The sequence below is a fragment of the Veillonella parvula genome (assembly GCF_042850485.1).
Taxonomy (GTDB): Bacteria; Bacillota; Negativicutes; order Veillonellales; family Veillonellaceae; genus Veillonella; species Veillonella parvula_Q.
Genome location: NZ_AP031417.1, coordinates 137,672 through 195,342, shown reverse-complemented (window position 1 = coordinate 195,342; position 57,671 = coordinate 137,672). Strand labels below are relative to the sequence as shown.

Here is a 57,671-nt window from a genome sequence, read left to right as displayed (position 1 = left end):
TTAGGATCCATCAACTTCACAAGATCTTTCATGATAATGTTGATGCAGTCCTCGTGAAAGTCCCCATGATTGCGGAAACTAAACAGATACAACTTCAAAGACTTGGACTCTACCATTTTCTTATCTGGAACATAAGAAATATAGATTGTCGCAAAGTCTGGTTGACCTGTCATAGGACACAAGCTAGTAAACTCAGGGCAATTAAACTTAACGAAATAGTCATTATCAGGGTGTTTATTATCAAACGCCTCTAACACCTGTGGCGCATAATCAGTAGGATAATCGGTCTTGTGACCTAACATCGTTACCCCTTGTAACTCTTTTTCAGATCTGCCGGATGCCATAAGGAACCTCTTTCTATAATACGATATAAGAAATAATTCATGTGATACTTAATTATACCATAAGAAATTCTAGTTCTTATTTTCTAAAATGTATTCTATAAGAGGTTCCGCCTCATTATAATTACGCTTCTATATATGTAATTAATTGATAGAACAAAAAACATATATACAGCTTTAAAAATTTTTATTGTTAGCAGACATTCTTACTTTTCCCTTGATTCTCAATAACGGGAATATACTTTTTCTTTACAACTTAAACACTACAAAAAATCATAGAATTTCAATATACCTAGCGCCGCTAAGAAATAAAAAAATACAATCCACACTACATACATCTGTTTCTTTCTAGCCCAATCTTAATAACGACTGTGTGATGGCTGCCTGAATAGGGTAGCTGCAACTAAAACAGATTGTAAAAACCAAGCCATAACAATTGGCACAGCTATGTAATCTAAGAAATAAAACATGCTAAATAGCATGAAGGGGTATGTAATAATTATCGCCCAAGAGATGACTTTAATAAAACCATAATTAGAATTAGCAATTAAAGATACTAGTAATGGTGAAAGTTTTTTTTCTTAAGAGTATTTTATATATGATCCAATAGAGAACAATTGCCGAATAAAAGATGACTACGAAAACTAAGGGTAAATGAATATGCACAAACACTAACTCCTTTTACGACTTAAATAGTTATAAATATAAGTCCATACTACATAGATCAAAAGGATTACAATATATACAGTAAATCGACTTCATCCTCGATCATTTCAGGATTTGTAACAATAGTAAAAGGAATAATTATAAGAAAGAAAAGTACAACGCCCCTGACAAAATAATTATAAATTTTTAAAAATAACATATGAGTATTCCTATCATTAAAACCACTCGTTTACAACACAACTAAAATTTTAACTCTAATATATCACAAATTTTATATAAATTTATATAATAAAAATTAGAATAATCCATCATGATTGCCACATCCTTAACACCATATATCGGCTATGATAAGAGTGCCAAGATAGTAAAAGGACGCTATAGTTCTAAATCATTCAGTAATACTTATCACTGAAGTTTAGACTATAACGTCCTATCGGGTTTAAATGATCATGACCTTAAGATTAATTCAAATATAATCATTTTTTTAAGAGCTTATATATAAAGTACCATCCCAACATAAATATTCCACTAATAATATAAGCACTACCATAGAAATATATCCAAAACTCGTCACTAGTAACCTCAGGATCCATAACAAGCATTAATGTAATGCCTCCTAGGAAAAAAATCATTCCAACCCAAAAGATTAAATTAAATATTTTAAAAATATTTTCACCTCAATAATTTGCTAACACTTATATTAAAATTATATGATTAGGCATCTTATCAAACGGAATTAAATACTCTGAAAGACTTGTTAATTCGTCCAAATCATTACGAGTTATAACATATAAATGGAGTCCATCATCTTTTCCAACTATATCAGCCCGCTCACCATACCACGGTCTTTTATATGATAATATCCAACTTTTTATATCTCCATATAGGTTAAAAATCTGTAATTGTTCCTCTCCAATAGCTAAACCATATCTATCCGTCACAGATACATCAAAATACGGGACAGAAATAGGGTTTTTAATCTGAACCTTTTTAAAATAATCTAATATAGTTATATTATCTGTATCCAAACAAACTAATTTTCCATTATGAGAATAGGACTCTTTTGTTTCACTTTCATAAATAACGTATGCAAATTTTTCATCATATTCTGCTACTTCATTTATAATATGAACAGAATAATCAACCAATGACAAAGATACTACCCCTTTATTGGTATGCATTAAAATTATGTCATCATTAAATTTGTATAATTGATAAAAATAGAATTCCTTAATATTATTAGGAATAGGTATTAACTTAACAAAATGTGTATCAATATCTACAAAGCATAAAGACGACTCTAATTTAAATACAATTCTGTTTTTCAGCATATCTGTATATATAGCTTCAATAAGTAATAATTGTTCGCCTATATAAATTCTATTAACTTCGCTCCAATCCATGTCCAAAATAATTAGACCATTAAGTTTATCATTTATAATTATATAATTTGCACATCGCAAAGCAAAAATTATAACATTTTCTGAACTTGGACTTTTTATCTGTTTAATAGGTTCTAATTCTATCATCTATATTCCTTACTAAGTTTCTTTTTAGAATCAGCAGAATGTGGCTTTATTTCCCCCGTCAAAGGATCTGCTTCTCCTAAATGATTACCTTTTCTATCAAATACTTCTAAATGTGCTTTCTTTCCAAAGTGAAGTGTATCTCTATAATAATATTTTTTATCTTTTTTATAAACCTGAGCACCATGAGGTTCGACTTTACCTATTTTATCAAATGTACCATCTGATAAAATAGTTTCAGAATCTTTAGGCAGACGATTTTCCCTAATATAAGGGGCTTCTTCATCAAAGTTAAATTTGGTGGATATTTCTGGCTTCTCTCTATTATGCTTTGCAAACAGCGTAAGATTCTTTTCAAAATTATTAGCTGAATGAACTGCTAGTGTACTACCTGCCATTATTTGTGTCACAGATACCGGCGTAGCAACAGCTGTTACTCCGCCAGCTGTAAATATCCCCGTCTCTATAACACCTGTGCCAGCAGTAATACCACCACCAACAACACCTATCCCATCTCCTAATAATTTACCACCGTAATAATATTGGTTGTAACTAGGAGTGATTCCTAAAGAACGTTCAAATGCTGAAAAACCATCTTCAGTAAAGCTATCCAAAACACCTCTTGTAACATCAGTACTTTTTAAAATATGTGATAAGAGTTTATCTTCTCCTACTCGTATCCGATTATAATGATATAAAGTATTTTCATCAAATTCATCAGATCCAGCTTTAAAGCCCTCTATTTTACTTATTATTTCAGCCCGATTTAAAGCGAATATATTTTTCTCATTTTGTATTCGCTCAGCAAAAGAACTTTCCTCTTTCAAAGGTAATGATATTACTTTTACCATCGCCTTCTTAAGCTTACCAGTATTAGAATCTAAAGAGAATGCACGATCAAGACTAATATTATATCTGTTACGCTCTCGTTTATACGGAAGATAGATATTAAAATCAATTAAGTCCGATATTGTATTAAAATATTTTTTAAATATACTTTTCTCTTGACTAATATAATCAGCTTCTTGTTTTTCATCAATAGCTTTCCATTTTTGAATTACTAGTTTACGTTCCTTTTCACTCTTAGCCAAAGAAAGCTCATACTCATACTGTTTTCCTTGCTCATGAGTTAAATAATTACTTGTTGTAGCAGATAGTGAAATACCAGTTCCTAACGAAGAGTGTGAAACTGTTTTACCTAAAACCGCACTAGCAATTTTATATACATCAGAGTTATCAACATATTTACCATCAGCATTTATTGTACTATTAGGATGTTTAGCTACTTCCTTAGCAATAGCCCCCACCATTATCTCATTAGCACTAGCAGTTGCAAAACCGTCTAAACTGGAGCCTCCAGCCATATTAGAGACTACTGCACCAAAACCACCATGTAAGGCAACTTTATAAATGCCACCATCTTTCCATTTATCAGCTTCTTTTTGATATCGTTTTTTTAGAGCTTCATCAGAAGTATTAGCGACTTTTTCCTCATACTTCTGAACTTGCTTCATTGCAATATCCCCAATTAACTTGAAGCCCTCATCAGATACAGCATTAACGTATTCCATACGTTCTTTTACATCAGCCTTATCAAATATTGGTTTAATACTATTGAGTGCATGTTCAGTATCTCTGTTAATAGCAGTAAGTGGTTTACCCTCTACTTCTACCAATATAGCATCACTAATAGCAGATTTTGTAGTAGATTGGGCCTCATCTGATACTGGAATAGAAACTACTGGAGATAGTCCCAATGGGTTGATTTTACCGAGAATACCTTTTGCTGTCAATCCAGATGTATTCATTGCTATACCAGATTTCTTAGCCTTATAAGACGCTTCATTATGAATGTCTTCCATAACTAGAGATTTGGTAGACATCTTATTTTTTTCAGGTGTAGCTTTACTAGTTATAATAGCACCTTTTAATGTTGTCGTATTGCCAACAGTAATATTCACACCATCATTACCTGCATGTATACCCGATTGATCTGTAACACTTTTATAAGTACTATCAATATTGCCTTTTACATTAACACCATTAATCGTAGGTTGAGATATAAAGTTTGCACCAGATATAGATATCCCCTTATTCTTGGATGTTTCATGATAAATCTGACTGTCTTGTAAGCTTTCTACAGTGAGATTATTACCTACTTTCGCCGTTACACCTCGCCCAGAAACAGTAGACCCAATAAGGTTCGTATTACTGCCACTTTCAATAGATACGTTATTAGTACCTACAACATGTGTCCCTGTATGAGTAGTAGTATCTTCTATGCCATTTTCTGTCCCTTTATAAGCGGATGCCGACCAACCTACGAGCCCTCCAGTTCTCATACCAATATTAGCAGAAACATTCCAGCCACTAGACTTACTATTTGTTTCAACACGTTGCGTATTTGAACCGGCCTCTAGATTGATAGTATTGGAAGCAGCTAATTGTACATTCTTCCCTTTGATTTGCTCGCCAATTGCAGTAATATTACCTTTAATTGAATCTGCACTATTAGCATGAATCAAAACAGTTCCATCAGAGTCAATAGTCCCACTAGAATACGTATGACGTTCTAACTTCGATTCAGCTACACTTTTACTAGATCCAATACCTATTTGTACATTAATAGCTCTATCAATGGCTTTATCAGTAGCTTTATCAACAACACTTTTATTTTCTTCTAAAGTACTTCGTCTTTTCAGTAAAAACTCTTGTTTAGCTTTAAGCTCTGCTAACTTAGTTGCGTCAGTTTCTGGTGTATTGACTATATCAGCATTGACACGTTCCAATTGTGAATTAATAGCTCTCATTTGGCCATTATAACTTCTATCAACAATTTGCTTTGCTTCGCCAATAGCAGAGAGCAATCGATCCATAGACTGTTTGCCTTCTAATGATTTAAAGCGACTGTTTCTTCTATCAGATGCACTGTGTTGTTTTTTTACAGCACTATCTATTTTTTCAACAACACTGCCACCTAAACTTACAGTTAACCCTGAAGACTTACGTTCATGACGCTCCTCTTGTTTATACAAGTCATCTTTACCATCTAATATAATATCTTGCCCTAAAATGACAACGCCATTTTTCCCTACTGCATTCGTCGTGGTCAAATGAACTGTGCCACCCGCTTGTACAGTAACTTCTCCATTTGTGGATCCTAAAGTTGTGGCTTTATGAGTAGTTTCATCGATATAATAGTTATCTTTCGATTGTTTTTTACCAATCATGATACCCATACCAGCACCCATAATACCAGATTTTTTTACATCTTTAGATGCGGTACTTAGAGTATGCTTTGCCGCTGCATCCGTTATTACATCATGACCTGCTAATACAGATGTTCCTGCGGTACTCACGATATTAGAAGATGTAAGTGTCACATCGTTATTAGCACCTACCACTACAGTATGACCACTGACTGTACTCATTAATGCATTTGTAGATTCATCATTTGTTTTGATTTTAGTCTCCTTTTTATTAAGGAGGCCTTTTTCTTTGTATTTTAACGCAAATGCATCTTTAGACTCGCTATAGCCATTTTCAATGGATACATCATTTTCACCAATTACTTTTACCGCCCCAGAATCACTGCTAACAGTCAAATTACGAGCCTTAATATCATTTTTGGCGCCAATAGATACATTTCCACCAGCCTCTATTGTCGTTCCTAGTTCAGTTTGACGATAGGTTCGTAAATAATTATCCCCATCTTGAGTCATATCTTTTTTAGCAGTAAGAATATCTGTAGTACTATTAATATCATGTCCAGCGGTAATAGTGATAGCCCCTTCTTTACCTAATGCTTCAATAGTTGCACCACCTAGGTTTACGTCATTGCCAGCAGATACGATCATAACGCCTGTATCACCGCTTATAGCAATACCCGCCGTTTTATGTAAAACATCTTGGTTTGTTAAATGCTCAATAGAATTGTTAAAAGTGATATTCTCTTTTGCTTGTAATCCTACAGCATCACGACCAACAATTTGACCTTGTTGGTAAATAGTTGTATCCGATTGCAAACCAACTTTGTCTGCATTAATATGACCGTTATTAATAATATCTTGATTAGATGCGAGAACTACTGTTTTACCCTGAATAACACCTTCATTATGAATACGTTTCTTTGCATTCATAACCAATGTATTAGCACTTATTAGTGTTCCATCAGTATGTAACTGTAAACCATTGCTTTGTTTAAGGTATACCTTAGGATAGATCACCTCAACAGGTTTTCCCTCTACCATAACAATATCTTTTACAAGCCAGACCATATCACTAGTTAAACTAGCTGCTTGTTCTGCTGTCAGTGCTACACCTGGAGCAATACCGTGTTGTTTAGCATAGACAATACCGGCATCCATGAGCGCTTTAAATTGACTTTCGTCATCTGTATACCCATCAAGGAATCTATACCCTGTTCCAAATACAATCTGCTGTCTAACCAAGGTCTGCTCATACAAACCATCACCTAGTCGTTTTTCGATATTTTCAGGCTTTGTTTTCATCTCTCGATACATATAATCGGAAGATAAAAAGGCTTTTTTATTCGTAAATTGCGGATCTGTTTCAACTACATAGTTAGCAGTGCTTTCAGGATGTATTCTATACAAAGATTCTGTAGGCAATGCCAAAATATTAGTTCCTGCAGTTGGTTTAGATGCATCATTGCTGCTATCTTGTGCAAATGGATTTAAGAAGTCTTGTACCTCTTTACGGTGATTATCCCCTACCTCACCTTTTGCCTTACCATTTTTGTCTTCTTTCTTAGCCACCCCAAGTGATATTGGATTTTCTTTATTTACTTGTGGAGTCATAAATACTTGACCCTTATAACCTCTTCGTCTAGATTTATGTGGCCATCTTCTTTTATAGGTATATGAAGCTTCTGTAGTACCAAATGTATTAGTCACTTCTTGATTTTCTTTTGCTACTTGATCAATAGCACCCGTAGTAGTTAATGTACCACCTACAACCATTTGACTATTTTCATTAGTACCATTTCCCGTGAATGACAGATCCCCACCAAAGCGCACAACACCTGGCGTACTATTTTTCACCTCTTCTTTAGAGGTCATTGTTTTATTTCGAATAATAGTATAATTGTCTATTTTTTCATTAGCTACTCCGGAAATTTTTTGGTTATGTAATTCAGCCTTTGCATTATGAGCTTTAATTTTTTCATTTAATGAAGCTAAAATTGGCTTATATTGTGCATCCCACGCTTCTTGTTCAGGACCTGACGTTAGTGGGCGCTCTGTTGTCATAGATGTAATGCCAAACTCTTTAAAAATAGGATCATCATAAGCGTACGAAGGTACTTGTGTACCAATATATTCTGCTGGAATTAACTCTTCACCTGCCGCTTGCTCTTCTGGCGTAATTTGTTCTACCGTAACATATTCTGCAGCCTCATATATTGGCATTGGGGATTTTCCGTAACTATGGAGTGCGCCATAGCCACTATTTAAAGAAGTAAATTCAGACTTTTTAAAAACTTGACCATGCTCACTATGATTTTTATCTGTAATCAGGATTTGATCTTCTTGCTCTGTCAGCATAGCGTCATTACTTGCACCAGAAAGACCTTTTTCAATTTCAGGGCTAACACGTTTTGCTGTAAAGGAAGAGTTCTTATTTTGGTAGTCTTTACTTCGGATGACACCTTTTCCAATTCCCTCAATAGTACCACCGATATTGTGCAAAGTGTCTCGACCATCCAATGTCATAGTGCCACCACTATACACAAGAGACTTCTCTCTATTCAAGATAGAATCCGCCTCAATAGTTACATCATCTCGACCTGCAACAGTACTCCCTTTATGAGCAGATAATTCCTCTTGTACTAACTTAACAATCTTAAGCTTTTCATCATATACTTGGGATAGTTCTTTGATTCGGTTCAAATATTCATCTTGTTCAGTTTTTGATGTAAAAGCTGTAGTATCTATAGCATAAGCTGCTTCAAGCTTATCCTCTGCTGCTTTCATATCTGCCATAGCAGCATCTAATTTAGATTCTAACGCCACATTCTTACGATTTTCCAGTACCTCAGTTTGTATCGCTACTTTTCCACCATAAATGCGACCATTCTCTATATTATGTACTTCTTTACTATTAATTCTAGTAGTACCACCAGATACAATCACTGCGTCAGTATTACGAATAGTACCTGCCTCAACAGACAAGGAGCCATTACCTGTCACAGCGCCTTGAGTATTGGCACCAGCTGCCATTGTATTTTTGTTAGTTAAAGTTTCTTCTACCTTAATATGTCCATTTTTAACGGATGTAATATTCCCTGCATTAATTAACTCTTTTGTTTCTAAATCCAAGTTTCCACCTGAAGCAATTGTCTTTATATTCTGTATAGAATTTGCTTTAGCCACGAGACTTGTATCGGATTGAAGCGTACCATTAACAGATAGATGACCATTAGCATCTACTGAAACAGACTGAGACCCTGCAACTACACCATTAAGATTAACACCTACACCAGCTTCAGTGCCAACCATAGTAATATGATTAGCATACATCCCACCTACTGCAGCCACATCTAATCCAATCATTGGTTTTGTTTCAACAGTTGAAGACTCTAAAGCTGTAGCCTTTAAGTTGTTAGCATCAATGTGATTTTGTCCGGTACGAGTATTAAGTTTGTTTGCCCAAACCCCTGCATTTACATTAATAGTTCTTGCCAAGATAGATACAGAATCTGCACCTTTTCCATCAAGACCTTTGCCTTCAATAGCAACTTTCCCTTGTTCTACGCGGTAATTTTGTAAATTTCCAGCACCATTTAATTCTGCTCTACCTGTAGTTAACACAGCATGATCTGCATTAAGGAACCCACCACCATTAACTGTAATGCCGTTAGGATTTGCGACCACAACTGAAGCTCTTTGCCCCGCCACTTCTAAATAACCATTCATAGATGTCGGTGTACCTGATGTAACTTGGTTTACGATAACCTTTGCAGTACCATTCACCATGTTACTATTACCTTGTACATAACCAGCAAGTTCTGTTTTACTCGTTACATATGAGTTATTTAAAATAGCCCCTTGTTTCTCTACATTAAATTGCTCATATTTATTCATAGAGACGCCCTTATTAGTGGGTGCCGTAATATTAATTAAAGGTATCTGATTAGCAGTTTCCTGAACTAATGGTCGTTCAGTAATAACAGCATTATTATCTGGCATAATTGGCGAAGCCAGTACCATCGATTGAGATGCTACAAACACCCCAAAACTTAGCCAGGATACAATCTTACGCCCTAGTGTACGTCGTTCTTGATTCGTTTTACACATATAACTCTCCAATTATATAAATAATAGTTCAACACTTATTAAGTCTTAATTATATTTAGATTAGAATCTATATCCTACGGTAAAACCGCTATAAAACTTCTTCGTATGATATCCTTGTGGCTTATATAAAGGTGTGCTGATAAATGCATCAAATAATAAACCTGATGCATAATTACCTCTTATACCGATTGCAGTACCTGCAATGGCTTTACCTACCAATTTTTCTGCACTTTTACCATATACCGCGCCTACATCTAAACCAAGATATACTTCTGTATTAAGATGAGGAATAACAGAGACTACCTCATTACGTAAATACCACCCACTATCACCCATAAGTGTATATTCACCATCAAAACCATAGACACTATACCGATTACCAATATTTATAGTGTCTACACTATATACCCTTTTACCGCCTTGTACCCATTGTCCATGAAATGAAGATGTAAAGGATGCAGGACGATGGCCCATAACAAATGGCTTACGATAATCGACATCAGCAAGCCACATATGATATCTAGATGTAGGCCCCCCCATTGCAACAGATGCTGTATGTTCGGGCTGTGCACCAAATGCACCAATGCCCCATTGAAATCCTAAACGAGAATACAAGGTAGCATTACCAATATATTTACGATTAGAAACACCAAACTCCATTGAGGTAGTACGTAATGCTTGCACCGGAATTTCCGTATCATTAACAAAGCGATGATTATGACGTGTACTGATAGAAATATCAAATGCACGTTTCTCACGCTGTGTACGAGACCAAACATGATTCCATTTTGCCTTTATAGTAGTTGACTTACCACTATATGTGAAGTCATATGGATTGGACTGTATCATTTGATGATATCGTGATTTAGAAAAACTAAAACTAAAGGTATCCTTTCCATGAGGTATAATATAATTAAGACTGGCTGCACGAGTTCCTTTTATACTACCTGATCCACTAAGATCACCTGATAATGACATAGTAAATGTATCATTAGCTCTAAAAACTTGATCAAAAGAGGTAGTAAAGCTACCTTGATATATCCCGGTTGATTCCAGACCACTATTATCAATACTAATCGATCCATATACTGGCTTTTCTTGTTTGATTGATAGCTCAATAACAGATGTACCTATAGCTTTACCTGGGAGTAACTTCATTGTCACGGATTGAGATGATACACGTTTCATCTGCTCAAGACCTTGTTCAATATCACGGATATTAAGTATATCTCCAGGTCGTACAACTAAGGCAGTTCGCCAAGGTCCATGAGCCGAAGACTCACTATAACGGATATCTTCCACTCGACCAGGTATAACCATCAATTGTAATATTCCATCATTTAAATTTTGTTCTGGAATATAGACTTGAGATGTTACAAACCCCTTATCCAACAATTTACGTTGAAAGGCATTACGAATATTAGTAATATCTGATACAGTTACATTTTTTGCTCATACTTGTGGGTAAGCTTATTTAGAAAAGATAATTCTTTAGGCATACCATCTAACTGTATTTGTTTAATATAAAAAGACGCACCATTCTGATCAGAAGGTACGTCTATAAGTGCCGGCTCACTAGCAACAGTCTCTACACGCTCTTCATCTAAGCGTAAGCTACGTTCTCGTTGAGTATCCCGGTCTTGTTGTAATTGCTCTTGTTGAGCTATAGGTATAATTGGATCAGTAGCCTGAACCATTAAAGGCATAGATAGACTATATATACCTAAACTCAGAAGAACTAAGTGTTTTTTATTCACGAAACTCTCCTATAAACATACTCAAATAGCACCAATCATGATAAGTTCATGAAATACGTATCATCAGAATAGCATAATTAAAGTTTTGTTGTAAAGTATAAATATATTTCTTCTTTTTAGTTTTATAAAATTAAAATTCATAATATAATATTCATATATCCATGTTATATTACCAATTATGATTTATCGTGACGTTTTATACACAATGGAGGTTACCATGAAATTAAAACAACTGATTTTGTCCGGTATAGCCGTTGGAGCGCTAGCTTTCACAAGCGGAATGGTGCAACCTGCCCAGGCAGCAATCGGAACGGAGACAGCTACAACGACACAGAGTTTAAAAAGACCTACATCAGTAACGACACAGCATTATATCAATGTAGATGGCATATTATTAGAGCCCATAGAAAATAAACCAAATGTTATCTATGTTGACGGACAACCACTCGTAGCGTTACGTCAAGTATCAGAAGCATTAGGTTATAAAGTATCTTGGGATGCCCCTACAAAAACCGCATTAATCGATATGAATATTGCTACCTTAGCGGTACAACCAGACTCTAAACAAGTCGTGCGCAAGGGTAAATTGCAAATCATCAACCTTGATACATCCGAATCTTTACTGCCTGCAGCACGTATGGTAGACGGAATTCTATATGTAAGTCCAAATGCATTCAAACTCTTGCTAAATGATGTAACCATCAATAAAGACGAAATCTATATCGTTCCACAACAAAGTCAATTGTCCACTGATTCAAACACGCAAAAAGGCAAACGAAACGGTATCGAAACATTTTTACCGGATCAAGGAGATAAAGTAATTCCATACGAAGAAAAGGAAACCAAAGAAAAGAAACCTCTTATTACGGTAAAACGAACTAACACCAAAACAGATACCAAAGACACAGAAAATACCGAATATGTACGCTCTAACGGATTAAACAGATAATAAAATCTTTCGTATAGCTATATATAATTTAGCACCTTATAACTTAAAGAAGGCAACTCATCACCATGATAGATTGCCTTCTTTTTTGATTTTTGTTAGTTTATTATTTTTGTTACTTTATATTGTTACTTTATTATTACTTCTTACCCTTTACAGCTCAATACAGTTTATTGCTTACTGTTTTTTGACAGATTATCTATACTATCTTTTGCCGTATCCATACTCCGCTTCAGATCCTTCATGGATTCTTTTATGTCCGGCGCTGTAAGGCCAGATTTGTCGATGTCTTTTGCAGAGTCAGAAGCACGTCTACTATTTTCCCTAGCTTGTTTCATATCATCTTTAATGCGAGTCATATTTTCATCAATTTCATCAAATGACTCATCATACAGAATGAAATTACTGCCTCCGTGAGAAGTAATATTAAGCGGCCCCATCGTGAGCTGTCCATCATCGATACGCAGAGCATCCGTAGTGATAGTGGTGATTTTCGTATGTACGTTCACATCGCTAAAGGATAAATGCCGCCCTTTATTGTGAAAGTTTCCCGTAATGCTTTGAATCGGAATTAGCATATAGTGCCCTTCACCAGACCAGAAGTTACCCCATACCTCCATATCTCGAGGTTGGCCTTCACTTTTAAAGTTCAAATTTGCCGATACGGGCACGAGAAACTCAGGAGCCTTGAGGGCTACACTACTATCTAAATCCTTTGCTACGCCTGTAATCGTATAGGCTCGAGTGTCCAAATTATATACACCCTTAGCCTCCAATTTACCGCTGTATACATTGGCACTAACGTTTTCAAAATTCAAAATACCATCTTGGTACGTCACATCTCCTACTACATTCTCAAAAGTAAGTGCAGGAATCCGTAAAATAGGCATCGTCACACGACCTTTAGCAAAAGGACGGTTAAAATCGCCTGTTACCTTTGTAAGCAAGGTCATGGCATCATGAATATTCTCACCAAAGCCTAGTGATGATGGATCCACCCCTTTCACATCAAATTGTAGATCCAGTTGAGGCATGCGATGCTTTAAAACATCCTTTAAATCTACACGACCTTTTAATACAAGACCATCCCCTATGGCGGTACCACCAAATTTGCCCGTCTCCATATCGATACGAATGGCCCTCTTACTATCAAGATCAATTTTTGAGTTTACATTCTTTATCACATAATGGCGATTTCTATTAAAGACCTCTAACTGACTATTTCTAAGTGTAATCTTAAGATCTAAATGTTGACCTTGCCAATTAAAGTTACGTACTTTCTTACCTAGTTCCTCTTGCCGTTCTTGTGTGGTCTTTTTAGGTGCTTTCGGACGAGGCTCTACCTCATTAATTGGTTTATTTACATCTGGAGATATGGGCGCGAAATCCAACCGATTATTATCGTCTAAATCAATAACTATAACCGCATCATCTAATTCAATGCCCTTGATAGCGGAGGACTTAAAATTACGTGTCACCACATCCCACATATTGACGCGGACTTTCCCACTTGGTGCATTGAGCAACTCATGCCCTTCTGGGTCCTTCCAAACAAGGCCTGTAAAAGTCAAAGTTCCCCACGGTGTAGCAGATAAACTTTCAACAGTAACCGTACCGCGCATCATAGTTTGTCGAGCCATAACCTCATTAAAAATAACGCCCATTCCACGACTAGCAATGGTTGCTAGTACAAAGACTATAATCGCTCCAATGGCAAGAAAGGCAGCAATGCCTTTTAGGCCTTTCTTATACAATTGTTTATATTTTGTCCAATAAGAACGTATATAATGTTTCATAGCCCTATTATAACATGTTCAAATCACAATATCCATGTGGTGTTGCCTGTATCAATCATATTGACCATAAGAAACTCTTTTCCATACAAAAAGCGCCTTGCTCACAGAAAACTCTGCATGCAAGGCGCCATTACCTAACTATTTTATAAAAAAGACAGCAAATTTATAGATTAAAAGTGCACCCACAAATGTGAGTGCACTTTATATATTGCAATAATCAATCTTATGCTTTTACTTCTTTACCGTATTTTACAAGGCTTTCAGCTTCAATTTCAGCTTGTGTACGATAGTCTTGAGGAATGCTAGACAAGCGAATCCAACTACGTACAGCTTCAATTAATACGATAAGGATCATGAGGAACATAGCAGCACTAAATGCTACTAAAATCCATTTACCAGCAGGAATATAGCTGTAGAATACATTTTCATAGTCTGCAGCGATAGCAACGATAGCCATTAAGATACAAGGGATACCTGTTACCCATGCATAGCGTTTGCGTCCAAGTCTCATGATAACTGTAGTACCTACGGCCAATGTCATGGTACCTAATAATTGGTTCGATACACCAAATAAAGGCCAGATAATACCAATGTTACCTTGTAGAACTAGGTAGCCCCACAAGATACAAATTAAAGCGGCACAACCATAAACCCCGGGAGCCCAATGTTGGTCGTTGAATTTAGGGTGGAAATGACCTAATAATTCTTGAAGTAAGTAACGACCTACACGAGTACCAGCATCGATCAAGGTCATGATGAACAATGCTTCGAACATGATACAGAAGTGATACCAGTAACCCATCAAGTGATCCATATTAGGCAATCTGGAGAAGATATGAGCCATACCTACTGCAAGGGATACGGCGCCACCAGGACGGTGCATCAAGTCTTCACCAACCATTGCAGACAATGCTGGCAATTCATGGACTTGAAGGCCTAAAGCTTTGAAAGACTCAACTGTGGAGTTAATCGCAAAGTAATCATCTGGATGCAATGCAGTGGCAGCAATCAACGCCATCATAGCGATGAAGCCTTCTGTTAACATCGCACCATAACCGATAGGTAAAATTTCTTTTTCATTAGTAAGCATTTTAGGTGTTGTACCTGTAGCAATAACAGTATGGAAGCCAGATAACGCACCACATGCGATAGTAATGAAGATGTAAGGGAATACGGAACCTTTCAATACAGGACCGCCGCCCCAGATGTAAGGAGTTACAGCTGGCATTTGAATTTCAGGCATTACGATGATAATACCAAGAGCCAATGCACCGATTGTACCGATTTTAAGGTATGTGGACAAATAGTCACGAGGAGCAAGTAACAACCATACTGGCAATGCAGCTGCAAAGAAACCATACACAGCAAGCATAATTTCAATGGTTTGCAAGTCGTATGTGAACCAAGATGCATATTCGCTAGCCGCTACATTTGGACCGTAGATGATAGCTGCGAAGATTAAGGCTACCCCAATAATAGTCGCCTCTTGGATTTTACCAGGACGCAACCATTTCAAATAAATACCAATAAAAATAGCGATTGGAATGGTAGCAAATACGGAGAAGAATCCCCAAGGAGAGTTATGCAATGCGTTAGCTACTACTACAGCCATACCAGCAAGGGTAATAATCAATAGGAATAAGGTAGCGAGCATAGCACCAAAACCAGCAAGTTTACTGATTTCTTCGCGAGCAATATCCGCAATCGATTTACCATCGTAACGAACGGAAGCAAACAAGATAACCATATCATGTACAGCACCGGCTAATACGGAACCAATTAGGATCCATAATGCCCCAGGCAAATACCCAAACTGTGCTGCGATAACAGGACCTACAAGTGGACCTGCACCAGCAATTGCTGCAAAGTGATGACCAAAGGTTACCCATTTGTTGGTTGGCACGTAATCGTGACCATCATTGTGAACCATGGCTGGCGTTGGACGATATTGATCCAATGTCAGTACCTTAGCCGCTATAAAAGCCCCATAAAAGCGGTACGCTAAAATTAGAATACACGCGGAGGCAATAACTAAGTAAATACCATTCATAACCATATAAACACCTCCAATAATCACGTGACATGGAGTATATGAATATTACTGATAAAACTTATGTATCGTATCCATGCCACAATGGCTTCCTAAAATGTTAGTACTTACAACATTATTGTATAACTAATCAACAAGGTGTCAATTATTAATTTCTCATTTTGAAAGTTAAGTATAACTATAAAGCATAATAACGGCATTCTCTACCTATGAGATGCCGTTATTATCCTAGATATATTGGTTACTGAATGACTCATTCTTATCTGTAATAAAAGATAGCTATATCCCTATTCTCCTGCTTTCCTATAAGTTTTTGTAATAGTCCCAAATGTACGCAACAAATTTAGACCTACGACACCGCTTTTTTCAGGGTGGAATTGCATTCCATATACTCTACCTCGTTCTACAATGCCAGGTACATCGATACCATAATTTGCAGTAGATATGATATATTCAGGATCTGTATCCACATAATAGGAATGAACGAAATATGTATATTGATCATCTACATTGCTAAAAGCACTATGAGGCTGGTGTACTACATTTTTATTCCAACCCATATGAGGCACGCTAAGGCCAAGGTTGCGAGGAATTTCTTTTACCTTACCGGGAATAAGGCCTAAACCGGGCGTTGGGCCGTATTCTTCAGATTCTTCAAATAAAAGTTGCATGCCTAAACAAATACCTAATAAAGGTATTTCACGTTTTACTACTTCATAGATGACATCGACTAAACCACGTTCTTTTAGAACTGCCATCGCCGGTGCATATGCGCCTACACCTGGCAAGAGAACACCATCAGCATTTAGTATGGTCTCAGGATCTGCCGTTAGCACTGCATCAAGACCGATATAAGCTAATGCTTTCTGAACATTGAAGGTATTCCCTGCATCATAATCTATAATGGCAATCATAATAAACTCCATTCTATAAAATGAAATCCGATATCATAAAACAAATCTTAATACTATCTGTGATATACCCTATGTGGATTAATGCATAAATTCTTTTAATATCTGGCGCATAACATCCCCATCTTGAGGCATTGGAATCGTAAGGCGTAACCATCCTTCTCGTTGACCTCGGCGCACTTGGTAACCTGATTTAAGCCAAGCATCTGCAAGACCTTCCGCATCAGGTGATGCAAAGAAGATAAAATTAGCTTTGCTCTTATAGTAGTGAATGCCTAACTCATCAAAGAGGCTTTCCCATTTTGCTCGTTCCTCTGCATTTTGAGATACCGTTCTCGCCAAGAATTCTTGATCATCGAAAGCGGCTTCTGCTGCCACTTGAGATAATGTATTCAGATTGTACGGTAAGCGAATGGTTTGCATATAATTGGCCAATTCTAAAGGAGTCATCATGTAGCCTACACGGTAGTTGGCAAGGCCATAGGCCTTCGAGAAGGTACGCATGATAGCCACATTAGGAAACTCATCCAAGAGCGCACGTGCCGTAGGAACTGCTACGGAAGTGACAAAATCGATATAAGCCTCGTCTACGATGACCAAGGTTTCCTTTGATACAGCTGCTACAAATTTGCGGATATCTTCAACAGATTCATAGGTGCCCGTTGGGTTATTAGGATTACAAATCCACACGAGGCGTGTCGTTTCATCTACAGCTTTCACGAGAGCAGAAAAATCATACTGCCCCGTTTCAAAATCAGCTGGCACCTCGCGAATCTCAGCACCTTCCACGAGGCCATTCAAGGCATATTCCGAAAAGGCTGGCACGCTTACTACGATGGAGTCACCAGCAGTAATCAATGTTTTATTGACCATGGCGATGACCTCATCTAGACCTACGCCGATGATGAGTTGCTCAGGTTGCACCTGCCAGTAACTCGCTAATTTCATACGCAAATCGGTAGCATTACCATCCGGATAATAGTTGGCATCATTATGTGTTACATAGCTAAGGATAGCCTCCCGTACCAATGGCGATGTGCCATATGGATTTTCATTCGCCGACAAGCGCACCAATCTGTCAATACCAAGGCGCTCTATCACCGCTTCAGCCGGCTCCTCAGGTATATAGGGTTTCAATGTGCGAATTATCTCTTTCATAGGCTATCCTTTCTATCTATTTTCTTAATGTATATAAACTCGTTTTACCTCATTTTGTGTTTATAAACTCGTCTTAACTCATATAAACGCATGGGTAATCGTAGGAACTCATAACGCGATGTACATTATAAATTTGTAATTTCTGGGCGATCTGTAGTCTTGCTAACAACCCCTTCGCGGCTCGCCAGCTCAGCTTCAATGGCTTCGTAAGGAATATTTTTCTCCGCTAATAACACGAGCAAGTGATATAACACATCTGCTGTTTCGTAAATCAGCTCCTGTGGATCATCATTTTTTGCAGCGATAACGACTTCCGTTGCCTCTTCCCCAACTTTTTTCAATATTTTATCGAGTCCTTTGTCGAATAAATAATTCGTATAAGACCCTTCCTTTGGCTGTGCCTTACGGTTTTTAATAATTTCATATAATTCGTTCAGTGTTTGCTGTGCCATGCTTAACTCCGTTCTACTTCATTAAAGAAACAGCTTGTACGCCCGGTATGACAGGCAGGACCTTCAGGCTTAACTTGAATGAGCAAGGTGTCGCCATCACAATCGAGGGCCATACTCACCACATGCTGTACATTGCCGCTGGTGCCACCCTTATGCCATAGTTCTTGACGAGATCGAGACCAAAACCACGTTTCCTTTGTTTCTAGTGTTCTGTGAAAGCTTTCTTCGTTCATCCACGCCACCATGAGAACGTCCTTAGTCTCCGCATCTTGCACAACCGTCGGCAACAAGCCATTTCCTTTTTCAAAATCCGGTTTCATATTCTATCCTTTATCAAAAGTAATCACCAATCTGTTATCCTATGTCAGTTTGTATATCTATCTCTACATCTGTATCTGTATTTATGTATGCATTTTATTCTATATCTATATATGTATCTACATCTTCATATATTTCTATTTCTATCTCTATCTATTACTATTGCTATTTCTATCTCTATCTATTACTATTGCTATTTCTATTTCTATTTTCTGTTTATCTATAAACAAACAATTTAACTAATTCTGAACATATAGACTAGCAAAGAGTTTACGAGAGATAGTAATTGTTTAGATCTATTTTAGCGCACTGTAATTCCGTGAGCTCGTAGTTCTTGTTTGAGTTCAGGAATTTTAACTTCCCCAAAGTGGAATATAGATGCTGCCAGTGCACCGGTAACACCGGTTTGCTTAAAGAGATTTACAAAATCCTCAACCTTACCCGCACCTCCAGATGCGATGATAGGTACATTAACAACAGACTCAATAGCCTTATATAACTCGATATCAAAGCCAGATTTTGTACCATCTTTGTCCATGCTCGTTACTAGCAATTCCCCTGCTCCACGAGCTACGGCCTCTTTTGCCCAATCTAGAGCTTTCCATTCTGTACGCTTGCGACCGCCGTGAGTATAGGCATACCATTCGCCGGTTTCTTCATCTGTTTTCACATCAATGGCTACCACCATACATTGATTACCAAACTTTTGAGCCCCTTCTGTGATGAGCTCAGGGTTAGCAAGAGCCGCAGAGTTCAAAGATACCTTATCCGCACCAGCTTTCAGCAAAGCCGTCATATCATCAACACTCTTGATACCACCACCCACGGTGAGTGGCATAAATACTTGTGTGGAGATTTCCTGTACCACATCGCGCATAGTGGTCCGCGCATCAACGGTGGCCGTAATATCTAAGAATACCAGCTCATCTGCCTGTTGCTGCTCATAGGAAGCCGCAATATCTACGGGACTGCCTACATCTACGAGATTAACAAAGTTAACCCCTTTTTTTACGCGACCATCATCTACATCTAGGCAGGGAATAATCCGTTTCGCTAACATAAAGCTCCTTTCCATCGAGTGTCATTCAATATAATTCAGCTGTTACGCCCAATACATTTCAACAGTTATACACAGCATATTTCATTGACCATGTACAATATATATTGATTATGCCCAATATTCCATTGGTTACAACCAATAATTAATGTAAGAGCATCATAGTCATTTCTATTATTTCTGCTGATTGTACTCGCCGATTTCCTCTAGCGTAATCGTGCCTTCGTACAGAGCCTTACCAACAATACTATCCATAACGCCTTTTTGTTCTAGCGATTTAATATCCCCTAGATTACGAACGCCTCCAGAAGCAACGATGCGTGCTGTAGGAAATTCTTTTTGCAAATTCCCAAGTAACTCTTCATTGGCGCCCTGCATTGTACCGTCCCGGTCTACATCGGTAACGATAAAATACTTTGCGCCCCCTTCAACCATGGCACCGATTAAATCGGTCATCGGCACGTCGGATTGGTCGAGCCAACCTTCAGCGGCAACCTTGCCATTTTTTCCATCTACACCAATAACGATACGCTCCGCACCGTATTCAGCGATAACCTGCTTTGTAAGTTCCGGATTTTTAAGTGCTACAGATCCTAAGATAACACGATCTACGCCCATGCCTAAATAGAGGTCAACGGCCTCTTTATCTCGGATGCCACCTCCAATTTCAAGGATGCCTGTGAAAGCTGCACGCACTGCTTTTACAATGTCTACATTTACAGGCTTGCCCGCCTTGGCACCATCTAAATCGACGAGGTGCAAGGCTCCCACTTTAGCCGCCTCATATTGTTTCGCTTGATCTACTGGATCAGGATTGATGACCGTTTCCTGTGCGAAGTCACCTTTATACAGGCGAACACTGCGCCCATCTTGTAAATCTATAGCTGGAAAAATCATAAATTCTCCTTTATTAAATAACGCCCTTTGTAGAGTTAACCCCTTGGATATCCGGATTAATAGTAACTGCTTTGCGCAATGCACGGCCCGTTGCCTTAAACATACTTTCAATAATGTGATGTGTATTGCGACCATATAAATTGCGCACATGAAGGTTCATAGCGGCGCTCATAGCAAGAGCTTGGAAGAAATCCTCCACCAGCTCTGTTTCAAAGTTGCCACCTAAAACCGGCGTACTCCATTCCCCTTGGAAAACGAGGTACGGACGACCGCTCAAATCGATGACAACTTGCGTCAATGCTTCATCCATAGGCACCCACGCATCGCCGTAACGCTCGATGCCAGCCTTGTCGCCAAGGGCTTTCACCAAGGCCTGCCCTAAGGCAAGTCCAACGTCCTCAACTGTATGGTGAGCGTCCACATACGTGTCGCCCTTTGCTTCTACCACAAGGCCAAATCGTCCGTGTTTAGCGAGTAGCGTCAACATGTGGTCAAAAAAGCCAATCCCGGTCGAGATGGAGCTTGTTTGCGCCCCATCAAGGGTAATTTCTACTGTAATATCTGTTTCTCGAGTGGTGCGTTGCACCGTGCCTGTGCGTATCATAACGACCTCTATACTCCAAATCTATATTTCTAATCTATATTTCCGCTCTATATTTTAAATTTACATATAAATATAGAGGCCAAATATATACCGAATCTATTTTCTACTATTTTGTCCAATATTTTCTCTAATATTTTTATAACTATTTTTCAAAACGTACTTCGATGGCGCGAGCATGCGCTTCGAGCCCTTCCGTACGAGCCAACGTAGTAATGTGTTTTGCCACTTCTTCTAACCGTTCTTTTGTAAATTGTGTGAAAGACGTACGTTTCACGAAATCGTATACGCCTAGCGGAGACGAGAATCGCGCTGTACCGCTAGTAGGCAATACGTGATTTGTACCGCCCAAGTAATCGCCCAACGGTTCAGATGCATAAGCACCGAGGAATACAGAGCCCGCATTTTGAACGAGGCTCATGTAGTTCATTGGGTCTGGCAATTGAATTTCCAAATGCTCTGGCGCCACTTCGTTCATCACCGTGAACATGTCTTCAATGCTGTCCATAACGGCAATATAACTGTTGTTTTCAATGGCTGGACGAGCGATACTTTCACGAGGCAACAATTTTAATTGTCGTTCTACCTCATCAGATACGGCATTTGCCAAGCTTTCACTAGTAGTGACCATAATAGCACGGGCTCGAGGATCATGCTCCGCTTGAGATAACAGGTCAGCCGCCAAGTGAACTGGATTAGCACTATCATCAGCAATAACACCAATTTCGCTAGGGCCTGCAATCATATCGATATCAACTTGGCCGAATACTTGGCGCTTCGCTGTGGCTACGTAAATATTACCAGGGCCTACGATTTTATCTACCTTTGGAATGGTTTCCGTACCGTAAGCCAACGCCGCTACCCCTTGGGCACCGCCCACTTGGTACACCGCATCAACACCAGCCAGTTTTGCCGCACCAAGTACAGCAGGGTTAATGCCATCCTTTTGAGGAGGTGTCACCATAACGATTTCTTTTACCCCTGCGATTTTGGCTGGCAATGCAGTCATGATAATAGTAGATGGATACGCCGCTGTACCGCCAGGAACGTAGAGACCAACACGAGCCAAGGGAATCACCTTTTGACCGCGGATGATACCCGGTGTATCCATATCCACAAAGCCCTGTTCAATTTCTCGGCTATGGAACTCCGTAATATTAGACTTTGCCTTTAACAATGCGGCTTTTAAATCATCAGATAAAGATTCATAAGCAGCGTCGATTTCCTCTTGAGGCACCTTGAAATCTTCGATGGATACGCCATCAAATTTTTTAGAATATGCTTTGAGCGCCGCATCACCGTTAGTCCGTACATCGGCGATTATATCGTACACACGACGTTCAATTTCCATATCTGTAGTTTGCTGTGTATAATCACGTACGATACCAAGCATCACCTCTAGTGATTCCTTATATATTTTCATCTGTCGTCCTTCTTCCTACTTGAGTTATCAGTATCTCTAGTTAGATCTAGTATTCATTTTCTATTATTCATTCCATATATTAATAGTTTTATCTGCATATTAATAGTTTTATCTGCTATTAATCCTAAATCTTACTAGCTGAATATATGATTCACTCTACATCTTATTTATTAATTGCTTCTGAAAGCTGATCAATGAGTTTAAAAATGGTATTTCGCTTTTGTTTTAATGCTAGCGGATTTGCTACTAAGCGTGTAGATATGGGCTGCAACCAATCAAAGATTTCTAGATTGTTTTCACGCAAAGTGGTACCCGTTTCCGTAATATCTACGATAGCATCTGCTAGTCCTACAAGTGGGGCCAGCTCAACAGAGCCTTCAATCTTGATGATTTCCACATCTTGAGCTCCAAAGTACTGTTTTGTAATGGTTGGATATTTCGTACCAATTCGTTGACGACGACCTTCTTTAGGATCATAGCCCGCTAAGGACGCCAAGATAAATTGGCATTTACCCGTTTGTAAATCTAGCATTTCATAGCTTGTATCGTCTTGTTCATCGAGCACATCGCTACCGACGATGCCAAGATCAACCACGCCATTTTTCAAATACGTCGTTACATCTGGGCCCTTTGCAAGGATGACCTCCATAGAATCGCCCAAAGAGATAATGAGCTTACGCGCCTTATTATGTAATGGCTCGCAATCGACGCCACATGCTTCTAGGAGTGGAATAAAATCCTTTTCTACGCGCCCCTTCGTAAGAGCAATGCGTAATTTATCGTTATCTTGAGCTTTGCTTTCACCCTGCAAGGTAACATCAGTCAATACGTCGATATTGAAAGCCATCCCCACAGCTGGCATCGGTGTACCATCAAAGCTAAATAACAGTCCGTCATAACGACCACCACTGACGATATATTGAGACACGCCGTCCACATAACCTCTAAAGGTAATGCCTGTGTAATAAGATTGAGGGGGTTCTGTAGACACATCGATGCGAACCGGTTGCCCTGTTTGCTCCACTTGGTTTGCCATGTCTATGAGATTATCTAAAATGCGCTGCGCCGCTACAGGCAAGATGATTTGGTTCAACTCATCCTTAATATCTTGAACCGTACCAAATAAACGAGGCCACACATTGAGGAATGGGAACAACGCACTATTTTTAAAATCAGCAATCAACTCGTTGTAACGAGGTAAATATTTAGTGAACAAAGTCTCGAGGAGTTCTGTTCTTTCATCATCACTGAGCCCTAGGGCATCGGTGATAGCACGAGAGAATCGAGCATCACCAATTTCGAGCAACAAGCTACCACCTAGCTGAGTTTCATTTACCTCTTTAATGATCTTGAAGCACTCTTGCTCTGCCTCAATCCCATCATAGCCCACCATCTCGATACCACCTTGCGTCACTTGGTTCACATCGCCGCGGTGCTTTTTATTTTTCATGAACACATCGCCCAAGTAATAGAACGTGCGAGGCAATTCTATATTAGTAGTCGCCAAGAATCGACCAATAGGCATCGTCAAATCGGGACGAATTACGACGGATGCTTCAGAACTATCCATGAATTCGTACATATGTTGACCGCGCCCCATTGCATAGCCATTGAATACATCTTTGTACTCTACGAGAGGCGTAGAAATCTTTGTGTATTGACGATTTCGACAAAGACCGAGCACATATTGACTCACATCATCCTTACGCTCTGCTACGATCCCTATATCATCACGGAAACCAGTAGGTAATTGCTGCTGTACCATCGTAAACATCCTTTCTATCATTTCGTCTTATTAGTTCTCTTGTCTATGAAAGCATCATATAACTAGTATTAAATGCGTTATATAAATCTTCTATTTACTATGAGAAAAATTCTACCTATATCGATACTTTTCTATTTTATCGCTTTATCTAGCTAAAGTATGAAACTATAATATAACGGTTCTATAGAATTGTCAATAGAACCGTTAATATTTCATGTATTTACTATAATAATGATTTTATACTAGCCCCAAACATTTTCTATATCCGCCACACTATGTGCATCAGATCCCAATACAAATGGCACTCCAATGATAGCTGCCATGCCCTGGATGAAACGACTTGGGTACATTTCACGACAATCTGGTTTGAAGAAGCCGCTCATGTTGTAGTCTAGCTCGCGACCTTGGACGCGCATGATATGCAAAATATCGCTCACCACCTGCGCATTGCGACGATCTAAATGACGTTCAAAGCCAAAGTGATGTTGGTATTTCTTGATTAAATCAAAATGACCTATGCGTTTAGGTGTATATTCACCGAGGTCAGCACGCACGGCTTGGCGCACGGTGGAGTAATATTTGTAATATAACTCATATTGCTTTTCAATCCACGGTCCGAAGCCTTTTTCGAATTCTTCAGGACTGTAGTCTAAGCAGTAAAAGGCATTATTAACGCCTTCCATAAAGTGAACGGATAAAATATTATCATCCGTCAACGGACCATAGCGATCCAAGAACTCTTGAATGTCTGATTCAAAGCCTGGAATATAATCGACTTCAAAACCGAGAGAAATATCGATATGTGTGCCATACGCACGTTGTAATTGACGCCCCAACTCTAAGTAAGTATCAACTTCATTTAATTTCAAAGACGCTGTGTCATAAGCCTTTTTATCACCACCATATTCTGCAGCAAAAGCTGTTGGCAATGGTGCATGTTCTGTAAGGCATACCTTTTCAATACGCAACTCGATGGCCTTTTCTATCATCATCGCAGTTCGGTCCCCACTACCATGTGGACACAACTCCGTATGCACATGACCGTCCACGAGACGGCTGCGATACTTACTATATCCAACGAACTGCCGTTCATCTTTCATGTTCATTCAATCACCCCTATTCGCCCTAACCCCTGGCGAACCCTTATCTATAATCTATACATCATTGGTATAACGTATTAATTTATATATTTTACTATATTAATTATTATACCAATAATGCGTATGTTTCGGTATCCTGATATTTACCATGTTTGAATCCAACTTGAGGCGTTAAACCACAATAGGTAAAGCCAAATCGCGCGTGTAACTTGGTGCTGCCTTCATTGCCAGCCGTAATAACGGATACCACATTATGCAATAATGGATCATTTTTTGCTATTTCTAAAATATGAGCCATCAGTTGTGTAGCGATCCCCCTACCGCGATAATCTTGATGGATATAGATAGATAATTCGACGGTACTTTTATAAGCCTCTTTAGGTCGATATGGTGAAAGCGATGCATAGCCTGCTACAATCCCATCAATGGTACCTACCGCAATAGGATGGTGCTCATCGCTATGAGACTCATACCACTCCTGCCACTCTGACAACGTGCGAGGTTCAAGATCAAGCGTAGCTACGCCGTTCACAACCTCATAGTTGTAAATATCTAAACAAGGGGCTATATCATCCTTTGTGATTGGTCGTATTACTAATTCACTCATAAGTATTCCTCAAAATTGTGGGTATCCTAAAAAATATTATTTCTATTTAACATAATATATAAAAAGAGACCACATACGCAAGAAAAAGGACGAACTATTCGTATAACATACCATTTCACATTCTACATTTTTAAGAAGTAAAAATTACATATTTTACATCTATATCCCCAATACAACAAAACTGAGTGGTAAAAGCAACGTTTTTTACCACTCAGCATATACGTTTTGAAGCATATATAAGTAAAAAGCTCTTATTTTACTTATATACTTTCATCATATTTTTTATTATAACTATTAGAGCTAATACATTTCTATAGAAGCAAAACTATACTCTTACTTGATTTATAAGAAAATTACACAATAACAAATAAAAGTACTGTAATAGCAATTAAAGCACTAATCACAGTATAATCGATTCTTTTCAATCCTACGGATGCAGCAAAGCTGTGTGTGGGGCCACCAAAGCCCCGTAGTTCCAAGGATAACGCCATTGTTTCGGAACGGCCCAAGGATTTTAACAGCAATGGTTGAATAACAGATGCATAGGATTTGATACGCTTAATGAAGTTGCCTTCTAGAGATAAGCCACGGCAAGCTTGCGCCTCTTGTACAGCATGGCTTTCAGCAATGAAGTCAGGCACAAAGCGAAGTGCGGCAGTGAACATAAATGCATATTCGTAAGGAATTTTACATTGTGTTACGAGCGCTGCCGTAAGATCTTGCAATTTTGTAGTTGCCAACAGGCCTATAAAGACAAGTGTCATAGCCAACATTCGTAAGCCGGATACGATGGCAGAGGTTACATCGCCGCTGCCAAGGAATTGGATGAGTCCAAGAAATACAGCGAAGCTAGTTAATGCCAACACGGCTTTGCGTTGTTTGAATAACAAACCTGCCAAAAACAGTACACCGAGTTCTACTACGACTAATGCCAATAGCGATGCCCAGTCACGCAATAGGATGGCCCACACGGATACAGCAAGGGTCATCAAGATTTTTGTTAACGGTACTAAACGTTCCATATGTCCCTCCTATTTTCCGCTCAACTGAGCCACTAACTTAGATTTCAATTCATCCATAGATTTGCAATAACCTAAGGATGGTACCGCTAATGAAAGTTCCACACTTGGCGGCTTCGTAAGGCCTAGCTCTTGCAATTCATCCGTAGATTTTTTGAATAATTCTTCTGGACTGCCGTCAAAGGCAACGGTTTGGTTGCCCATGATGATAGCACGGCTACATTCGCTAGCCATGATTTCCATATCATGGGTAATAAGAAGGATTGTGATACCTTCTGAATTAAGCTGACGCAATAATGCTAATAGCTCTTTAGTTTCCTTACCATCTTGACCACTGGTTGGTTCATCAAGGATGAGGATTTTAGATTGCATAGCCAACGCAGAAGCAATGGCAACGCGTTGCTTTTCACCGCGGCGCAATGTTGGAGGATAGGCTTCACGCAAATGGCCGATGCCTGTGCGCTCCAATACTTCATCAACAATACGCTTCACTTCGGCTTTACTGCGCCCCAAGGACTCAGGTCCGAAGGCAACCTCTGTGGCTACGGTAGGTCTGAACATTTGGCGATCTGGCTGTTGGAATACATAGCCGATAAATTGACCCCGTTTAGACGGCGGCATGGACGTAATATCTCTGCCGTTATAATACATGTGGCCTTCCCTAGCCTTTTCGAGGCCGACAAGCAATCGCGTAATAGTCGTTTTGCCGCAACCATTACGACCACCGATAGCGATATATTCGCCCCCTTCGATGGTGAAAGTCACGTTTTGGAAAATATCTACGGATGGCACATAGCCAAAGCGGATGTTTTCAACCTTAAGCATGATCGCCACCGTCCTTTCCTTGTACATCATCAACGCGTTGAACTGGTTGTCTATTTTCTACTATATTAGATTGATCATCAAGATTATCTACTATATTTCTTTGATTAGCTGGAGAGTTGCTTTTACCATGCACCTCGGTTTGAATCGCATGAGCCATTTCAATTTGGTGCAAACCCTTGATAGCAGACTCGATGCTGAGCCAAGGTTCATCGCTGTGGAAGCCAGCTTGTTCCAATTCCATATAAGTTGTAAACACGGATGGCAATGCATCGACGTGAATATTGTGTTCATACATATAACGAAGCGTAGTAGGTACATCGTCATCACAGGCGATAGAACCATTTACCATGAGGGCCATACGGTTAGCGTACGGCAATACGGCATGCAAATCATGGTCGATAACGACAACGGTGATACCGTGTTTTTGGTTCAAATCACCTACGAGGCGATATAATTCAGCAGTCCCATCTGGATCGAGGGAGCTTGTCGGTTCATCAAGAACAAGTACGGTTGGGTTCGTAGCCAATACGGATGCGATAGCCAAACGTTGGCGTTGACCACCAGATAAACTTGTAATCTTGCGGTCTTCTAAGCCTACGAGGCCAACTTGCTTAAACACCTCTTCAGAACGAGCTTTAATAGTTTCACGGTCATAACCGCGGTTTTCCATAGCAAAGGCTACTTCTTCACGAACTGTCATCGTTACGAGCTGTGTATCGTAGTCAGCCAGAACTACACCGATATGGTTCGCAAGTTCTGGGATTTCCATTTGCGTAGTCGCATGACCATCTACGAAGACCATGCCTTCTAGCCGTCCACCATAGAATTTAGGCACCGCCCCTACCATCGCCATACAAAGGGTACTTTTACCACAACCTGCAGGGCCTGTAACAACGAGGAAATCACCTTCATTTACATCGAGATTGATATTTTCAAGGGATGGAGTAGTTGCCTTAGGATGATAGTAATTTACGTGCTCAATGGATATTTTAGCTTGGCGCTCAGGCAAGATAGTCAAGCGACTATGATCAGATGTCAATTGGTCCGCATTTGGTAGCATGCCACGTTTAGAGAATAAACGTTGTGCCGGAATATACAAGATTGGTGTAATGGCACCATTCAAGGCTCCTACAATGAGTACCAATGGCCACATGCCGTACATGTACACATTATTTGGCAAACCAAGCACTTGCCACAAAATGGTAACAAAGATACCGCCAGATACAACAGTTGCTAAGAAGCCAGACACGACAGGCGTTAAATCAAAACCACCAATTTTACGGAACTTCACAGACAACATAGCGCGCGTTACGAGAGCCGCCGTCAAAGCACCACCCGGCTCAGACAATAAGTTGCCATAAGGGAACGCTGACTTAGACGTCAATACATTGATGAGGGCCGCTACAAGGCCAATCCCCAAGGTTTGACTCAAACTAGGACGAGTCAATAAAATAGCTACGCAGTACGTAGCAATCGTCCAGTTCGGCGTTACCCCAGCCACACTAGGGCTCACCAAATGCAATATCGTGCCCAATGCGAGCATCAATGTGCTGACAGTGACCCATCTAAACTGTCCACCCTGCACATGTGTGTACACAAGATCTTGAATCCGTTCCATAATAGCCTCTTTTCTAAAAATGAATATATAGTGTCTATTGTAACATCCTTCGAGAATTTGTTAAAGCCAAGATACTATTAATAAATAGTATCTTTATCATATGATAAAAAGCACCATCTATTAACGATAGTGCTTTTAAGAACTAATGTACTTCATCTAATAGTATTCTAAGATAATCACGTCTACTGTTTAATATTCTATCAATATAGATAGTCCGGTCTAAATAACGGTAAAAGCTTAAATAATTATGACAAAGTAAATATCTGTATTCAATTTTACTTTCTAAATTAATCAATAATCGCTGCCCCATTTCTGGAAATATACTCAACGAGTCATTCGTAGTCACTATATCCGAAACGGTTTTCTTAGCTAGCTCAATATCACCTGTTTCTTCTTCTATAAAAGATTTTATTTCTAGCAAATCTTCTCGTGCTTTTGGTGCATAGCTAATTTGATTATTCATAATTAAATCCCCAATTCACTCTTTAGTTGCTCTGATGAAATCCATCCTTGTTCTTCACCAGACTTACGACCGCTCTCTAAAGCGCCCATAAGTTTTATTGTAGCCATTACACGTTCATAATCTTGGATATCCATAATAGCATATCGGCCTCTACCATTTTTAGTTAAGAATACTGGACTATCTATAGTAACATCTCGTAAAACTTCAGAATAGTTACGTAAATCTGAAATAGGTTTTATATTCGGCATACTATCACCTCCAAAATACTTTAGTGATATAACACTCATCTTTCTAATATCTTATCATTATTGTAGTTAAATTATCGCGTAAATTCAACATTAAATTTTACAGCACCCTTTAAAATTACTATCAACATCTATGATACTTCTTTCTTCCTTTTCTTATTATATACTTATGATATAATGCGCATAGATACTTATTTACGAATAAAAAAGGAAATATATCATGGCACAGGCATTAATCGTAATCGATATCCAAGAAGGCTTAGTTAAGGAAAACCCTTACAATGCGAAAAACTTTATCTCAAATACAAAAGCAATCATTCAACATTTTAGAGATCAAAATATAGAAGTCATTTTTATCAGGCATTCTGAAGATGAAGGCTTATTAGCAACGGGCAGTGATAATTGGCAAGTCTATCACGAATTAAAACCGCAAGAAAACGAAAAGATTTTCAATAAATATTACAATAGCATCTTCAAGGATACTGAATTAAAGGAATATTTAAACCGAAAAAATATTACCGATGTAACATTCGTAGGAATGCAAGTGGAATTTTGCATTGATACATCTGTGAAAGTAGGCTTTGAATATGGTTATAATATCACCATCGTCGAAGATGCTATCTCAACCTTTGATAATGATCATCTATCCGCCGATACAATCCTATTCTTTTACAAAGAAAAGATTTGGCGGAATCGATTTGCACAGCTAAAAACAACAAACGAAATGTTAAGTATCAATTAAATTACGAAAATAATACAAAGATTTTTATAATTTTTTCTCACGTATTTGTCATATATGTATGTTAAAATTTCATTAAATATTTATGCCCGAACATAGGAGGTCTTTTTTATGTATAAGTATATTACGATTTTAGGAGCTGCGGGCCAAATAGCTCAAAAGTTGACTGCTACACTATTAACATATACAGATATGCACATTACATTATATGGTCGTCAGTTGAAAACACGTATACCTCCAGAGATTATCGACCATGAACGCGTTACAGTGATTGAAGGTTCGTTCCAAAACCCAGGTAAATTAGAACAAGCTGTAACAAATGCGGAGGTTGTATTTGTAGGTGCTATGGAGTCTGGCAGTGATATGGCGTCCATCGTGAAAGCATTGAGCCGCAAAAATATACGCCGTGTTATCGGTGTGTCCATGGCTGGACTTTCTGGTGAATTCCCTGTAGCACTTGAAAAATGGACCTTCGACAACTTACCGATTAGCTATGTTCAAGGTGAGCGCCAAGCACGTAACGTATTACGCGAATCCAACTTAAATTACACCATCTTGCGCCTTACATGGCTCTACAATGATCCCGAAAAAACCGATTACGAACTCATCCCTGAAGGAGCTCAATTCAACGATGCCCAAGTTTCACGCGAAGCAGTGGTAAAAGCCATCTTTGATATCTTACACGCTGCGGATGAAACGCCTTTCCACCGCACAAGCATCGGTGTAGGTGAACCAGGTACACACTATGACAAACCAAGCTTTCACTAATATATAGCTATATTAACAATAAAGGCCTTATAGACTATGAAAATAGATAAAAGCTACAGTAATACAATAAATATTGACGATAATGCAACTAATATTTTACAAGCTAAGGTAGATATATTATCTGCTCTTGTACAAGGCCAAAATGACATCATTCAAGGTCGTATTCTATCTTTAGAGAAATCTTTTGATAGTATAGATAAAATGTTAGATAAAATATAAATAGTATAATATATTAATTCTTTAATAATAAGGTATATCCAAGATCTAAAGAGTACATTTTTACTCATGTAACATAGATTTTGGATATACCTTTTTTATTCCTACATTTTATAGATATTTATATAGATAAACTCACGTATTTACGCTATACTAATAAATGATTAATATACACTTATAGGTATGTGAAAGCAAATGCCTCTTAGATTATCAATTATATTTATATATACAGTTCGTTGTATAAAATGTGCAAGATTCTATGTATAAAAATAAATGATAGTCATTTTTAGTCCCAGTTAGGGCAGAGGCTTATTAAGGAGTTATTATGAATCGTATTGTTGTTATTGGCAGTTGCAACATGGATATTGTAGTCCTCGCGGATAAACGCCCTACTGCAGGCGAAACAATTATGGGCAACGAATTGCACATCGCTCACGGTGGCAAGGGCGCAAACCAAGCGGTGGCTGCGGCTCGTCTAGGTGCAGAGGTCACGATGGTCAGCTGTATCGGTGAAGATACATACGGCCAAATGATTTTAGATAATTTAAAAGAAAATTTCATCAATACAGATTACATCGTTACGGTACCGAACACTACAACCGGTACAGCACACATTACATTAGCTGAAGGCGATAATAGCATCATCGTGATTGCAGGTGCTAATGCTAAGGTAGACCAGTCCGTAGTAGATAACGCTTGGTCTGCTATCGAGCAAGCCGATCTCGTAATGGTGCAAAACGAGATTCCTATTCCAACTATTGAATACATCGTTCGTCGTTGTCACAAGGCGAATGTGAAAGTCCTCTTAAATCCTGCTCCTGCAGCCGACCTCGATTCGGAATGGTTAAAATTAGCAACCTATATTACGCCAAACGAACATGAGCTATCTGCGCTCTACCCTAACCAATCTACAGAGGAGACCTTACTAGCTAACGAAAACAAAATCATCGTTACCCTTGGTAGCAAGGGCGTAGGATATGCGGACAACGGTGAAATCCACATCGTACCTGGCTTCAAGGTTGAGCCCGTAGATACAACAGGCGCTGGCGATACATTTAACGGTGCTTTTGCAACGGCTATCGTTAATGGTAAAAGCTTAGCCGACGCTCTACACTACGGCAATGCAGCAGCGGCCCTCTCCATCCAACGCTTGGGGGCTCAAGGTGGCATGCCAACAAAAGACGAGGTCGCTGCATTCTTAGCAGAACACGTATAGATTGAACCGGTCTTTCAAAGCTCCACTGACCGGGTCTGCCTTCGCAGGGCCAAAGTCGCTTTGAAAGGCCTATTCAATCCAAACTATACGTTCTTCAAGCAATGAATGCAACTGTCCTCTATATAACAAAGGGAGTTAATGACTAAGGCATTAAAGCCTTAGTCATCGGAATAGATAAGGAGTTATTTATGCAACGACACGGTATTTTAAATAGCCATATTGCTAAGGTTTTGGCAGATCTTGGTCACACAGATACAATTTGTATCTCTGATTGTGGCTTACCAGTACCTGAAGGGGTTCAAAAAATCGACTTAGCCTTAGATTTTGGTGTACCCAGCTTTGAGCAAGTAGTATCCATCATCGCTAAGCATATGAAATCCGAAGCGATTCATGTGGCAACAGAAATTAAGGAAAACAATCCTAAGGCTTATGCCTTCTTGGAGTCTACCTTCCCATCCGATCAATACGAATGGATTGAAACAAGTCATGACGCTTTCAAAGAAGCCACAAAACAATGCAAGTGCATTATTCGAACTGGTGAAGCATCTCCCTATGCCAATATCATCTTGCGTGCCGATTGTATTTTTAGCGATTGTCCCTAGCATAATAGATTAACCAACTAGGTTTGTAAACATACATCAAGAGATACTTTCACCAATCATATAGGAGTAGTTATGGAAATTGTTATGTCAGGCATTGCAAAGGCATTTGGTACGAACCAAGTTCTGCGCGATGTAAGTATTACCCTCAAGGAGGGCGAGGTTCACGCCTTGATGGGCGAAAACGGCGCCGGCAAGTCTACCCTCATGAATATCCTCACTGGTATTCACAAGGCAGACGCTGGTACGATCACCATCGACGGCGTAGAGCGAACCTTCCCGAACCCGAGAGAGGCCGAGCTAAACGGTGTGGCCTTCATCCACCAAGAGCTTAACATTTGGCCAAATCTAACATTGTTAGAAAATCTATATTTAATGAGACCAAAGCGCAACAAATTTGGTATGCTCGACAAAAAGGCGATGCTCGCCGAGGCAGAAAACACCTGCCGCGAGTTGGGTATCGAATTGCCTCTCACTACTGAGGCGGGCCTTTGCTCCGTTGGTCATCAACAGATGACAGAAATCCTTCGTATCTTGATGTTAGATGCCAAGGTTGTCATCATGGACGAACCGACAGCAGCCCTCACAGAGCGTGAAACGGCGACATTGTTCAAAATGATGCGCAAAATGAAAGCTCGCGGCGTGGCTATTGTATATATCTCTCACCGCATGGAAGAGGTATTTAGCGAATGCGATACAATCACAGTTATGCGTGATGGTCACACCATCATTACAAAACCAACTGCTGAAATTTCTGTAGACGAAGTGGTACGCCACATGGTAGGTCGTTCTATCGACGAGTTCTACCCTGCTCGTACCACTACACCGGGCGAAGTCGTAATGAGCGTTGATAACCTTCAACCAGAAGGTTTTGACAATGAAATTTCCTTCTCCTTGCGCAAAGGCGAAATCCTCGGCGTAGCAGGCCTCATGGGTGCTGGCCGTACAGAAATCATGCGCGCCATCTTCGGTGTAGACAAGCACAATGGCGGTACCGTAACAGTAAACGGCTCCGTTCTCAACTGTAAAAAGCCGGAAGATTCCATCAAAGCAGGCATTGCTTTCATCACAGAAAATAGAAAGAGCGAAGGCTTGATCCTCGATTTCTCCATCGGTTCCAATATTACATTGCCAAACCTTGGCGAGATTTGTCCATCTCATGTACTAGATAAGAGTAAACTCAATTCCTTTGCTGATGAATTGTCTAAAAAGCTAGGCGTTAAAACACAATCTATTCACGAAGCGGCGTCCTCCCTCTCTGGTGGTAACCAACAAAAAGTTGTTATCGCTAAATGGATCGGTAAAAAACCATCTATTATCATCATGGATGAGCCAACGCGCGGTATCGATATCGGTGCGAAACGTGATATTTATGATTTAATGAACGAATTAACGAACGATGGTGTGTCCATTATCATGGTGTCCTCTGAGTTACCTGAAGTGCTGGGCATGAGCGACCGCGTTATGGTCATTCATGAAGGTCGCGTAGCAGGTATCTTGGACCGTAGCGATGCAACACCAGAATCGATTATGACATTAGCCACAGGAGGACAATAATGGACGGCAAAGCTCTACAATATGTAAAAAAATTAGGCCCCCTCATCGGCCTCATCCTATTATTTGTAATTATCTCTGTCATGAACGACAGTTTCCTTGAATTCTCTAACTTGCGTAACTTGTTGCGCCAAGTATCCATCAATGCGATCATCGCCTTTGGTATGACCTTCGTCATCTTAACGGGCGGTATCGACTTATCCGTTGGTTCCATCCTTGCCCTCTCTAGTGCAGTGATGGCCAACCTCATTGTAACTGGTACTGACCCTGTATTGGCTATCGTGTTAGCCGCAGGTGCGGGCCTCGTATTGGGTGGCATCAACGGTCTCGTTATTACCTATGGCCGCGTAGCTCCATTTATCGCTACCTTGGCGACCATGACCATCTACCGTGGTGCGACATTGGTATTCACCGATGGTAACCCAATCTCTGGCCTTACTCAAGACCCTCTATTCCACGGCTTTGGCCAAGGGGATATTGCAGGCCTTCCAGTGCCAGCTATCACAATGTTCCTTTCTTTCATCATCCTCTGGTTCGTATTGAGCCGCACATCCTTAGGCCGTAAAACATACGCTGTAGGTGGTAGTGAAAAGGTAAGTTACATTGCTGGTATCAAGATTGACCGCGTTAAAATCTTCGTATATGCCTTAACTGGTATGCTCTGTGGTATCGCCGGTGCAATCATTACATCTCGTCTTAACTCTGCACAACCTACAGCAGGTGCAGGCTACGAACTTGACGCTATCGCAGCCGTAGTTCTTGGCGGCACAAGCCTTGCTGGTGGTCGTGGTCATATCGTTGGCACATTAATTGGTGCCCTCATTATCGGTACCCTCAACAACGGGTTAAATATTCTCGACGTTTCCAGTTTCTATCAACAAGTTGTAAAAGGTATTGTCATTTTATTGGCGGTTCTTGCAGACCGCAAGAAAGCCTAGGAGGTTCCTATGAAAAAACTATTGTTACTGTTGGCGATGGCTATCATGGTTATCGGTCTTGTAGCAGGCTGTGGTAAAAGCGCTGATAACGGCGGCGACAAAAAATCCGGCACAATCGGCTTCTCTGTTTCCACATTGAACAATCCATTCTTCGTAACTATGAAGGAAGGCGTTGAGGCTCAAGCTAAAGCGCTTGGTCTTAAAGTTAAAATCGTTGATGCTCAAAATGACCCTGCAAAACAAGCAAACGATATTTCCGACTTACTTGAAAGCGGCGTTTCTGTATTGATCATCAACCCTGTAGACTCTGCAGCTATCTCTACTTCCGTAGAAGCAGCAAATGCTAAAAACATTCCTGTAATCACTGTTGACCGCTCTGCTGATAAAGGCAAAGTTGTGGCTCACATCGCTTCCGATAACGTAAAAGGTGGCGAAATGGCTGCACAACTTATCGCGGATAAAGTAGGCAAAGCTGCAAAAGTTGCAGAAATCGAAGGTATCCCTGGTGCTTCCGCCACACGTGAACGTGGCCAAGGTTTCCACAACGTAGCTGACAAAAACTTAACAGTAGTAGCAAAACAAAGTGCTGACTTCGACCGTACAAAAGGTTTAAACGTAGCAACAAACATTTTGCAAGCTAACCCTGATGTACAAGCTATCTTCGCTCATAACGATGAAATGGCATTGGGCGCTATCCAAGCAGCTAAATCCGCAAGCAAAACAATCTTCATCGTAGGCTTTGATGGTACTGCTGATGCAGACAAAGCTGTTAAAGACGGCACATTGGCTGCAACAATTGCGCAACAGCCAGACCAAATGGGTAAAATCGCTATCGACACAGCTCAAAAAGTTATCAAAGGCGAAGCTGTAGAAGCTAAAATCCCTGTAGATCTTAAAGTTGTTACAAAATAATTGTAAATAGAAACTGGGTACAGAAAAAGAGTCGCATCATTAGGATGCGACTCTTTTTATTTTGGCACTCGTTCCAAAAATTCTTTGAAGAATGCAATGAATTTTGGTAACTACAATGTTTTCTTAAAGAATATCGTTGTATGTACCTTCCCAGGTAGTTGTGTTCGTTTATATTCTTTAAAGCCAAATCCTTCGTACATTTTGGCAAGCCATGGATGTTCTGCGGCAGTGCCCAGTGTTACGGCCGGTGTTTTATATACATTGCGCAATAGGTCTTCTGCTTCGGCAAGAACTTCACGAGCATAGCCCTTTCCCTTATGTTCAGGGGCCGTCACAAAGTGTGCAATATGTGGATATATGTCTGGCGTAGCTTTGGGTATCCAAGGCATGCGGAATGAAATAGAGCATACCAAGGAACCATCTACGTAGAGACCAAATACAGGATATTTTAAGATCCATGCACGAGACTCTTCTGGGCTAAAGTTGATAGCATCAAAGGATATAGGATAGTTCTTATTCTCTGCATATCCCGCAATCAATACCTCATGGTACTCAGCTGCATCATCTACGGTTAATTGTCTAAATTCTTTCATATGTACCTCATTTAAAGCGACCTAATTCTAAAAATATTAGGTCGCCATAAATTTCTATATTACTAGGATAGCACGCATTATTATGCTCTGCATTATTTATAGAGCAGTATTTTTATAGAGCAGTACTATTTATAAAGCTGCGCTATCTAGAGGCAATTCACTATCGAGTATAAGATAACGGCTCAAGAATTTACGTGTCCGTTCTTCTTTCGGATGTTCAAGGACAACCTTAGGGTCCCCTTGTTCTACGATAACGCCGCCTTCCATGAATACGACTTGGTCGGCCACTTCTTTGGCAAAGCCAATTTCGTGAGTTACGATAATCATCGTTACCTTTAACTCTTTTGCAATCTTGCGGATAACAGCCAATACTTCGCCTACGAGTTCAGGGTCGAGAGCAGATGTAGGTTCGTCAAAGAGGATAACCTCTGGGTCCATCGCAAGGGCGCGAGCGATGCCGATACGTTGTTGTTGGCCCCCAGATAATTGTACCGGATAGTAATCATCATAGCCTTCCATGCCTACTTCCTTGAGGAAGCGTTGAGCAATTTCACGGGCTTGAGATTTTTTCATCTTTTTAACTGTTACAAGGCCTTCCATGATATTTTCAATTACTGTCTTATTAGAGAACAAGTTATAAGACTGGAACACCATGGATGTATTACGGCGTACGTTTAAGATTTCCTTGTTAGATGCTTTATGTAAGTCTACAGAAATATCATTTAATTGCATTGTCCCTGCATCGGCTTTTTCAAGGAAGTTCAATGTTCTAAGGAACGTCGTCTTACCACTACCGGATGGTCCAAGGATAACCGTTACAGATCCCGTTGGCACATGTAGGTCAATGCCCTTTAAAATTTCACGATTCCCGAAGGATTTGTGAACTTGTTTAATATCTATCATAATGCATTACCTCGTTTATACTTGCTTGCATAGATTTCTAAACGATGGAAGATAAATTCAAAGACAATCCCCATCACCCAGAATAGACCGGCCACCACGATGTAGGCCTCAAAATACTGTGAATTTTCCTCTGTATATAACTTTGCAGCGCCAAACAATTCAATAACGGTGATAACGAATACAATGCTGGTACTCTTCATGGTGTTAAGGAACTGATTCGTAAATAGTGGCAACGCAAAGACTGTCGCTTGTGGCAACACGATGCGGCGGAACGCTTGGAACCAAGTCATACCGATGGCCTGAGCCGCTTCCATTTGCCCTTTCGGTACCGATTGTAAGGCAGCCCGAAAGATTTCACTCAAATAGGCCCCTGTGTGCAAGGTTAAGCCTACAACGGCTACGAAGGTAGCTGGCACCTTTTCAAAGGGCACATGCACCCCTGTTTGATCCTCTAATGCGAGGAAGAGAATTGGTAAACCATAGTACACGAGGTATAAGAGAACCATGTTCGGAATACTACGGCACAATAATACGTACAAGTAACTGAGCTGACTGAGCACAGGTACTTTGTTTTGTTGTAGCACGCAACTTAATAATCCTAGGATTGTACCTAAACCAACGCTGAGGAAGGTAATCATGAGGGTGACTTTCACATAAGGAATGACAGCAAAGAAGGTGCCATAAATATAGGTTGAATCGATTATATGTCCCATACGCCCCTACTCCTCACTGATCAAAATGCGTTGCGTTTCCTTGCCCGCAACGGTAAAACGTTTTTCAAGCAATCGGCCCAAGAGGGACACGATGATAATTAGAATGCCATAAATGATGGCCGCGTCGACGAATAACTCAAGATAGCGCTGACTATTGCCGCCCATGAGGTCCGCCTTACGCATCATATCCACAACGCCGACGTTAAAAATGAGCGCCGTCCCTTTCAACATGCCAATAACGAGGTTCGTCAACGGTGGAATGCTCATGGTGAAAGCCTGCGGCAAGATGATGCGCACATAGCTTTGGAACTCGGTCATACCAAGGCTTTTAGCAGCTTCCTTCTCACCAGGAGCCACCGCATCAATACTGGAGCGCATGATTTCTGCGCTGTAAGCCCCGATATGTAAGGTAAACACAGCGTACACAAATACAAGGCCTGGCACATTTTTCATGTTAAGCCCCATATGGGACATAATTTCTGGCCCCCCAAAGTATATAAGGAAGAGCTGTACCAAGAATGGTGTGCCCCGCATAAAGGAAATAAATACGATAAATAATTGGTTTAATACTGGAACCTTCTTGAGGCGTATGATGGCTATGATAGAGCCCAAAATAACACCTAAGATGGCAGAAATAACGGTGATGAGCACCGTTACATGCACATAATTCAAGAGCTGTGGAAACGCTTGGATCATGTAGGACACATCAAAATACTTGCCCACAGTAGCACCTCGCTTCTAGACATAATAGAATAAGGCCGCCAAGGCGGCCTATCCGTTATTTTTGTGTTGGATCGAATGTGTAATCCCCACCAAGATATTGTTCAGAAAGTTTTTTCAACGTACCATCTGCACGCATTTCTTTCATAGTTTTATCGATTTTTTCGTTTACTTGTTTCATGTCATCTGTACGTTTAGACAAGAAATAAGTTGGTACTACGGCCAATACATCACCTACAGCTTTGAGTGGCAAGCCACGGTCTTTAATAGCAGAGTTAATTACGTATTCATACTCACCTGCTGCATCAGCACGGCCTGTAGCAACGAGGTTTAATGTTTCTGCACCTGCTTTATCTGTATAGATAACTTCGATTTGAGGATTTGCTGTTTCGTTGAATTGTTTTACTAACTCGTTGAACTCAGAGGATGTAGTAACGGCGATTTTCTTGCCTTTCAAATCATCCAATTTAGAGATGTCGTTGCGATCGTTTTTAACTACTAATTTACGTGTAGAGTAGTTGTTAACCTCATTTGTGTAGTAGTATTTTGCTTCACGTGTCGGGTTGCGACGCATTTGGTTTGCAATCATGTCAACTTGGCCTGCATCCATTGCTACAAAGGCAGCATCAACGGCCATTGGTTTGAAGTTGAAGTGAAGGTCAGGATTACGACGCTCAATTTCTTTCAACAATTCTACGTCAAAACCAGTAAGATTGCCATTATCATCTGTGTAGGAATACGGGCGAACCGTACCGCGTGTAGCTACGTTAATTACTTTAGCATCAGGATTTACCTTTGCATCCTTAGATGTATCGTCACCGCAACCAGCCACCACAAGCACGCCTAGTGCCAACGCGCCAATAGCAAATAATTTCGTCAATTTCTTTGTATTAAACATGTAAAACTCCTTCTTTTCGCAATGTTTGCAGGAATGACTCTACCTTATCTGTATGGGTAAAAGCTTCAATGATTCTATCTATTTGATCAGCCTTCAAGGTAAGGCCTAATTTTATGCGTATATCCTCCATAGTGAGAGGATTATTCGGTGATCCTTTCGGATTGTTCACCGTTTCTGTGAAAGTATCTCCATTTTTCAATATAACGGTTACTTTCGTAATCCGCTCTGTTTGGGATACCTTCGGTAAATCATAAACACGCTCAATTCGTGACATATAGTCTCGTATTGATGAGTCTATGATATCTATCTTGAATAATTCATCCTGTACCGCCCCATACGCGAGGACTTGGTACACGATGTACTCTATGGAAAACTGCCCTTCTCGACCTGTTGTTGGCGATGTATAACGCAATGCCGCATCAGCACCAGGCGGGAAGTGAACAGTCACTCGATCTATCTCATCCCAAAGGGAGAAATCGGGGGTGGTACATAATCTACATTGATCTTGTTCCTCTGTATCTGGTGAAAGGTAGTTGTGTTTAGACACATACGAAGAAAATGTATATAGTCTATGTGCCACGATTTCTACTGCTTCAGCGCCACAAATGGCTGCCGAGCAATAGGGGTGGACCTTCATCCACAAACCAGGATCAATAAGTTGTCCTGGTGCTAGCCAACGGCTAGCGATGTCATTTGATGTAACGGTAATATTACCGATTGTTTTAAACCAACCCCGTTCAGGGTCAAACGGTTTTGTACTTGTTTGAAGTGATGTATGTTGTAGCAGTTCGTAAGCCCACACGCCATTGCGTGCTGCTAGTCCCGCATGGAGAGGCTTACCATCTGTACCACTTTGAAAGAACATGCCCGCCGATTGAGTAGCAGCCAAAGACAGGAGCTGAGCCAAACTTTCACCATGAAGGCCTCGCAAAGCGCCTATAGCGGCCGCTGCCCCAATCACACCAACGGTCCCCGTAGAATGCCATCCTTGGGTCCGATGGGCAGGATTGATGAGGGAACCAATAACCCCCTCAAGCTCGGCACCGATGATATAGGCCCGAAGGAAATCATGCCATGTATCATGCGGCTCGAGCACTGCCAACAAAGCAGAATATAAAACAGTACTGAAATGACCTGCCAAATTTGCCTGGGCATCATCAAAATCTAAATAATGGGAGGCAAAGCCATAATACAAAGCTTTATCGGCTTTAGATACGTTTTCTCCATTAGTCCCGATGAACCGAGCCAAATCTTGAACGGCCTGTTCCGTCTCAGCCGGCGCTAGAGATGCCAAATAATCTAGAAAAGCAATGCGAGCCACTGACAGGAGGTCCTCACGGTTCGTCACATCCGTTTGTTCTATGTGGTTCACAATCGTCTGTGTTACTAAATCCATGGGGCCCCCTTTCAGTTATCTATACAATCTATTATTTACCAAATTTTTCAGCACGGTCATTTGGTTCTAACCAAATGGAGTCGTCTGGACCTTTTGGAACGAGGCGTGGTAGGTCTTCAAATGGCGTATGGTCTACATAGTAGAAGCGTTTACGCATAGAGTCGAAGTCTGTTGTGCCACCGAATGCTGGATTAGAGTACAAATCCTTCGCATAGTTCCAAAGATTTGGATAGTCTACGAGGCGTTTTTTATTCACCAAATATTTTTGGTAGAACACGAGATCAAAGCGCGCTAATGTTGGGAAAATACGGATATCAGGGTCTGTAATGGTATCCCCCATCAAGTAACGTTGCTTGCTAAGGCGTTCTTCGAGCCAATCTAAGCGAGCAAAGATACGATCATAGTAATATTCGTAATCTTTTTGGTTTGTTACAAGAGCTGCCAAGTTTACAGCCAAGTTGAAGTCAGCGTAGATGATAACATTCAATGCATCGATGTCAGCACGCAATTCTTCTGGGTAAATATCTGGCGCATCAGGGGAGATGAAATCTTTAAAACCCAATGCCAACTCAGTAGTCAACGCATGGTAGTCGTTGTTTACTACCGCACCTGTTGTAACATCTACGATAGCCGGTACTGTGGAGCGTGCATCGTAGTTAGGGTCGCCTTTGCGGTACGCTTCACCTAAGGAGTGAATGCCCAATACAGGGTCCTTCTCATCCTTATCAAGGGTAAAGAACCAGTCTGCAATTACACCTGCAGGACGCAATGGATCAACCGTACCTTTTGAAATCACTTTATCTAGTCCGAGCAAATCGATGGCAATAGCAATACGGTGAGCCCAAGGGCAATGCTTAGACCATACAAGGCGGTAACGGTCCTTTTCTACAGGTAGAAACCCTGGTTCACTGCCAAAAGGTGTTGTGAATTGAGGCTCTTCACTATCAGAATATTTTTGACGACGGTTAAAATTCGATGCATCTTTACCTTCATACTCCTTCTGCTCCCCTTGAGAACGAGGGTTACTAGATTGAAACTCAGAAAAATCGATAGGACAAGGATTCATAGCGCGTTGAAACTCAACTTCTTTTCGAGCCGCCGCAATACTAGGATCCTTGATGTTGCTTACATCTACGTGTTCACTCATTCTATACTCCTTATAAAGGTCATCCCCATTAGCTTTATTCCACTTTTTATGGTGAAAGCTTTTGTGATATCCCTCAACTATTCCTACTAACTCAATATGAATATAAACCTATATTATATTATTTAAAAACCTATGTCAATAGTGGGTATTTATATTTTTATAATGATTATTAAAAATAAAAAAGCTCAAGCTATATCATTTCTAAGATATAACTCGAGCTTTTTAATTATGCGTTATGTAAATGTAAATATTATATGTTAAGTAAACATTATGTGTATTGAATAAACACTAGTATTGGTAAGATTTTTATTCGTGAGGTGTTGTATAGTTAATATCTTGTGCCTTGTAACTTTCACCATGAGCTAATACATGAACGATGGTTTCCAATGTGGCACGTACAGTTTCAACAGCCATGCTTGGTTGATTTGGTTTATCCACCACTTGGGATGGCAAGTATGGGATGTGCATAAAGCCCGCCTTAATATTGCCCTTTTGCGCAGCATAGTGACATACACCATACATCAAATGATTGCATACGAAGGTACCCGCTGTATTGGAAACCTTAGCAGGAATACCGTTTTGATGTAACGCATTGACGATATTTTTTATGGGCAATGTCGCAAAATAGGCACTAGGGCCATCAACTACAACAGGTTCATCTTCCGGTTGATTGCCCCCATTATCTGGGATGCGAAAATCGTCGCAGTTAATAGCAACGCGTTCCACTGTAATATCAGGACGACCACCTGCTTGACCTACACACAGGATAAAATCTGGTTGGCACTGTTCAGCGGCTGCTTTTACAGTATCAACAGATTTATAACGAATGGTAGGAACCATTTGTGTCACTACCTTGTAATCACCATCAGTATAACCATCCATTGTTTTGACCGCTTCCCAAGCCGGATTAATAGGTTCACCGCCAAATGGATCAAAACCGGTAATCAAAATTGTTTTCATCACACTACCTCATAACGATATCTTATGGTGCATTAGAACAATTAAACATGATATATAACCTTAGAAGATATATCATATAGTTTCATAAGCATATCGTGCTTTCACAGAAAAGGGTTAAATAAAGTAATACATTAATAGAATATTCAATACGAGCATGATTAATGCAATTGGAAGTTGTGCTTTAATAACGCCGTATTGATCGCGCATTTCAAGGAGTGCTACCGGTACAATATTAAAGTTGGCCGCCATAGGTGTCATCAAAGTACCGCAATAGCCAGCAAGCATTGCAATAGCACCGACAGCTGCTGGGTTAGCACCATGAGCTACAACGAGCATTGGGATACCGATGGCACTTGTAATCATCGCAAATGCGGCAAACGCGTTACCCATAATCATTGTAAAGATAACCATACCGATGCAGTAAGCCACAACAACGAGGAATACATTATCTGCTGGTACTACACTTGCGACTGCACTGGAGATAAGTTTACCAACGCCAGCCAAATTAAATAGATACCCAAGAGCCGCTAATAACTGGGACAAAATAGCAGTCCAACTGATAGCATCGATAAGTCGACGGCCTTCATGGAAACCTTGGTTAAGTTCGCCCTTTGTAATATAAAGAGCAGCACACATAGCAATGATTGCGGCAATACCTAGACCAACAAGAGCTCCTAACTTAGTAAAGAAACCAATGAAGAATGTAATAATACCAACAAGTAACGCTGGTACGAAGATAACATTACCAATACGAACAGCTTCGCCTTTTTTGAATTCGATAGGAGATTCAAAGTAATGGCCTTTGCCGAGTTGTTTTACTAATACGATAGCTGCCATAGCAATTACAAGCCAGCCATTAATTTCCTTGGAGAGATAAGAACCAAAGATAAAGGATATGCTATATAAGAGCCAAAATAAGCCTGTACCAATGCGATATTTATGTTCTTTATCTAAAAATGATTGAATAGCAAAGATAAATAGAATAATCCCTACGAGAAGATATACATAATCTAAGGGCTGCATTTTATAGAGTATTTCTAACATATTATTCAGCCTCCTTCTTAAATTCTTCTGGTGTAACAAGAATATTTAACTCATTAGGTACTAATTTACCAGCTTTCATATCCGCTTCATCACGAGCTACAGAGGCTTGAATTGTTTTATCAAAGATAATAAAGCGAATGAAGTTAACAATATATGCACAAATAGCAGTTGGCAATCCGTACAATACCATATCTGTTAACTCTACAGAATAACCTAATTGTTCCATAACGCCTTTGATGAGTAATAACCCACCAGCAGCAAGGAATAAGTTTTGACCAAAGAAGTTACCTATATTATCTGCAGAAGCAGCTACACCACGCACCTTATCAAGTGTACGTTGAGATACTGGACGACCTTGAGCTACCGCAGCTTCACTCATGGGAGCGATTAATGGACGAACCATGGCAACCATACCAGACATGTTAATACCAAAAGCTACTGTTACTTGGCGCACAAATAAATAAATCATAAAGATACGCCCTGCCGTAGCAGCGTTGATCTTGCCAATCAAAATTTCTGCCCGTTCACGTAAGCCGTGACGTTCCATAAGTCCAATAACAGGTAATATCAAAATAAATAATGACATATAACGATTTTTAACGAAAGCCTCCCCAATGGCACCAACGATATCGTTGATACTGAGACCACCTGCAAGGCCCGTTACAAAACCTGCGGCTACGACAACTAACAAGGCATTAAAGCGCAGCATCAGACCGATGACCATCACTAAAATACCTGACAAAATCAACATATGGACACATCCTTTCTACAAATCATCCATAACACATATAACCATAAAGATACGTTATATGTATATATTATATACTGAATAGTCATAATCTTACAAAAAAAAATACCTTGTATCTAAATTTAGTGAATGTCCCTGATCTGCGATCAGAGCATAAAACACTCAAATAGAGTACAAGGTAATTTACGTAATTAATATAACGCTTTCTTAATTAATTTAATTCTTTCTTAAATAATATAGTTGTATGCTGTTTTCCTCTAAAATGAACCTTATCATACGCCGTAAACCCAAAGGATTCATACATTTTAGGCAACCACGGATGCTCCTTAGCCGTTCCTAATGTAACAATATGTGTTTTAAACTGTTCTTTTAAAAGCTCCTCTGCATAGCCCAAGACTTCCCGTGCATATCCTTTGCCTTTGAAAGCTGGTGCCGTTACAAAATGAGCAATATGCGGATATTTATCCGGCGTTGAGTATTTCACCCAAGGCATACAAAACGTAATAGAACTAACTAATTGCCCATCAATATACAAGCCGTATACAGGATAATTCTCAATCCATTCCTTAGATTCCTCTTCCGTAAAATCAATGGCATCGAAGCTAATGGGATAGTCTTTTATAGCTGCGTAACCGTCGATTAGTACCTTATGATATTCTGCTGTATCTGCAACTGTTAATTGTCTAAATTCTTTCATGGTCTTTCCCTCATATCTATATTTTTATTCACAAACTACGAATATTAATTCACTTTGTGAAAGTAATTATACACCTATATGTATTTATTTGCAATATATTTACATAAACATTATATGAAATCATAATATCTATAAAGGAAATCTTATATGCAATAATGTAATATATACAACAACCCTCAGCCATACTAAGTATCAAATAAATTAAAGATCCAAATTCTCAACCGAAAGAGTGTTTGTATAAAAATAAACACAATACAATTAAAATCTCAATCAAAAACTCTATTCTCTCTAACCGTGATTGACGTATTTTTATAAAATAAGCACAATACCACAAACAAAAAGATTTAGACAAAAAAACAGGATGTATCAAAAGATACATCCTGTTTTGAGCTTTTACAATCTCTAGAGAAAGTTAACCCTATTGATTATTGTATATACGGGAACCGTATACGTCACGTTCGTTTTTAGGTTCGTTGTTAACGCGAACACGTTCAGTTTTATGACGATCGTTATCATCACCAGAAATACGATCAACACGGAAGTGGTTAAGACGAATATTTTGTAATTCAGGACCGAATTCATTCAATGCACGTTTCATGTTTTCGTCAATAGGAGCACCATTTTGAAGTGCACGATACAACATTGTAGCGAATTCGTAACGAGTCATCTTAACATCGCCTTTGAATGTGCCATCAGGGTAGCCAACAAGGATACCATTACCAGCCAATTGGCTAATATATTGGTAAGCCCAGTGGTTGCGAGGAACGTCTGGGAATTCAGCAGTTTTGCTTGGATCAATTGCATGTGGAGTCAAGATTTGTAACAAGTTATTATATTTGTTTTCCATATCTTGAAGACGTGCGTTCAATTCAGCAATTTCACGCCCCATAGCTACGCGGGAACGGGATTCAGGGGAACGTTTACCAAGACGGATGGATACACCTGCGTTCAATTGAGTTTCGCCAGTACCTACAGTGCCACCAACGGAGAACATTGTATCTTCGTTAGGTCGGTAGAATGCGCCCAATGCAGCGGAGTTAGCATTATGGTAGTGACCATAACCAGCAGCAATTGTCCATTTGTCATCTGGGTTGAAGTCCAATGGATGCAATGCAGCCAATGCAGCAGAACCTGCACCTACTTTATTAACGCGTCTTTCAACAGTACCAACACGACTAGTCAAGTTCTTAATATTATTATTAATTTGGCCAGGTGTGGAATTGTTGATTTGTGTTTGTAAATCATTAGCTACGGAATATAATTGGCTACCGTTTACAGCATCTGTAGAAGTAGCGGAGATTTCTCCAGCCGCAACATTTTTAATTTGACGTTCAGCACCAGCTTTACCTACAGACACGGAACCATTAGCTGCAGAACCTACGCCAGCAAAGCCACCAAAGGTATGACCAGCGATGGTTGCACTACTTTGAGCTGTAGCTTCACTTGTAGTAGAACCTGTGCCTAATGCGATAGAGTTTAAATGTGTTGCATTTGCATGATCACCGATCGCCATAGCGTAGTCAGCTGTAGCACTCGCATCAGAACCAAATGCATTAGAACGCACATTAGTTGCCTGTGCACCAGCGCCAAATGCTTGAGCATGATCACCAGATGCAAGGGCAGAGGAACCCATAGCAACAGAATGATTATTAGTTGCTTGTGCGCTAGAACCAATCGCATTAGATTTATAGCCAGACGCTAGTGCTTCATAGCCAATAGCTTGTGAGCGAACTTCGGAAGCCTTTGCACGAGTACCAATAGCGGTAGACCATGTACGTTGTGCTTCAGCAGAATGACCAATAGCAATAGATTCATTCATCAACGCTTTGGAAGAATTCCCCATTGCTAATGCAGAGGTACCTGCTGCAGTATTGTTAACACCTATAGCGACAGAATTACTTTTCCAGTCACCAGTTCTCTTTGTAGCATCATCTGGCTCATTTTCATAATCACGATCACGGAAGTTTGCATCAGATTCTTTTACAGTATTACCACTACCATACGCAACTGCATTATTAGCACCTGTAACAACATTAGTGTTGTCCATTACAACAGAAGCAGCGTCTACTGGATTAACATTCGCACCAACAGCAGTGACAGCAGCCAATACAGCAAATGCTAATTTTTTGGAATGTTTCATTTCTCTCATCTTACACCCTCACTAAATTAAAAAATTATCCAAATTACAATACAATTTTTCATTCTCTCTATGTTCCGTCTCTCACCTCGGTCTGAACAGGCGCATATTCTAAATTAGCATAAAGAAATACCCCTAATCAGTTTAAGAAAAATTTATATTGTCGATTACCCGCATAGCATATCAAAGTTTTACGATATACACAACCCTTTTTTCTAACACAAACCAAATTACCAAGTCTTTATACCTATCAAAATCCGCTTTATTCCTAGCTTTACAGGGAAATAAATTTTACTCATTATTTCCCCTTATGAGTTAAATTTTTCGCAACTTTGTAAACTTTTCTCATATAACAAACTGTATAACTTATAAATAAATAACCACCTTATAAGTACGCAAAATATACCTTATATCCTCATTAATTCACATTCACACTTAATTCATGAATTATATGTGAATTAAACTGTTCTGTATATTTAATCAACAACTTAACATTTTATTATAATTTTATATTTCTATAGCGCCAGTATCTATCAATGCAAATCGGTGCCCCAAAAAACGCTAACGAGAATGTTATGAGAATAAACATGACAAATACAATTTATATTGACTAGTATTTTATGTATATGTTTAAAAAAAGAAGGCCCCTATTCTTCATGAAAATACCCCTTTTACTGATTATCCAGTAAAGGGGGTACATATCAAAAATAGGGGTTTTATAACAAGAATCTTTCTTTATTATATGTAATTATGCTAATAATGCACTTACAAGTGCTTCTGCTTTATTAAAATCGGATTCTTCTGGGTTCCAGTTGCATTTAATTTCCGGTTCTACTACAGAGAATCCATATTTAGTCAACTCTTCACGGAGTACCTTTGTAGATTCACCAGACCAACCATAGGTACCGAATACAGCAGCCTTTTTATTTTTAAATTTCAACTCACGCAAGAAATCGAGCCAACCAGCTACGGAAGATAATACGCTATTACCTACTGTTGGAGACCCTACAGCAATAGCTTTAGACTTAAAGACTTCCGTCATGATGTCATTTTTATTGGTTTTACTAATATTGAAAATCTTAACACGTGTATCAGGTGACTGTTTCGCAATTTCTTCAGCAATCTTATGGGCTAATTTCTTGGTACCATCCCACATAGTGTCGTATACTATTGTGATTTGATCCTCTTGGTACGCTTGCGACCACTCATAGTATTTTTCTACGATTTGCATTGGATTTTCACGCCAAATCGCTCCATGACTCGTAGCGATGATATCGATTGGCAAGTTAAGCTTTTGAATTTCTTCAACTTTAGCTTTTACCAATGGAGAAAACGGATTCAAGATATTAGCGTAATACTTCATTGCCTCTTCCCATAGACGGCATTGATCGGCCTTGTCGGCCCACAATTCCTCTACGGCAAAATGTTGACCAAATGCATCGTTAGAGAACAAGATATTATCCCCTGTCATATAAGTCGCCATGGAATCAGGCCAGTGGAGCATGCGCATTTCTACGAACACCAAGGACTTTCCGTTTCCAATATCTACGGAATCCCCTGTTTTAACGGTTCTAAAGTTCCATTCAGGGTGATGATATTGACCAACCAAGGACTTAACAGCATTTTCCGTACAATAAATAGGCGTATTAGGGATTTTTTCCATCAATGCAGGCAAGGAACCGCTGTGATCCACTTCGCCGTGGTTACATACGATAAAATCAATCGCATTCAAATCAATTTCAGATTCCAAATTATCGATGAACTCAGAGGAATGAGGTTTCCATACAGTATCGATGAGGACCGTCTTCTCCTCTTCAATCAAATAGGCATTTTGGCTAGACCCATTATTAATGGTGTAATCAGAACCGTGAAACTCTTGCAATTCCCAGTCGATTTTACCAACCCATGATACGTTGTTTTTAATGTGCTTTCTCATGATAACCTCCATGTTCTGTGAAAGTAAATATACTCACCTCATATCTTTTAATGAGTCTATCAAGGCCCACAGATGAGAGAAGCAACTTTCACCGGTATTACCCAATATATGGCCCCATGTTGTATCAATAGATACAACACAAATCGGTCATTAACTATGGTTCTATTATACGGACATCACATAATGAAGTCTGTACCTGTAGGTACAGATTTGAGAATTATTATAAAAACCACTCATAGGTAATCACATGCCGTACATTAGTACACATCGATTTCCCATGAGTGGTTAAGAGTATATGTAATTATATGATTATTTATTACCCGATTTAGATAGTCCAGGGATAGCTTTATAGATATATAATGCAATATATCCATCAACCAAACTATGAACGATGGTGCCGCCGCCTACAAGAACAAATACAACGTAGATGAGATCAATGTTTGGCATCGTAGTTGTAGTGTAGAACAATAGGCATGCTAGTACCTCACCAATAGCGTGAACGATCGCACAAGCAAGGTTAAACGCAACAAAGGATAGAGCCCCTGTTAATACGCCTGGATGATGTTTAATATAGTAAGCCCCCATCAAGGCAAAGATGATATGAGATGCAGCACGCATAACGATAACAATTGGGAAGCCTGCTACAAAGAAGCCGAGCGTAGAACCTATCACGACACAAGCTGCCATCTTACGAGATAAGAACATGGACAGGAATATAGGAACATGACTCGCCAATGTATACGATGCCGGTGGAATCACAACTTTCAAAGGCATTACAATAGGAATCATAATGGCTAATGCCATCAATAAAGCAGTAATGGTTAAATTTCGATACATCGAAGAATTCATAAAGGCCTCCTTAAGGACTATCTTCCCACACATCTACCAATATAGCACTCTAATATATGAAGAGCAACTACACATACCGCTAGGCGTCCCACAAAAAAGAGAGGGCCTTACAACCCTCTCTTATTTAATTAGACAAATATATTATAATATCTGTATTTTAACACTTATGATACGATTTTGAAAATGACGTAACTCACGTTAATAAATTTGAGGAATCTTAATTCATTGCTTTTATAAACGTTCAATTACGGCTTGTGCCATTTCTGTGGTACCAACTCGTTTTAAACCTTCGCGATAGATATCTCCTGTACGGTAACCATCAACGAGCACTTGTTCCACAGCACGTTCAATAGCATCAGCCACTTGAGGTAAATCAAGGGAATGACGGCACATCATAGCTGCAGACAAGATTGTGCCCAATGGGTTCGCCAAATTTTGGCCCATGATGTCTGGTGCGGAACCGTGGATTGGCTCATACAATGCTGTGCCTGTACCCATGGATGCAGATGGTAAAAGCCCGATAGAACCGGAGATTACAGCGCCTTCATCGGACAAGATATCGCCGAACAAGTTTGTCGTAACGATAACGTCAAATTGTGCAGGATTTACAACGAGTTGCATCGCTGTGTTATCTACATAGAAGTAATCTGTTGCGATGTCTGGATTAGCAGCCGCCTTCTCTTGCGCGATTTTACGCCACAAACGAGAAGACGCCAATACGTTTGCTTTATCTACGGATACGACCTTTTTGTTACGTTTGCGAGCTGTTTCCATGGCGATGTCCATGATGCGCTCTACTTCGTAACGGCTGTATGTTTCTTTATCCCAAGCGAACTCGTTAGCACCTTCACCTTGTGCCTCTTCCCGTTCACCAAAGTAAATACCACCAGTCAACTCACGAACGATGACGAAATCTACATCTTGTACGAGCTCCTTTTTAAGCGGAGAATACTCTTGCAAAGATGGATAGATTTTCACAGGACGCAAGTTGCAGAACAAACCAAGCTCCTTGCGAAGGCCTAAGATTGCCTTTTCAGGACGGATAGACGGATCTACATTATCCCATTTAGGACCGCCAACAGCGCCAAGCAATACAGCATCAGCATTTTTACAAGCCTCGATAGTATCCTCAGTCAACGGCACGCCATACGCATCAATAGACTCACCGCCCGCTTTTTTATCGATCCAATTAACCTTTACACTGGCTTTCTCAAAAGCCACATCGCACACAGCCTTCGCTGCTGTAATAATCTCAGTACCGATACCATCACCAGGAATCAATACAATATTCTTTCCACTCATCTTACCTCTCCAATATATAGTTAAAGATTGCAAACCTCATGCTCTCCCTCAGTGCCCTTTGCGAAGAAATCGCAATAGAACTTAATGGGACAAGAGCTGGCATATCCCTTAAGACTGACTTAGCTCGCTCCTCACTCCCCCTCTGCCACAAATCCATTCAAGATATTGTTAGCTAGAGGAATTTTAAGTTTTGCTACACAAAAGTAGAATCGTTGGAAACGAAACACGTGTCGAAACCGACTTAGCTCGCTTTGGAGGCTTGAGATACGTGTTTCGTTTCATTCTGCTACTTACGGTTTTTAGCAAAACTTACAAGACCACCGGCTGCCGCAATGTCTTGAATGAATTGTGGCAATTCAGTCCCTTGGTATTGTTCGTTTTTCGTCAAGTTGTACACGATACCTTTAGACAAGTCTACGCCTATAGCATCGCCTGCATCGATACGATCAACTTGTTCACCGATTTCCACAACTGGTAAACCGATGTTGATAGCATTACGGAAGAAGATACGTGCAAAGGAGTGTGCTATGATAACAGGCACGCCTTTGGCTTTAATAACGCCCGGTGCATGTTCACGAGAAGAACCACAACCAAAATTTTTACCAGCTACCATGATTTCGCCGGCTTTCACATTAGGAGCAAATGTTGTATCAATATCTTCCATCGCATGTTCAGCCAATTCGTTCCAATCAGCAATCGCCAAGTAACGAGCCGGAATGATTACGTCTGTATCTACATCGTCGCCGTAGCGCCAGATTTTCTTGCTTTCAAAATCCATATTAAACCTCCTCAGGGCCTGCAATGCGGCCTAATACAGCACTTGCTGCCGCCACATAAGGGCTTGCCAAATATACTTCAGAATCAACGTGCCCCATACGACCACGGAAGTTACGGTTTGTTGTGGAGACGGTGCGCTCCCCTGCAGCCATGATACCCATATAACCGCCTAGACAAGGACCACATGTTGGCGTGGACACAGCGCAATCAGCTTGAATAAAGATGTCTAACAAACCATCTTTCATAGCTTGGTCGTATACATCTTGGGACCCAGGGATTACGATACAACGAACGAATGGAGCTACTTTTCGACCTTTGAAGATCTCTGCAGCTGCCACCAAGTCTTCGTAACGGCCATTTGTACAAGAGCCGATGATAACTTGGTCGATTTTAATATCTTTGTCGATTTCGTTGATGTAATGTGTGTTGGATGGCAAATGTGGGAATGCTACAACTGGTTGTAATTTGGACAAGTCAATTGTAATAGTTTGGGCATATACCGCATCAGCATCTGGAGTGATTGGCTCAACAGGGCGATTTACGCGACCTTTGATGTATTCTTCAGTAATTGCATCGTAAGGGAATACGCCACATTTACCGCCCGCTTCGATAGCCATGTTACAAATTGTAAGGCGATCAGCCATAGTCATATGTTGTACGCCTTCGCCGGCGAATTCAAGAGCCATGTAACGAGCGCCGTCTACACCGATTTGACCAATCAAGTCAAGAATTACATCTTTCCCCGTTACCCATTTATTAGGTTTGCCGATAAGCTCAACCTTAATGGTTTCAGGCACTTTGAACCAAGTTTTACCTTCCGCCATAGCGACGCCTGCATCAGTGGAGCCTACGCCTGTGGAGAATGCATTCACCGCACCATATGTACAAGTATGGGAGTCAGCACCGATCATCATTTCACCAGGACCGATAAGCCCTTTCTCTGGCAAAATAACGTGCTCGATACCCATTCTACCTACTTCAAAGTAGTTCGTAATGCCATGTTCGCGTACGAAATCGCGCATTACTTTCGCTTGTGTAGCGGATTGAATATCTTTATTTGGCGTAAAGTGGTCAGGCACCAAGTAGATTTTATGACGATCAAATACAGGTTTGCCGATTTTTAAGAACTCTTTGCGAGCCGGTGGGAATGTGATGTCGTTCATCAATACCGCGTCCAAATGACACTCGATGATTTGGCCTGGCTTTACAACATCAAGACCCGCGTGGCGAGCCATATTCTTTTCAGTAATGGTCATACCCATATTATTCTTCCTCCTGTTGTTCTAGCTCCATAGCTAGGAATACTGAGTTTACTGCATTAATATATGCATTTACACTTGATTTAACGATATCGGTGCTGATACCACGTCCATGATACAAGCGACCGTTATATTCTACCTTGAGAGTTGCTTCCCCAAGGGCATCTTTACCAGCTGTGATAGCGCGGATTTGGTAATCTTTCAAGCTGATTGGCAAGCCGACCACACGTTCAACCGCTTTAAGGGATGCGTCTACTGGACCATCACCAACGGCAGCATCAGCTTTTTCACCTTCCGGAGTCATGAGACGAACATCAGCATAGGCATAGCCTTTTTCACCCAATTTATAGTATTGAGCCACGAGTTCAAATGCTTTTTTGTGGTGAAGATTATCTACTACAAGGGCTACGATATCATCATCGTATACTTGTTTTTTGCGGTCCGCCAATTCTTTGAATTTACCGAAGAGGTCGTTGATTTTCTCTTCTGTGAAAGATTGGAAGCCAAGTTTTGTCAAATGATCGGCAAAGGCATGACGGCCAGAGTGTTTACCTAATACGAGGTCTGTTTTTTCAGCACCTACAGACTCAGGCGTCATGATTTCATACGTTTCAGGGTTGCTCATCATACCATGTTGGTGAATACCAGACTCATGAGCAAAGGCGTTAGAACCTACGATTGGTTTATTTGGAGGAACTACAACACCTGTTAAACGGCTCACAAGTTTAGATACTTTCGTAAATTGTTTTGTATCAATATTCACTTGAAGGTCATCGAAATAATCATGGCGTGTTTTAAGAGCCATAACAACCTCTTCAATTGCTACATTGCCTGCACGTTCACCTAGGCCATTAATTGTGCCTTCTACTTGACGTGCACCTGCTTTAATAGCAGCTAATGTATTCGCATTGGCAAGGCCTAAATCATCATGACAGTGAACGGAAATGATGGCATTTTCAATACCTGGTGTATGTTCTTTAATATAGCGGATTTTATCACCAAATTCGTTAGGGTTCATGTACCCCACAGTATCTGGTACATTAATAATTGTAGCGCCACCAGCGATAGCCACGCCGAATACTTCACACAAGAAATCTAAGTCTGTACGAGCCGCATCTTCACCAGAGAACTCAATTTCATCGAATTTGCCTTTTGCAAATTCCAAGATAGATTTAACGCGATCCAATACCTCTTGACGAGTCATTTTCAATTTATATTTCATGTGGATTTCGGATGTAGCGATAAACACATGCAAGCGGCTGCGCTCTGCATCTTTCAACGCATCAGCCACCTTTTGCACGTCCTTTTCGTTGGCACGGGCCAAGCCACAAATTGTTGTGCCTTTAACCTCGCGAGCAATCGTTTGTACCGCTTCAAAATCTCCAGGGGATGCAGCTGGGAAGCCAGCCTCGATTACGTCGATGCCGAGGCGTACTAGGCCTTTCGCAATTTCAATTTTTTCAGGAGTTTGTAAAGATACACCTGGTGTTTGTTCCCCATCACGAAGGGTTGTATCGAAGAAATATACGCGATTTTGATCCATAATCTTCACCTTTTCTGTACTAATAAAACATAACGATGTATTATATCTATCCATTGTGAAAGTTTAGTAAAACCGCCAATTTCAACACTATTCGGCTAATGCCAACACAGATACATCAAATCAGTAATTTTACTAGACTTTTACAATAAAAAAAAGCCCCTCAGAACAACTGTCGTTGCTCAAAGGGGCGTTATATTCATAACACGGTACCACCCTAATTGGGACTCGTTGCGGGTATAACGGAACCACC

Annotated in this window: 50 protein-coding genes and 1 other annotated feature (2 of these 51 running past the window's edge); of the genes, 9 read left to right on the top strand and 41 right to left on the bottom strand. The window is 40.0% G+C overall.

Annotated features, from left to right (window positions below):
* The 5 genes from queF to ACGHIY_RS00715 all read right to left on the bottom strand — a co-directional run.
* A protein-coding gene (gene queF / locus ACGHIY_RS00735; RefSeq protein ID WP_004697960.1) for a preQ(1) synthase crosses the window boundary here: on the bottom strand, positions 1-344 show its 5' portion. Its footprint begins 154 nt before the window's first position; 344 of the gene's 498 nt are visible here — the first part of the coding sequence; it begins with the start codon at positions 342-344; its stop codon lies off the left edge, out of view.
* Positions 345-1,702: 1,358 nt separating this feature from the next.
* Complete coding sequence (locus tag ACGHIY_RS00730; protein ID WP_123138342.1) at positions 1,703-2,536, bottom strand: hypothetical protein; 834 nt, start codon at positions 2,534-2,536, stop codon at positions 1,703-1,705.
* Complete coding sequence (locus tag ACGHIY_RS00725) at positions 2,533-9,849, bottom strand: hemagglutinin repeat-containing protein (protein ID WP_243632538.1); 7,317 nt, start codon at positions 9,847-9,849, stop codon at positions 2,533-2,535. Before ACGHIY_RS00725 ends, ACGHIY_RS00730 begins: the two co-directional genes overlap by 4 nt.
* A gap of 60 nt (positions 9,850-9,909) precedes the next feature.
* Positions 9,910-11,241, bottom strand: a complete 1,332-nt coding sequence (locus ACGHIY_RS00720) for a ShlB/FhaC/HecB family hemolysin secretion/activation protein (RefSeq protein ID WP_390525583.1) — start codon at positions 11,239-11,241, stop codon at positions 9,910-9,912.
* A 47-nt stretch (positions 11,242-11,288) separates the two neighbouring features.
* Positions 11,289-11,606: a hypothetical protein gene (locus ACGHIY_RS00715; RefSeq protein WP_390525582.1), complete on the bottom strand. Its 318-nt coding sequence runs from the start codon at positions 11,604-11,606 to the stop codon at positions 11,289-11,291.
* Between the two features lie 217 nt (positions 11,607-11,823).
* On the opposite strand from ACGHIY_RS00715, the gene ACGHIY_RS00710 reads away from it, so the two are divergent.
* The gene (locus ACGHIY_RS00710; RefSeq protein WP_287520387.1) at positions 11,824-12,555 is read left to right on the top strand and encodes a copper amine oxidase N-terminal domain-containing protein; all 732 of its coding nucleotides are present in this window, start codon (positions 11,824-11,826) and stop codon (positions 12,553-12,555) included.
* 167 nt (positions 12,556-12,722) lie between these two features.
* Here ACGHIY_RS00710 and ACGHIY_RS00705 read toward each other — a convergent pair whose 3' ends face one another.
* From ACGHIY_RS00705 to ACGHIY_RS00620, 18 genes are all read right to left on the bottom strand, one after another.
* Positions 12,723-14,348 (bottom strand): AsmA-like C-terminal region-containing protein, encoded by a 1,626-nt coding sequence (locus ACGHIY_RS00705; protein ID WP_215676226.1) that lies wholly within the window; start codon positions 14,346-14,348, stop codon positions 12,723-12,725.
* Positions 14,349-14,571: 223 nt separating this feature from the next.
* Positions 14,572-16,404 (bottom strand): carbon starvation protein A, encoded by a 1,833-nt coding sequence (locus ACGHIY_RS00700; protein ID WP_288580780.1) that lies wholly within the window; start codon positions 16,402-16,404, stop codon positions 14,572-14,574.
* Between the two features lie 281 nt (positions 16,405-16,685).
* Positions 16,686-17,312 (bottom strand): imidazole glycerol phosphate synthase subunit HisH, encoded by a 627-nt coding sequence (gene hisH / locus ACGHIY_RS00695; protein ID WP_105086841.1) that lies wholly within the window; start codon positions 17,310-17,312, stop codon positions 16,686-16,688.
* Positions 17,313-17,390: 78 nt separating this feature from the next.
* Positions 17,391-18,467: a histidinol-phosphate transaminase gene (hisC, locus tag ACGHIY_RS00690; protein WP_390525581.1), complete on the bottom strand. Its 1,077-nt coding sequence runs from the start codon at positions 18,465-18,467 to the stop codon at positions 17,391-17,393.
* Between the two features lie 125 nt (positions 18,468-18,592).
* Positions 18,593-18,919 carry a phosphoribosyl-ATP diphosphatase gene (hisE, locus tag ACGHIY_RS00685; RefSeq protein ID WP_287550004.1) on the bottom strand — a complete coding sequence of 109 codons (327 nt, stop codon included), beginning with the start codon at positions 18,917-18,919 and terminating at the stop codon, positions 18,593-18,595.
* A gap of 2 nt (positions 18,920-18,921) precedes the next feature.
* Positions 18,922-19,239, bottom strand: a complete 318-nt coding sequence (hisI, locus tag ACGHIY_RS00680; protein ID WP_287550005.1) for a phosphoribosyl-AMP cyclohydrolase — start codon at positions 19,237-19,239, stop codon at positions 18,922-18,924.
* Between the two features lie 299 nt (positions 19,240-19,538).
* Complete coding sequence (gene hisF / locus ACGHIY_RS00675; protein ID WP_316602047.1) at positions 19,539-20,297, bottom strand: imidazole glycerol phosphate synthase subunit HisF; 759 nt, start codon at positions 20,295-20,297, stop codon at positions 19,539-19,541.
* Positions 20,298-20,468: 171 nt separating this feature from the next.
* Positions 20,469-21,191, bottom strand: a complete 723-nt coding sequence (gene hisA, locus ACGHIY_RS00670) for a 1-(5-phosphoribosyl)-5-[(5-phosphoribosylamino)methylideneamino]imidazole-4-carboxamide isomerase (RefSeq protein ID WP_390525580.1) — start codon at positions 21,189-21,191, stop codon at positions 20,469-20,471.
* Positions 21,192-21,204: 13 nt separating this feature from the next.
* The gene (gene hisB / locus ACGHIY_RS00665) at positions 21,205-21,795 is read right to left on the bottom strand and encodes an imidazoleglycerol-phosphate dehydratase HisB (RefSeq protein WP_215676213.1); all 591 of its coding nucleotides are present in this window, start codon (positions 21,793-21,795) and stop codon (positions 21,205-21,207) included.
* Between the two features lie 142 nt (positions 21,796-21,937).
* Positions 21,938-23,215 carry a histidinol dehydrogenase gene (hisD, locus tag ACGHIY_RS00660; protein WP_215676211.1) on the bottom strand — a complete coding sequence of 426 codons (1,278 nt, stop codon included), beginning with the start codon at positions 23,213-23,215 and terminating at the stop codon, positions 21,938-21,940.
* A 163-nt stretch (positions 23,216-23,378) separates the two neighbouring features.
* The gene (gene hisG / locus ACGHIY_RS00655; protein ID WP_215676209.1) at positions 23,379-24,980 is read right to left on the bottom strand and encodes an ATP phosphoribosyltransferase; all 1,602 of its coding nucleotides are present in this window, start codon (positions 24,978-24,980) and stop codon (positions 23,379-23,381) included.
* Between the two features lie 242 nt (positions 24,981-25,222).
* On the bottom strand, positions 25,223-26,086 hold the full coding sequence (gene hisJ, locus ACGHIY_RS00650; RefSeq protein WP_012863724.1) for a histidinol-phosphatase HisJ: 864 nt from the start codon (positions 26,084-26,086) through the stop codon (positions 25,223-25,225).
* A 100-nt stretch (positions 26,087-26,186) separates the two neighbouring features.
* Positions 26,187-26,687 carry an N-acetyltransferase family protein gene (locus ACGHIY_RS00645; protein WP_370800893.1) on the bottom strand — a complete coding sequence of 167 codons (501 nt, stop codon included), beginning with the start codon at positions 26,685-26,687 and terminating at the stop codon, positions 26,187-26,189.
* Between the two features lie 353 nt (positions 26,688-27,040).
* Complete coding sequence (locus tag ACGHIY_RS00640) at positions 27,041-27,709, bottom strand: energy-coupling factor transporter transmembrane protein EcfT (RefSeq protein WP_120055888.1); 669 nt, start codon at positions 27,707-27,709, stop codon at positions 27,041-27,043.
* 9 nt (positions 27,710-27,718) lie between these two features.
* A complete protein-coding gene (locus ACGHIY_RS00635) occupies positions 27,719-28,531 on the bottom strand; it encodes an energy-coupling factor ABC transporter ATP-binding protein (RefSeq protein WP_195394545.1) in 813 nt (270 codons plus the stop codon).
* The gene (locus ACGHIY_RS00630) at positions 28,524-30,149 is read right to left on the bottom strand and encodes a tryptophan transporter (protein WP_390525579.1); all 1,626 of its coding nucleotides are present in this window, start codon (positions 30,147-30,149) and stop codon (positions 28,524-28,526) included. The genes ACGHIY_RS00635 and ACGHIY_RS00630 overlap by 8 nt, the downstream gene beginning before the upstream one ends.
* Before the next feature lie 142 nt (positions 30,150-30,291).
* A complete protein-coding gene (locus ACGHIY_RS00625; protein ID WP_129823534.1) occupies positions 30,292-30,612 on the bottom strand; it encodes a type II toxin-antitoxin system RelE/ParE family toxin in 321 nt (106 codons plus the stop codon).
* Between the two features lie 2 nt (positions 30,613-30,614).
* A complete protein-coding gene (locus tag ACGHIY_RS00620) occupies positions 30,615-30,860 on the bottom strand; it encodes a type II toxin-antitoxin system prevent-host-death family antitoxin (protein ID WP_009351852.1) in 246 nt (81 codons plus the stop codon).
* A 217-nt stretch (positions 30,861-31,077) separates the two neighbouring features.
* Here ACGHIY_RS00620 and ACGHIY_RS00615 point away from each other — a divergent pair, with 217 nt between their 5' ends.
* The 8 genes from ACGHIY_RS00615 (at position 31,078) to rbsB (ending at position 37,799) form a co-directional block, all read left to right on the top strand.
* Complete coding sequence (locus tag ACGHIY_RS00615; RefSeq protein ID WP_316581349.1) at positions 31,078-31,599, top strand: cysteine hydrolase family protein; 522 nt, start codon at positions 31,078-31,080, stop codon at positions 31,597-31,599.
* Positions 31,600-31,707: 108 nt separating this feature from the next.
* A complete protein-coding gene (locus tag ACGHIY_RS00610) occupies positions 31,708-32,364 on the top strand; it encodes an NAD(P)H-binding protein (RefSeq protein ID WP_004694229.1) in 657 nt (218 codons plus the stop codon).
* A gap of 36 nt (positions 32,365-32,400) precedes the next feature.
* Positions 32,401-32,583, top strand: coding sequence for a hypothetical protein (locus tag ACGHIY_RS00605; protein ID WP_012863713.1), 183 nt, complete (start codon positions 32,401-32,403; stop codon positions 32,581-32,583).
* A gap of 322 nt (positions 32,584-32,905) precedes the next feature.
* A complete protein-coding gene (gene rbsK, locus ACGHIY_RS00600; protein ID WP_390525578.1) occupies positions 32,906-33,796 on the top strand; it encodes a ribokinase in 891 nt (296 codons plus the stop codon).
* Positions 33,797-33,984: 188 nt separating this feature from the next.
* Complete coding sequence (gene rbsD / locus ACGHIY_RS00595; RefSeq protein WP_390525577.1) at positions 33,985-34,398, top strand: D-ribose pyranase; 414 nt, start codon at positions 33,985-33,987, stop codon at positions 34,396-34,398.
* A 72-nt stretch (positions 34,399-34,470) separates the two neighbouring features.
* Entirely contained in the window at positions 34,471-35,952 is a 1,482-nt protein-coding gene (locus ACGHIY_RS00590) for a sugar ABC transporter ATP-binding protein (protein WP_390525576.1), read from the top strand.
* Complete coding sequence (locus ACGHIY_RS00585) at positions 35,952-36,887, top strand: ABC transporter permease (protein ID WP_390525575.1); 936 nt, start codon at positions 35,952-35,954, stop codon at positions 36,885-36,887. Before ACGHIY_RS00590 ends, ACGHIY_RS00585 begins: the two co-directional genes overlap by 1 nt.
* 9 nt (positions 36,888-36,896) lie before the next feature.
* Complete coding sequence (rbsB, locus tag ACGHIY_RS00580; protein ID WP_390525574.1) at positions 36,897-37,799, top strand: ribose ABC transporter substrate-binding protein RbsB; 903 nt, start codon at positions 36,897-36,899, stop codon at positions 37,797-37,799.
* 110 nt (positions 37,800-37,909) lie between these two features.
* On the opposite strand, the gene ACGHIY_RS00575 is transcribed toward rbsB, so the two are convergent.
* The 18 genes from ACGHIY_RS00575 to ACGHIY_RS00490 form a co-directional block, all read right to left on the bottom strand.
* Positions 37,910-38,392 (bottom strand): GNAT family N-acetyltransferase, encoded by a 483-nt coding sequence (locus tag ACGHIY_RS00575; RefSeq protein WP_390525573.1) that lies wholly within the window; start codon positions 38,390-38,392, stop codon positions 37,910-37,912.
* 129 nt (positions 38,393-38,521) lie between these two features.
* Complete coding sequence (locus ACGHIY_RS00570; RefSeq protein WP_390525572.1) at positions 38,522-39,295, bottom strand: amino acid ABC transporter ATP-binding protein; 774 nt, start codon at positions 39,293-39,295, stop codon at positions 38,522-38,524.
* On the bottom strand, positions 39,292-40,008 hold the full coding sequence (locus ACGHIY_RS00565) for an amino acid ABC transporter permease (protein ID WP_004694252.1): 717 nt from the start codon (positions 40,006-40,008) through the stop codon (positions 39,292-39,294). Before ACGHIY_RS00565 ends, ACGHIY_RS00570 begins: the two co-directional genes overlap by 4 nt.
* A gap of 6 nt (positions 40,009-40,014) precedes the next feature.
* The gene (locus ACGHIY_RS00560) at positions 40,015-40,731 is read right to left on the bottom strand and encodes an amino acid ABC transporter permease (protein WP_390525571.1); all 717 of its coding nucleotides are present in this window, start codon (positions 40,729-40,731) and stop codon (positions 40,015-40,017) included.
* Between the two features lie 55 nt (positions 40,732-40,786).
* Entirely contained in the window at positions 40,787-41,626 is an 840-nt protein-coding gene (locus ACGHIY_RS00555; protein WP_021147573.1) for a transporter substrate-binding domain-containing protein, read from the bottom strand.
* Entirely contained in the window at positions 41,619-43,022 is a 1,404-nt protein-coding gene (locus tag ACGHIY_RS00550) for an MmgE/PrpD family protein (RefSeq protein ID WP_390525570.1), read from the bottom strand. The genes ACGHIY_RS00555 and ACGHIY_RS00550 overlap by 8 nt, the downstream gene beginning before the upstream one ends.
* 31 nt (positions 43,023-43,053) lie before the next feature.
* On the bottom strand, positions 43,054-44,169 hold the full coding sequence (locus ACGHIY_RS00545) for a glutathione S-transferase C-terminal domain-containing protein (protein ID WP_390525569.1): 1,116 nt from the start codon (positions 44,167-44,169) through the stop codon (positions 43,054-43,056).
* 306 nt (positions 44,170-44,475) lie between these two features.
* Positions 44,476-45,129 carry a pyroglutamyl-peptidase I gene (pcp, locus tag ACGHIY_RS00540; RefSeq protein WP_390525568.1) on the bottom strand — a complete coding sequence of 218 codons (654 nt, stop codon included), beginning with the start codon at positions 45,127-45,129 and terminating at the stop codon, positions 44,476-44,478.
* Positions 45,130-45,243: 114 nt separating this feature from the next.
* A complete protein-coding gene (locus tag ACGHIY_RS00535) occupies positions 45,244-46,173 on the bottom strand; it encodes a DUF979 domain-containing protein (protein WP_215676179.1) in 930 nt (309 codons plus the stop codon).
* Between the two features lies 1 nt (position 46,174).
* Positions 46,175-46,924: a DUF969 domain-containing protein gene (locus ACGHIY_RS00530; protein ID WP_278452005.1), complete on the bottom strand. Its 750-nt coding sequence runs from the start codon at positions 46,922-46,924 to the stop codon at positions 46,175-46,177.
* Positions 46,925-47,132: 208 nt separating this feature from the next.
* Positions 47,133-47,618, bottom strand: coding sequence for a GNAT family N-acetyltransferase (locus tag ACGHIY_RS00525; protein WP_004694271.1), 486 nt, complete (start codon positions 47,616-47,618; stop codon positions 47,133-47,135).
* 418 nt (positions 47,619-48,036) lie between these two features.
* Positions 48,037-49,767, bottom strand: a complete 1,731-nt coding sequence (locus tag ACGHIY_RS00520) for an S-layer homology domain-containing protein (protein ID WP_195213557.1) — start codon at positions 49,765-49,767, stop codon at positions 48,037-48,039.
* 736 nt (positions 49,768-50,503) lie between these two features.
* Positions 50,504-51,691: a flavodoxin domain-containing protein gene (locus ACGHIY_RS00515; RefSeq protein WP_390525567.1), complete on the bottom strand. Its 1,188-nt coding sequence runs from the start codon at positions 51,689-51,691 to the stop codon at positions 50,504-50,506.
* A 309-nt stretch (positions 51,692-52,000) separates the two neighbouring features.
* Positions 52,001-52,540 (bottom strand): hypothetical protein, encoded by a 540-nt coding sequence (locus ACGHIY_RS00510; protein WP_287520920.1) that lies wholly within the window; start codon positions 52,538-52,540, stop codon positions 52,001-52,003.
* Positions 52,541-52,771: 231 nt separating this feature from the next.
* On the bottom strand, positions 52,772-53,842 hold the full coding sequence (leuB, locus tag ACGHIY_RS00505; RefSeq protein WP_287520918.1) for a 3-isopropylmalate dehydrogenase: 1,071 nt from the start codon (positions 53,840-53,842) through the stop codon (positions 52,772-52,774).
* 286 nt (positions 53,843-54,128) lie between these two features.
* Positions 54,129-54,620, bottom strand: a complete 492-nt coding sequence (locus tag ACGHIY_RS00500) for a 3-isopropylmalate dehydratase small subunit (RefSeq protein WP_008603290.1) — start codon at positions 54,618-54,620, stop codon at positions 54,129-54,131.
* A 1-nt stretch (position 54,621) separates the two neighbouring features.
* Positions 54,622-55,881, bottom strand: coding sequence for a 3-isopropylmalate dehydratase large subunit (gene leuC / locus ACGHIY_RS00495; protein WP_227065733.1), 1,260 nt, complete (start codon positions 55,879-55,881; stop codon positions 54,622-54,624).
* A 1-nt stretch (position 55,882) separates the two neighbouring features.
* A complete protein-coding gene (locus ACGHIY_RS00490) occupies positions 55,883-57,421 on the bottom strand; it encodes a 2-isopropylmalate synthase (protein WP_390525566.1) in 1,539 nt (512 codons plus the stop codon).
* Between the two features lie 180 nt (positions 57,422-57,601).
* Positions 57,602-57,671 (bottom strand) — a binding site (T-box leader) (it continues 134 nt past the right edge of the window).

Coding starts and splice junctions, on each gene's coding strand:
- hisD (WP_215676211.1), bottom strand. CDS start 23,215: ATGAAAATATATAAGGAATCACTAGAGGTGATGCTTGGTATCGTACGT.
- ACGHIY_RS00605 (WP_012863713.1), top strand. CDS start 32,401: ATGAAAATAGATAAAAGCTACAGTAATACAATAAATATTGACGATAAT.
- ACGHIY_RS00710 (WP_287520387.1), top strand. CDS start 11,824: ATGAAATTAAAACAACTGATTTTGTCCGGTATAGCCGTTGGAGCGCTA.
- ACGHIY_RS00490 (WP_390525566.1), bottom strand. CDS start 57,421: ATGGATCAAAATCGCGTATATTTCTTCGATACAACCCTTCGTGATGGG.
- ACGHIY_RS00585 (WP_390525575.1), top strand. CDS start 35,952: ATGGACGGCAAAGCTCTACAATATGTAAAAAAATTAGGCCCCCTCATC.
- ACGHIY_RS00570 (WP_390525572.1), bottom strand. CDS start 39,295: ATGATAGATATTAAACAAGTTCACAAATCCTTCGGGAATCGTGAAATT.
- ACGHIY_RS00610 (WP_004694229.1), top strand. CDS start 31,708: ATGTATAAGTATATTACGATTTTAGGAGCTGCGGGCCAAATAGCTCAA.
- ACGHIY_RS00705 (WP_215676226.1), bottom strand. CDS start 14,348: ATGAAACATTATATACGTTCTTATTGGACAAAATATAAACAATTGTAT.
- ACGHIY_RS00520 (WP_195213557.1), bottom strand. CDS start 49,767: ATGAGAGAAATGAAACATTCCAAAAAATTAGCATTTGCTGTATTGGCT.
- rbsB (WP_390525574.1), top strand. CDS start 36,897: ATGAAAAAACTATTGTTACTGTTGGCGATGGCTATCATGGTTATCGGT.
- ACGHIY_RS00545 (WP_390525569.1), bottom strand. CDS start 44,169: ATGAGTGAACACGTAGATGTAAGCAACATCAAGGATCCTAGTATTGCG.
- ACGHIY_RS00630 (WP_390525579.1), bottom strand. CDS start 30,149: ATGGAACGGATTCAAGATCTTGTGTACACACATGTGCAGGGTGGACAG.
- ACGHIY_RS00625 (WP_129823534.1), bottom strand. CDS start 30,612: ATGAATAATCAAATTAGCTATGCACCAAAAGCACGAGAAGATTTGCTA.
- hisJ (WP_012863724.1), bottom strand. CDS start 26,086: ATGAACATGAAAGATGAACGGCAGTTCGTTGGATATAGTAAGTATCGC.
- rbsD (WP_390525577.1), top strand. CDS start 33,985: ATGCAACGACACGGTATTTTAAATAGCCATATTGCTAAGGTTTTGGCA.
- ACGHIY_RS00500 (WP_008603290.1), bottom strand. CDS start 54,620: ATGGATTTTGAAAGCAAGAAAATCTGGCGCTACGGCGACGATGTAGAT.
- leuB (WP_287520918.1), bottom strand. CDS start 53,842: ATGAGTGGAAAGAATATTGTATTGATTCCTGGTGATGGTATCGGTACT.
- hisF (WP_316602047.1), bottom strand. CDS start 20,297: ATGTTAGCGAAACGGATTATTCCCTGCCTAGATGTAGATGATGGTCGC.
- ACGHIY_RS00510 (WP_287520920.1), bottom strand. CDS start 52,540: ATGAATTCTTCGATGTATCGAAATTTAACCATTACTGCTTTATTGATG.
- ACGHIY_RS00575 (WP_390525573.1), bottom strand. CDS start 38,392: ATGAAAGAATTTAGACAATTAACCGTAGATGATGCAGCTGAGTACCAT.
- ACGHIY_RS00635 (WP_195394545.1), bottom strand. CDS start 28,531: ATGCTTAAGGTTGAAAACATCCGCTTTGGCTATGTGCCATCCGTAGAT.
- ACGHIY_RS00615 (WP_316581349.1), top strand. CDS start 31,078: ATGGCACAGGCATTAATCGTAATCGATATCCAAGAAGGCTTAGTTAAG.
- ACGHIY_RS00515 (WP_390525567.1), bottom strand. CDS start 51,691: ATGAGAAAGCACATTAAAAACAACGTATCATGGGTTGGTAAAATCGAC.
- hisC (WP_390525581.1), bottom strand. CDS start 18,467: ATGAAAGAGATAATTCGCACATTGAAACCCTATATACCTGAGGAGCCG.
- hisB (WP_215676213.1), bottom strand. CDS start 21,795: ATGATACGCACAGGCACGGTGCAACGCACCACTCGAGAAACAGATATT.
- hisG (WP_215676209.1), bottom strand. CDS start 24,980: ATGGTACAGCAGCAATTACCTACTGGTTTCCGTGATGATATAGGGATC.
- ACGHIY_RS00730 (WP_123138342.1), bottom strand. CDS start 2,536: ATGATAGAATTAGAACCTATTAAACAGATAAAAAGTCCAAGTTCAGAA.
- ACGHIY_RS00555 (WP_021147573.1), bottom strand. CDS start 41,626: ATGTTTAATACAAAGAAATTGACGAAATTATTTGCTATTGGCGCGTTG.
- ACGHIY_RS00590 (WP_390525576.1), top strand. CDS start 34,471: ATGGAAATTGTTATGTCAGGCATTGCAAAGGCATTTGGTACGAACCAA.
- ACGHIY_RS00535 (WP_215676179.1), bottom strand. CDS start 46,173: ATGTTAGAAATACTCTATAAAATGCAGCCCTTAGATTATGTATATCTT.
- ACGHIY_RS00700 (WP_288580780.1), bottom strand. CDS start 16,404: ATGGTTATGAATGGTATTTACTTAGTTATTGCCTCCGCGTGTATTCTA.
- leuC (WP_227065733.1), bottom strand. CDS start 55,881: ATGGGTATGACCATTACTGAAAAGAATATGGCTCGCCACGCGGGTCTT.
- ACGHIY_RS00550 (WP_390525570.1), bottom strand. CDS start 43,022: ATGGATTTAGTAACACAGACGATTGTGAACCACATAGAACAAACGGAT.
- ACGHIY_RS00725 (WP_243632538.1), bottom strand. CDS start 9,849: ATGTGTAAAACGAATCAAGAACGACGTACACTAGGGCGTAAGATTGTA.
- ACGHIY_RS00640 (WP_120055888.1), bottom strand. CDS start 27,709: ATGGAACGTTTAGTACCGTTAACAAAAATCTTGATGACCCTTGCTGTA.
- hisH (WP_105086841.1), bottom strand. CDS start 17,312: ATGATTGCCATTATAGATTATGATGCAGGGAATACCTTCAATGTTCAG.
- ACGHIY_RS00620 (WP_009351852.1), bottom strand. CDS start 30,860: ATGCCGAATATAAAACCTATTTCAGATTTACGTAACTATTCTGAAGTT.
- hisE (WP_287550004.1), bottom strand. CDS start 18,919: ATGGCACAGCAAACACTGAACGAATTATATGAAATTATTAAAAACCGT.
- ACGHIY_RS00530 (WP_278452005.1), bottom strand. CDS start 46,924: ATGTTGATTTTGTCAGGTATTTTAGTGATGGTCATCGGTCTGATGCTG.
- rbsK (WP_390525578.1), top strand. CDS start 32,906: ATGAATCGTATTGTTGTTATTGGCAGTTGCAACATGGATATTGTAGTC.
- pcp (WP_390525568.1), bottom strand. CDS start 45,129: ATGAAAACAATTTTGATTACCGGTTTTGATCCATTTGGCGGTGAACCT.
- ACGHIY_RS00565 (WP_004694252.1), bottom strand. CDS start 40,008: ATGGGACATATAATCGATTCAACCTATATTTATGGCACCTTCTTTGCT.
- hisI (WP_287550005.1), bottom strand. CDS start 19,239: ATGAAACCGGATTTTGAAAAAGGAAATGGCTTGTTGCCGACGGTTGTG.
- hisA (WP_390525580.1), bottom strand. CDS start 21,191: ATGATTTTTCCAGCTATAGATTTACAAGATGGGCGCAGTGTTCGCCTG.
- ACGHIY_RS00645 (WP_370800893.1), bottom strand. CDS start 26,687: ATGAGTGAATTAGTAATACGACCAATCACAAAGGATGATATAGCCCCT.
- ACGHIY_RS00525 (WP_004694271.1), bottom strand. CDS start 47,618: ATGAAAGAATTTAGACAATTAACAGTTGCAGATACAGCAGAATATCAT.